This is a genomic window from Rhizobium sp. RHZ02, from assembly GCF_014851575.1.
In the GTDB taxonomy this organism is placed as follows: Bacteria; Pseudomonadota; Alphaproteobacteria; order Rhizobiales; family Rhizobiaceae; genus Rhizobium; species Rhizobium altiplani.
In genome coordinates this window covers 1-55,546 of the sequence record NZ_JACUZX010000026.1, presented here as the reverse complement: position 1 = coordinate 55,546, position 55,546 = coordinate 1, and the positions used below count along the sequence as shown (strand labels likewise).

At 61.1% G+C, this 55,546-nt stretch carries 53 protein-coding genes, 2 tRNA genes and 2 pseudogenes (1 of these 57 cut by a window edge); 35 read left to right on the top strand and 22 right to left on the bottom strand.

Features of this window, described 5'->3' with window-relative positions; all coding sequences use genetic code 11:
• Positions 1–430, bottom strand: the 5' portion of a protein-coding gene (locus IB244_RS25785) for a TerC family protein (RefSeq protein ID WP_062373483.1). Its footprint begins 203 nt before the window's first position; 430 of the gene's 633 nt are visible here — the first part of the coding sequence; it begins with the start codon at positions 428–430; its stop codon lies off the left edge, out of view.
• 280 nt (positions 431–710) lie between these two features.
• On the opposite strand from IB244_RS25785, the gene IB244_RS25780 reads away from it, so the two are divergent.
• Entirely contained in the window at positions 711–2,333 is a 1,623-nt protein-coding gene (locus IB244_RS25780; protein ID WP_169683768.1) for an ABC-F family ATP-binding cassette domain-containing protein, read from the top strand.
• A 300-nt stretch (positions 2,334–2,633) separates the two neighbouring features.
• Here IB244_RS25780 and IB244_RS25775 read toward each other — a convergent pair whose 3' ends face one another.
• A complete protein-coding gene (locus IB244_RS25775; protein ID WP_156828782.1) occupies positions 2,634–2,912 on the bottom strand; it encodes a hypothetical protein in 279 nt (92 codons plus the stop codon).
• Between the two features lie 630 nt (positions 2,913–3,542).
• Between IB244_RS25775 and IB244_RS25770 the strand changes: the two genes are divergently transcribed.
• The 3 genes from IB244_RS25770 (at position 3,543) to IB244_RS25760 (ending at position 6,673) form a co-directional block, all read left to right on the top strand.
• Positions 3,543–4,952, top strand: a complete 1,410-nt coding sequence (locus IB244_RS25770) for a DUF1254 domain-containing protein (RefSeq protein ID WP_192306115.1) — start codon at positions 3,543–3,545, stop codon at positions 4,950–4,952.
• 51 nt (positions 4,953–5,003) lie between these two features.
• A complete protein-coding gene (locus IB244_RS25765; RefSeq protein ID WP_113471927.1) occupies positions 5,004–6,119 on the top strand; it encodes a flavin-containing monooxygenase in 1,116 nt (371 codons plus the stop codon).
• A 125-nt stretch (positions 6,120–6,244) separates the two neighbouring features.
• Entirely contained in the window at positions 6,245–6,673 is a 429-nt protein-coding gene (locus IB244_RS25760) for a plastocyanin/azurin family copper-binding protein (protein ID WP_018858582.1), read from the top strand.
• Between the two features lie 61 nt (positions 6,674–6,734).
• Here IB244_RS25760 and IB244_RS25755 read toward each other — a convergent pair whose 3' ends face one another.
• From IB244_RS25755 to IB244_RS25745, 3 genes are read right to left on the bottom strand one after another with little or no spacing between them, the layout of a single operon-like run.
• Entirely contained in the window at positions 6,735–8,948 is a 2,214-nt protein-coding gene (locus IB244_RS25755) for a 3-hydroxyacyl-CoA dehydrogenase NAD-binding domain-containing protein (RefSeq protein WP_192306113.1), read from the bottom strand.
• A gap of 12 nt (positions 8,949–8,960) precedes the next feature.
• Positions 8,961–10,169: an acetyl-CoA C-acetyltransferase gene (locus IB244_RS25750; RefSeq protein ID WP_192306111.1), complete on the bottom strand. Its 1,209-nt coding sequence runs from the start codon at positions 10,167–10,169 to the stop codon at positions 8,961–8,963.
• 37 nt (positions 10,170–10,206) lie between these two features.
• A complete protein-coding gene (locus IB244_RS25745) occupies positions 10,207–12,003 on the bottom strand; it encodes an acyl-CoA dehydrogenase C-terminal domain-containing protein (RefSeq protein WP_169683771.1) in 1,797 nt (598 codons plus the stop codon).
• A gap of 204 nt (positions 12,004–12,207) precedes the next feature.
• Between IB244_RS25745 and IB244_RS25740 the strand changes: the two genes are divergently transcribed.
• Positions 12,208–12,681: a VOC family protein gene (locus IB244_RS25740; RefSeq protein ID WP_192306109.1), complete on the top strand. Its 474-nt coding sequence runs from the start codon at positions 12,208–12,210 to the stop codon at positions 12,679–12,681.
• 73 nt (positions 12,682–12,754) lie between these two features.
• Here the strand turns inward: IB244_RS25740 and IB244_RS32555 are convergent.
• Positions 12,755–12,889, bottom strand: a pseudogene (locus IB244_RS32555) (diguanylate cyclase domain-containing protein); the annotation flags it as partial.
• A gap of 216 nt (positions 12,890–13,105) precedes the next feature.
• Between IB244_RS32555 and IB244_RS25730 the strand changes: the two are divergent.
• Positions 13,106–13,477, top strand: a complete 372-nt coding sequence (locus IB244_RS25730) for a hypothetical protein (RefSeq protein ID WP_037090126.1) — start codon at positions 13,106–13,108, stop codon at positions 13,475–13,477.
• A gap of 20 nt (positions 13,478–13,497) precedes the next feature.
• Here the strand turns inward: IB244_RS25730 and IB244_RS25725 are convergent, their stop codons facing one another.
• Positions 13,498–14,781 carry a cystathionine gamma-synthase family protein gene (locus IB244_RS25725; protein ID WP_018116986.1) on the bottom strand — a complete coding sequence of 428 codons (1,284 nt, stop codon included), beginning with the start codon at positions 14,779–14,781 and terminating at the stop codon, positions 13,498–13,500.
• A 120-nt stretch (positions 14,782–14,901) separates the two neighbouring features.
• Between IB244_RS25725 and IB244_RS25720 the strand changes: the two genes are divergently transcribed.
• Positions 14,902–15,360: an Lrp/AsnC family transcriptional regulator gene (locus IB244_RS25720; protein WP_018858578.1), complete on the top strand. Its 459-nt coding sequence runs from the start codon at positions 14,902–14,904 to the stop codon at positions 15,358–15,360.
• Positions 15,361–15,465: 105 nt separating this feature from the next.
• Here the strand turns inward: IB244_RS25720 and IB244_RS25715 are convergent, their stop codons facing one another.
• Positions 15,466–18,006: an arylsulfatase gene (locus IB244_RS25715; RefSeq protein WP_192306105.1), complete on the bottom strand. Its 2,541-nt coding sequence runs from the start codon at positions 18,004–18,006 to the stop codon at positions 15,466–15,468.
• A 168-nt stretch (positions 18,007–18,174) separates the two neighbouring features.
• On the opposite strand from IB244_RS25715, the pseudogene IB244_RS33235 reads away from it, so the two are divergent.
• From IB244_RS33235 to IB244_RS25695, 5 genes and pseudogenes are all read left to right on the top strand, one after another.
• Positions 18,175–18,252, top strand: a pseudogene (locus IB244_RS33235) (Lrp/AsnC family transcriptional regulator); the annotation flags it as partial.
• 66 nt (positions 18,253–18,318) lie between these two features.
• Positions 18,319–19,020, top strand: a complete 702-nt coding sequence (locus tag IB244_RS25710) for an SDR family NAD(P)-dependent oxidoreductase (RefSeq protein WP_018858576.1) — start codon at positions 18,319–18,321, stop codon at positions 19,018–19,020.
• Between the two features lie 318 nt (positions 19,021–19,338).
• Complete coding sequence (locus IB244_RS25705) at positions 19,339–23,172, top strand: peptidoglycan-binding protein (protein ID WP_192306103.1); 3,834 nt, start codon at positions 19,339–19,341, stop codon at positions 23,170–23,172.
• A 307-nt stretch (positions 23,173–23,479) separates the two neighbouring features.
• A complete protein-coding gene (locus tag IB244_RS25700) occupies positions 23,480–23,695 on the top strand; it encodes a hypothetical protein (RefSeq protein WP_018116992.1) in 216 nt (71 codons plus the stop codon).
• A gap of 78 nt (positions 23,696–23,773) precedes the next feature.
• Positions 23,774–24,178, top strand: coding sequence for a GFA family protein (locus tag IB244_RS25695; RefSeq protein WP_018116993.1), 405 nt, complete (start codon positions 23,774–23,776; stop codon positions 24,176–24,178).
• 20 nt (positions 24,179–24,198) lie between these two features.
• On the opposite strand, the gene IB244_RS25690 is transcribed toward IB244_RS25695, so the two are convergent.
• Positions 24,199–25,398, bottom strand: coding sequence for an MFS transporter (locus IB244_RS25690; protein ID WP_169683776.1), 1,200 nt, complete (start codon positions 25,396–25,398; stop codon positions 24,199–24,201).
• A 133-nt stretch (positions 25,399–25,531) separates the two neighbouring features.
• Here IB244_RS25690 and IB244_RS25685 point away from each other — a divergent pair, with 133 nt between their 5' ends.
• Positions 25,532–26,131: a TetR/AcrR family transcriptional regulator gene (locus tag IB244_RS25685; protein ID WP_018858573.1), complete on the top strand. Its 600-nt coding sequence runs from the start codon at positions 25,532–25,534 to the stop codon at positions 26,129–26,131.
• On the opposite strand, the gene IB244_RS25680 is transcribed toward IB244_RS25685, so the two are convergent.
• A complete protein-coding gene (locus IB244_RS25680) occupies positions 26,091–29,594 on the bottom strand; it encodes a PAS domain-containing hybrid sensor histidine kinase/response regulator (RefSeq protein ID WP_169683777.1) in 3,504 nt (1,167 codons plus the stop codon). The two genes, IB244_RS25685 and IB244_RS25680, sit on opposite strands and share 41 nt — an antisense overlap.
• 216 nt (positions 29,595–29,810) lie before the next feature.
• On the opposite strand from IB244_RS25680, the gene mscL reads away from it, so the two are divergent.
• Entirely contained in the window at positions 29,811–30,254 is a 444-nt protein-coding gene (gene mscL, locus IB244_RS25675) for a large conductance mechanosensitive channel protein MscL (protein WP_018858571.1), read from the top strand.
• Between the two features lie 124 nt (positions 30,255–30,378).
• Positions 30,379–31,545, top strand: coding sequence for a pyridoxal phosphate-dependent aminotransferase (locus tag IB244_RS25670; RefSeq protein WP_192306098.1), 1,167 nt, complete (start codon positions 30,379–30,381; stop codon positions 31,543–31,545).
• 48 nt (positions 31,546–31,593) lie between these two features.
• Here IB244_RS25670 and IB244_RS25665 read toward each other — a convergent pair whose 3' ends face one another.
• The 3 genes from IB244_RS25665 to IB244_RS25655 all read right to left on the bottom strand — a co-directional run bounded on the left by IB244_RS25665 (position 31,594) and on the right by IB244_RS25655 (position 33,722).
• On the bottom strand, positions 31,594–31,980 hold the full coding sequence (locus tag IB244_RS25665; RefSeq protein ID WP_169683779.1) for a hypothetical protein: 387 nt from the start codon (positions 31,978–31,980) through the stop codon (positions 31,594–31,596).
• A complete protein-coding gene (locus IB244_RS25660; RefSeq protein WP_192306096.1) occupies positions 31,977–32,891 on the bottom strand; it encodes a hypothetical protein in 915 nt (304 codons plus the stop codon). The genes IB244_RS25665 and IB244_RS25660 overlap by 4 nt, the downstream gene beginning before the upstream one ends.
• A gap of 387 nt (positions 32,892–33,278) precedes the next feature.
• The gene (locus IB244_RS25655; RefSeq protein ID WP_169683781.1) at positions 33,279–33,722 is read right to left on the bottom strand and encodes an SRPBCC family protein; all 444 of its coding nucleotides are present in this window, start codon (positions 33,720–33,722) and stop codon (positions 33,279–33,281) included.
• Between the two features lie 623 nt (positions 33,723–34,345).
• On the opposite strand from IB244_RS25655, the gene galE reads away from it, so the two are divergent.
• Positions 34,346–35,380 (top strand): UDP-glucose 4-epimerase GalE, encoded by a 1,035-nt coding sequence (gene galE / locus IB244_RS25650; protein WP_169683782.1) that lies wholly within the window; start codon positions 34,346–34,348, stop codon positions 35,378–35,380.
• 131 nt (positions 35,381–35,511) lie between these two features.
• Positions 35,512–36,576, top strand: coding sequence for an enoyl-CoA hydratase/isomerase family protein (locus tag IB244_RS25645; protein WP_026371968.1), 1,065 nt, complete (start codon positions 35,512–35,514; stop codon positions 36,574–36,576).
• Here the strand turns inward: IB244_RS25645 and IB244_RS25640 are convergent.
• Complete coding sequence (locus tag IB244_RS25640) at positions 36,573–38,633, bottom strand: ATP-dependent helicase (RefSeq protein WP_169683784.1); 2,061 nt, start codon at positions 38,631–38,633, stop codon at positions 36,573–36,575. The genes IB244_RS25645 and IB244_RS25640 overlap by 4 nt on opposite strands.
• Positions 38,634–38,729: 96 nt before the next feature.
• Positions 38,730–38,993, bottom strand: a complete 264-nt coding sequence (locus IB244_RS25635; RefSeq protein WP_018858561.1) for a hypothetical protein — start codon at positions 38,991–38,993, stop codon at positions 38,730–38,732.
• 167 nt (positions 38,994–39,160) lie between these two features.
• On the opposite strand from IB244_RS25635, the gene IB244_RS25630 reads away from it, so the two are divergent.
• From IB244_RS25630 to IB244_RS25620, 3 genes are all read left to right on the top strand, one after another.
• The gene (locus tag IB244_RS25630; RefSeq protein WP_018858560.1) at positions 39,161–39,424 is read left to right on the top strand and encodes a BON domain-containing protein; all 264 of its coding nucleotides are present in this window, start codon (positions 39,161–39,163) and stop codon (positions 39,422–39,424) included.
• 222 nt (positions 39,425–39,646) lie between these two features.
• A complete protein-coding gene (locus IB244_RS25625) occupies positions 39,647–39,904 on the top strand; it encodes a hypothetical protein (RefSeq protein WP_018117007.1) in 258 nt (85 codons plus the stop codon).
• A 154-nt stretch (positions 39,905–40,058) separates the two neighbouring features.
• Positions 40,059–41,207, top strand: coding sequence for an acyltransferase family protein (locus tag IB244_RS25620; RefSeq protein ID WP_169683785.1), 1,149 nt, complete (start codon positions 40,059–40,061; stop codon positions 41,205–41,207).
• A 230-nt stretch (positions 41,208–41,437) separates the two neighbouring features.
• Here the strand turns inward: IB244_RS25620 and IB244_RS25615 are convergent, their stop codons facing one another.
• The gene (locus tag IB244_RS25615; protein WP_018858558.1) at positions 41,438–41,680 is read right to left on the bottom strand and encodes a DUF982 domain-containing protein; all 243 of its coding nucleotides are present in this window, start codon (positions 41,678–41,680) and stop codon (positions 41,438–41,440) included.
• A 305-nt stretch (positions 41,681–41,985) separates the two neighbouring features.
• Between IB244_RS25615 and IB244_RS25610 the strand changes: the two genes are divergently transcribed.
• Positions 41,986–42,234 carry a hypothetical protein gene (locus tag IB244_RS25610; RefSeq protein WP_018858557.1) on the top strand — a complete coding sequence of 83 codons (249 nt, stop codon included), beginning with the start codon at positions 41,986–41,988 and terminating at the stop codon, positions 42,232–42,234.
• A 69-nt stretch (positions 42,235–42,303) separates the two neighbouring features.
• Here the strand turns inward: IB244_RS25610 and IB244_RS32980 are convergent, their stop codons facing one another.
• The 3 genes from IB244_RS32980 to IB244_RS25595 form a co-directional block, all read right to left on the bottom strand.
• Positions 42,304–42,528, bottom strand: a complete 225-nt coding sequence (locus IB244_RS32980; RefSeq protein WP_409564087.1) for a hypothetical protein — start codon at positions 42,526–42,528, stop codon at positions 42,304–42,306.
• Positions 42,529–42,806: 278 nt separating this feature from the next.
• Positions 42,807–43,094, bottom strand: a complete 288-nt coding sequence (locus tag IB244_RS25600) for a hypothetical protein (RefSeq protein ID WP_192306094.1) — start codon at positions 43,092–43,094, stop codon at positions 42,807–42,809.
• Between the two features lie 161 nt (positions 43,095–43,255).
• Positions 43,256–43,330, bottom strand: a tRNA-Thr gene (locus IB244_RS25595).
• 152 nt (positions 43,331–43,482) lie between these two features.
• Here IB244_RS25595 and IB244_RS25590 point away from each other — a divergent pair.
• The 11 genes from IB244_RS25590 to IB244_RS25540 all read left to right on the top strand — a co-directional run bounded on the left by IB244_RS25590 (position 43,483) and on the right by IB244_RS25540 (position 50,864).
• Positions 43,483–43,677 carry a hypothetical protein gene (locus IB244_RS25590; protein WP_018858554.1) on the top strand — a complete coding sequence of 65 codons (195 nt, stop codon included), beginning with the start codon at positions 43,483–43,485 and terminating at the stop codon, positions 43,675–43,677.
• A gap of 103 nt (positions 43,678–43,780) precedes the next feature.
• Positions 43,781–45,073 (top strand): UDP-N-acetylglucosamine 1-carboxyvinyltransferase, encoded by a 1,293-nt coding sequence (murA, locus tag IB244_RS25585; RefSeq protein ID WP_169683786.1) that lies wholly within the window; start codon positions 43,781–43,783, stop codon positions 45,071–45,073.
• Between the two features lie 115 nt (positions 45,074–45,188).
• Positions 45,189–45,626: a DUF2948 family protein gene (locus IB244_RS25580; RefSeq protein WP_018858552.1), complete on the top strand. Its 438-nt coding sequence runs from the start codon at positions 45,189–45,191 to the stop codon at positions 45,624–45,626.
• Between the two features lie 36 nt (positions 45,627–45,662).
• Entirely contained in the window at positions 45,663–46,961 is a 1,299-nt protein-coding gene (gene hisD, locus IB244_RS25575; RefSeq protein WP_018858551.1) for a histidinol dehydrogenase, read from the top strand.
• Between the two features lie 3 nt (positions 46,962–46,964).
• A complete protein-coding gene (locus IB244_RS25570; RefSeq protein ID WP_018858550.1) occupies positions 46,965–47,438 on the top strand; it encodes a UPF0262 family protein in 474 nt (157 codons plus the stop codon).
• A gap of 5 nt (positions 47,439–47,443) precedes the next feature.
• Positions 47,444–47,920: a low molecular weight phosphatase family protein gene (locus IB244_RS25565; RefSeq protein WP_018858549.1), complete on the top strand. Its 477-nt coding sequence runs from the start codon at positions 47,444–47,446 to the stop codon at positions 47,918–47,920.
• A 118-nt stretch (positions 47,921–48,038) separates the two neighbouring features.
• Complete coding sequence (gene infA, locus IB244_RS25560; RefSeq protein ID WP_003545338.1) at positions 48,039–48,257, top strand: translation initiation factor IF-1; 219 nt, start codon at positions 48,039–48,041, stop codon at positions 48,255–48,257.
• 56 nt (positions 48,258–48,313) lie between these two features.
• A complete protein-coding gene (locus tag IB244_RS25555; RefSeq protein ID WP_018858548.1) occupies positions 48,314–48,934 on the top strand; it encodes a Maf-like protein in 621 nt (206 codons plus the stop codon).
• Between the two features lie 18 nt (positions 48,935–48,952).
• Positions 48,953–49,159 carry a DNA gyrase inhibitor YacG gene (yacG, locus tag IB244_RS25550; protein WP_018858547.1) on the top strand — a complete coding sequence of 69 codons (207 nt, stop codon included), beginning with the start codon at positions 48,953–48,955 and terminating at the stop codon, positions 49,157–49,159.
• Between the two features lie 184 nt (positions 49,160–49,343).
• A tRNA-Phe gene (locus IB244_RS25545) sits at positions 49,344–49,419 on the top strand.
• Between the two features lie 320 nt (positions 49,420–49,739).
• Positions 49,740–50,864, top strand: coding sequence for a helix-turn-helix transcriptional regulator (locus IB244_RS25540; RefSeq protein ID WP_169683788.1), 1,125 nt, complete (start codon positions 49,740–49,742; stop codon positions 50,862–50,864).
• Between the two features lie 6 nt (positions 50,865–50,870).
• Here the strand turns inward: IB244_RS25540 and IB244_RS25535 are convergent, their stop codons facing one another.
• Positions 50,871–52,004: a pyridoxal phosphate-dependent aminotransferase gene (locus IB244_RS25535; RefSeq protein ID WP_025660331.1), complete on the bottom strand. Its 1,134-nt coding sequence runs from the start codon at positions 52,002–52,004 to the stop codon at positions 50,871–50,873.
• A gap of 907 nt (positions 52,005–52,911) precedes the next feature.
• On the opposite strand from IB244_RS25535, the gene IB244_RS25530 reads away from it, so the two are divergent.
• Positions 52,912–53,079, top strand: a complete 168-nt coding sequence (locus IB244_RS25530) for a hypothetical protein (RefSeq protein WP_169683789.1) — start codon at positions 52,912–52,914, stop codon at positions 53,077–53,079.
• A gap of 105 nt (positions 53,080–53,184) precedes the next feature.
• Positions 53,185–53,412 carry a hypothetical protein gene (locus IB244_RS25525; protein ID WP_169683790.1) on the top strand — a complete coding sequence of 76 codons (228 nt, stop codon included), beginning with the start codon at positions 53,185–53,187 and terminating at the stop codon, positions 53,410–53,412.
• Between the two features lie 136 nt (positions 53,413–53,548).
• On the opposite strand, the gene IB244_RS25520 is transcribed toward IB244_RS25525, so the two are convergent.
• The gene (locus IB244_RS25520) at positions 53,549–54,199 is read right to left on the bottom strand and encodes a glutathione S-transferase family protein (protein WP_169683791.1); all 651 of its coding nucleotides are present in this window, start codon (positions 54,197–54,199) and stop codon (positions 53,549–53,551) included.
• Positions 54,200–54,403: 204 nt separating this feature from the next.
• The gene (locus tag IB244_RS25515) at positions 54,404–54,637 is read right to left on the bottom strand and encodes a hypothetical protein (RefSeq protein ID WP_025660329.1); all 234 of its coding nucleotides are present in this window, start codon (positions 54,635–54,637) and stop codon (positions 54,404–54,406) included.
• A 242-nt stretch (positions 54,638–54,879) separates the two neighbouring features.
• On the opposite strand from IB244_RS25515, the gene IB244_RS25510 reads away from it, so the two are divergent.
• Complete coding sequence (locus IB244_RS25510) at positions 54,880–55,284, top strand: hypothetical protein (protein ID WP_018117009.1); 405 nt, start codon at positions 54,880–54,882, stop codon at positions 55,282–55,284.
• Positions 55,285–55,546: the final 262 nt, after the last annotated feature.

Below are 55,546 nucleotides of genomic sequence, written 5' to 3'. Positions count from 1 at the left end.
TCGGATGTTCGCGGGCAGCCCCCGCAACGGCGAGCACGTTGTCGAGCGACATCGACACGTCGGCAATGACGATCTGGCTGGCTGCCTGGAAGAAGGTCTTCTTCGGCGCCGCCGCGTCGCCTTCGGCACCCTCCACTTCGCCGCTGCCGTTGCGCAGATCGCGCCACATCTTCCAGCAGACCCAGAGCAGGAGAATACCGCCGGCCAGCAGCAGGCCGATGATCTCGAGAAGCTGGACGGTAACGCTGGCGAGCGCGATACGCAGCACGGTGGCAGCAAGAATACCGACGAGGATCGCCTTCTTGCGTTGGTCGGCCGGCAATCCGGCGGCGGCAAGACCGATGACGACGGCGTTGTCGCCGGCAAGCACGAGGTCGATGAGAATGACCTGCAAGAGCGCCAGCAAGCCGGCCGAGGTGAAAATTTCCATAATCTGATAATCCCTGACATATGCGAAACGCCCGCCGGCGCGCCGATAACGCATAAATGATCGCTGATCGGCTGATCAAGGGGCGAGGACCTATTGTGGAAAAGTTCTGTCGCCCGTTGCAGTTCCGCCCGGTCGACAAACGACCTTCATTTTCCTGACGTAGAGTTCTTTGCATGGCCTGGGATTGGCCATTGCGCCGCGAACGTGCTAGCGAGAGCCGCAAAAAGCCCCGGCCGGCATGATCGAGGGGCGCAGCAACGCTTTCGGACTCCACGCAGACATGATTCGCATCGAGAATATCAGCAAGCAGAACAGCCACCGCATCCTCTTCATCGAAGCCTCCGCAGCCCTCAACCGAGGCGAGAAGATCGGCCTCGTCGGCCCGAATGGCGCCGGCAAGACGACGCTCTTTCGCATGATCACCGGGCAGGAGCAGCCCGATGAAGGCCAGGTCGCGGCCGAAAAGGGCGTGACGATCGGCTATTTCAATCAGGATGTCGGCGAGATGGCCGGCCGTAGCGCCGTGGCCGAGGTCATGGAAGGTGCTGGGCCTGTCAGCGTCGTCGCGGCCGAGTTGCGTGAACTCGAAGTGGAAATGGTCGATCCCGACAAGCTCGACGAAATGGACCGGATCATCGAGCGCTATGGCGAAGTCCAGGCACGGTACGAGGAACTGGACGGCTACGCTCTGGAAGGGCGTGCGCGCGAAGTGCTGGCAGGCCTGAGCTTCACCCAGGAAATGATGGACGGTGATGTCGGCGGACTGTCGGGCGGTTGGAAAATGCGCGTGGCGCTCGCCCGCATTCTTCTGATGCGTCCGGATGTCATGCTGCTCGACGAGCCGAGCAACCACCTGGACCTGGAAAGCCTGATCTGGCTGGAAGAATTCCTGAAGACCTATGACGGGGCGCTTCTGATGACCTCGCACGACCGCGAGTTCATGAACCGCATCGTTGGCAAGATCATCGAGATCGACGCCGGCTCGTTGAACAGCTACTCCGGCGATTACGGGTTCTACGAACAGCAGCGGGCGCAGAACGAGAAACAGCAGCAGGCGCAGTTCGAGCGCCAGCAGGCGATGCTTGCCAAGGAAATCAAGTTCATCGAGCGTTTCAAGGCGCGCGCATCGCACGCCTCGCAGGTGCAGAGCCGCGTCAAGAAGCTGGAGAAGATCGACCGGGTCGAGCCACCGAAGCGCCGCCAGACGGTCGCCTTCGACTTCCTGCCGGCCCCGCGCTCCGGCGAAGACGTGATCAACCTCAAGAACGTCCACAAGAAGTACGGCAGCCGAACCATCTACGAAGGCCTGGACTTCATGGTCCGCCGCAAGGAGCGTTGGTGCATCATGGGCATCAACGGTGCCGGCAAGTCGACCCTGCTGAAGCTGGTTGCTGGTTCCGCCGAGCCGGACCAGGGCAGCGTTGCCCTCGGCGCCAGCGTCAAGATGGGCTATTTCGCCCAGCACGCCATGGATATCCTCGATGGCGAGCGGACAGTGCTGCAATGGCTGGAGGATTCCTTCCCGCAGGCAGGGCAGGCGCCGCTGAGAGCGCTGGCCGGCTGCTTCGGCTTCTCCGGCGACGACGTCGAAAAGAAGTGCCGCGTGCTGTCGGGTGGCGAAAAGGCGCGGCTTGTCATGGCCAAGATGCTCTTCGATCCGCCGAACCTGCTGGTGCTCGATGAGCCGACCAACCACCTGGACCTCGACACCAAGGAAATGCTGATCAAGGCGCTGTCGCAATACGAGGGCACGATGCTGTTTGTCTCGCACGACCGGCATTTCCTCGCGGCGCTTTCCAACCGCGTGCTGGAACTGACGCCTGACGGCATCCACCAATATGGCGGCGGCTACACGGAATACGTCGAGCGCACCGGTTACGAGGCACCTGGCCTGCGGGGCTGAGGGTAGCGGGGCGCCGGTCGACCTGCAGGTTCGATGCGAGCCGCTATCGTGACGGCCACTGCACGGGCCTCGCCGGGGTCCTTCAAAGGTCGCCGTTACGATCGGCAATTTGGCGCTGCCGGGCAGGCCGTAGCGACCGGGGAAGGCGGCGAGCCGCGGCCGGAGTTCCGGTTGCCGCAGCGCCGCCTCAGCCAGGCGACGTTCCAGATCGCGGAACTCCTCCGTGTCGTCAGCAGTCGTCTGTTGCATCGTTCCCATCATTCGAAGGATGGTCTGGCGCCGGTCCTCATTGGCGCGCGTTCAAGGCGGGAAGTAAGGGTGATAGCCGGCATCGTGGTGCATCTGTGCCGCCGTCAGCCTGCCCCTGCAGGCCCGGGCACGACGGCAGGTGGCGATGGAGCAATCTTTCCAGAAGCCGCACTCGCTGGCGGCCAGCCGTGTGATGACGCATCCGCCGGATCGCGCCTTTTCCTCGCCATCGACCAGTCCGCCATCCTCGAAATTCATGGCCTCGACGACGGCGAGCACGTCGACAACGGGCAGGGCGAGAAGTCTTTTCAGGAACAGGCTGCTTCGCATGCGTCTCCTCCACGGCAGCTCCGCCGCCATGTTTTCGACCATCGATCCGGAGAGCCCACGCAAATGCGGAACCTCACTGGTTAGATTTATTGTGGCTCCGCATTTGCGTGGCCTTCGGCGTTCTTCGGGATATCCCTACCCCTTCAGGCGATCGCCTCGTCTCGCTGCGTCCGAGCAGATCGGCCCGAACTTGCATGGCTGAACCAAACCGGATGCTGGAACGTCCGGGGGAGACTTGTGATGGCAGCGGTCTAATGCCGATGCCCGGCTTTCGCCTCCCTGCCTTCGACTACACGTTACAGCCTCCGGCAGGGCGCCGGCTCCCGCCTGCCCGCGAAAGTCTCGCGAAACACCCCGGCGACGGAAGCGGGAGGATTTTAGGCACGGGGCCGGGGAGCGAGGATGAGAGATCGGATAAGTGATTGATATGGCTTAACTCGGCGCTGTTTTGCTCCGCTGAGGCACCATGCACTCGATCGGATATTGCATCAGCATATCCCGATTTCGCATGGTCGGACCCGCCTCTAGTCTGCAGATGGGATACTGGTCACATTTACCGTAACGTACTTCCGTATTGAGCCCCGCAAGCATTCACTCCGGATGACGCATCAAGATCGGAGGAGGCCTGCCATGAGGTCTATCGCGCTACTATGCATGCTGCTGCTCGCCGGTCCGGCACTTTCGGCAGATAGGACCGCACGGCAGGTGTTCGACCAAGAGATCGAGCGGAATGCAGTCCAGGCGGCAGTTTGGGGCATACCCGTCGTCAACTACGATCTGATGCGGCAGGAGATGCTTGAGAAGACGCCCGGCAAGGTCGGACAGGTCATCTATTGGGGTCGCCCGCTGGACTGGATGAACCAGACGCTGACGCCCAATCCGGACGCTCTCTACTTCATGGTTTTCTTCAGCACGAAGGACGGCCCCGTCGTTCTCGATCTGCCGCCGGCGGAGGAAAAGGCCTCCTTCAACGGCAATATCGTCACCGCATGGCAATTGCCGCTCGAGGATGCCGGTCTGCTCGGATACGACAAGGGCAAAGGCGGCAAGTTCGTGGTCCTGCCGCCGGGTTACACGGACAAGCTGCCGGACGGGTTCATTCCGCTGCGGTCCGAGGTCTACGGCGGCTACATGCTGTTTCGTTCGAACCTTGCGAGCCATGGTGATGCCGATGTCCAGGCCTCCATCGACTACGGCAAGAAGCTGAAAATCTATCCGCTGTCGGCCGCCGCCAATCCGCCGGAGACCGTTTTCTCCGACGTGAAGGATGTTCTGTTCGATTCCACGATCAGATGGGACGCGAGCTTCTTCGACAATCTGAACCGTGTCGTACAGGAAGAGCCGTGGATCTCCCGCGACCGCGTGATGATCGACCAGCTGAAATCGATCGGCATAGAGAAAGACAAGCCGTTTGAGCCCGATCGCCACACCAAATCCCTGCTGACCAAGGGCATCAAGGAGGCCGAGACCCTACTGGAGGCGAAATACGATGCCGGTCTGCCGCCCTTATTCAGCGAGAAGAGCCGCTGGACCTTCCCGGCCTATCCCGATCTCATCAAGGCCATGCAATCTGATTTCGCCGAACAGGACGCCTATCCGGTCGATCATCGCGGCGTTGCCTACAGCTATGCCTATATCGGCATCAAGAGGCTCGGGGCCGGTCAGTTCTATGCGATCTCGATCCGCGACAAGGATGGCAATGCCTTCGACGGCGGCAAGACCTATCGTCTCCATGTGCCTGGCAATGTTCCCGTCCAGCAATATTGGTCGGTGACGGCCTATGACCGGCAGACGCACGCGCTGATCAAGAATGTTGCGCGTGCCAGCCGTTCGTCGCAGATTCCGGAACTGGTGAAGAACGGAGACGGATCCGTCGATCTCTATTTCGGTCCCAAGGCCCCCAAGGGCAAGGACACCAATTGGGTGCCGACCGATCCGAAGCGGCAGTTCGAACTGATGTTCCGCGCCTACGGCCCGACGAAGGAGTTTTTTGACAAGAAGTGGGTGTTGTCGGATGTCGTCAGGGTCGCCGCGCCCTAGGTGTCAGCACGAGAGCCCATTTATGACTGGCATCGTGAGCCAAGAGCTCCCATGACGGATACAGAAACGATCATCATCGGTGCGGGACCGGCAGGATTGGCCTGCGCCGTGGCGCTGCAGGCGCGTGGACGCCCGTTTCTGGTGCTTGAGAAAGGCGACACGCTGGCTGCCTCCTGGCATCGCCACTACGACCGCCTTCGGCTGCATACCCACAAGATGCACTCGGCTCTGCCGGGAATGCCAATGCCACGGCGGTTTCCGAAGTATCCCTCGCGGCAGCAGGTGATCGAGTATCTCGAAACCTATAGCTCCTCGAACGACATCGAGGTCAGGTTCGGCGTGCGCGCGACGACGATCCGCAAGGACAAGGCGTGGATTGTCGAGAGCTTCGAGGGGGCATTCGAGGCGAGCAATGTCATCCTCGCGACCGGGCTTTCGAACGCGCCGATAAGGCCGTCCTGGGAGGGGCAGGAGCTGTTTTCGGGCAAGCTTCTGCACTCCTCGGAGTTCCGGAATGCCGCGGAGCTTGCAGCCGAGCGGGTCCTCGTCGTCGGCTTCGGCAACTCCGCCGGCGAGATCGCTCTCGAATGCGCCGAGGCCGGCCTTCATGTCGCCATGTCCGTGCGTGGTCCGGTCAACGTCGTGCCGCTCGAGCTGTTCGGCGTGACGACCGCCAGCATTGCCATCGCCCAGCGGTTCCTTCCCTATCGCCTAGTCGACGCGGTGAACGCGCCGATCCTCAGCCTGCGTTTCGGGGACCTCGGGGCGTTCGGAGTGGAAAGGGCAAAAGGCGGGCCGCTGGCCGGCATTATCGAAAGGGGCCGCACGCCGATGATCAACATCGGCACGATCGAGCGGATCAGGTCGGGGGATATCAAGGTGTTCCCTGCCGTCACGAGTTCCGACGATCGCCAGGTGCAATTCGCGGATGGCCGCTCCGGCATTTTTGACGCGATCGTCCTTGCGACCGGCTATCGGCCGGGGCTCGAGGCGCTGCTGGCCGACTTCAAACAACGATTTGGCGGCGCCGACGGTCCCGCGCGCGGAGATCTCCAGCCGGCGAATGATGGCCTCTACTTTTGCGGCTTCACCGCCGTTCCAACCGGCCTTCTCCGGGAAATCGGACTTGAGGCCGAGAAGATCGCGGCCTCCATCGCCGGCCAATGAAGTGTCGTCCATCGCCCGGGACCGGCTTTGTGTTGCCGAGCCTGCGACGGTTGGACCAGCCGTTCAGGCTGGCGTCAGACGTGCTGCCTACATGAAGCGCGGGCTGCAACGGAAAGGCTGATTTGATGAACAGGTACGCATGGTACGCTCTCGCCGCATCTGCCGCGATCGCAACCGCTTCGCCGTCATGGGCGGCTACGACTGTGAAAGTGACCGAAGGCGGCGAGGGCGGCGGGCCGATGACCCTGACGCTCGACCAGGCCACGATCAAGGCAGGGGAAACGATCTTCGCGGTTCACAACGACGCGATGACCGAGGAGCACGAGATGGTGCTCGTCAAGCTGAAGTCCCCGGACCAGAAGGTTCCGTTGATTGCATCCAGGCATAGGGTCGATGAAAAGCAGCTCAAGAGCATCGGCGAAGTCTCGGACCTAAAGCCGGGAGCGGACGGGCAGTTGAAAACGAAGCTCGCGCCCGGCGCCTACCTGCTTCTGTGCAATATCAAGGGGCATTACGAGGCGGGCATGCAGGCCAGCCTTACCGTGACCAAGTAGCCGCGAGATCGAAAGCCAGCCGAAAGCACCGCTGGCTTTGATGACAGGTGCCAGAGGCGGCTTACGCCGCCTCCTTATCCTTTGCGTAAGGGTCGAAGCGGCCGTAGAAGGTCTCGCCCTTGGCCGCCATGTCCTCAAGCAGCGCCGTCGGCTTGAAGTGTGCACCGTAAGCTACGGTTAACGTTTCACATAGCTCCACGAAGGCCTTCACGCCCATCCCGTCGACGTAGGAGAGCACGCCGCCGGTATAGGGCGCGAAGCCGAAGCCGAGGATGGAGCCGACGTCGGCCTCGCGCGGATCGGTGACGATGCCTTCCTCGATGGTGCGGGCTGCCTCCAGTGCGATGGTGACGAGGAAGCGCTGCTTCAGCACCTCGACATCGACGTCTTCCGCCTTCTTCTGCGGGTAGAAGGTCTTCAGCTCGGGCCAAAGCGACTTCTTGGCCGGTTTCGCCGGATAGTCGTAGAAGCCCTTGCCGTTCTTGCGGCCGCGGCGGTCGAGCTCGTCGACCATCTTGTTGATCAGCGCCATATGTTCAGGATCGACGGCGGCTTCGCCGAGATCGGCGACGGTGGCCTTGAGGATTTTCTGCGACAGATCGATCGCCACCTCGTCGTTCAATGAGAGCGGGCCGACCGGCATGCCGGCCATCTTGGCAGCATTCTCGATCATCGCGGGCGGGACGCCCTCGATCAGCATGTCGTAGGCTTCGTGGATATAGCGGAAGACGCAGCGGTTAACGAAGAAGCCGCGGGTGTCGTTGACGACGATGGGCGTCTTCTTGATTGCGGCGACGTAATCGAGTGCCACCGCCAGCGCCTTGTCGCCGGTCTGCTTGCCAAGAATGACCTCGGTCAGCATCATCTTCTCGACCGGCGAGAAGAAATGCACGCCGATGAAATCGGCAGGGCGCTTGGAGTTCTTGGCAAGGCCTGAAATCGGCAGGGTCGAGGTGTTGGAAGCGAAGATGGCGCCTTCCGGCAGCACGGCTTCAACCGCCTCGATCACGGCCTTCTTGACCTCACGGTCTTCGAACACGGCTTCAATGACGAGATCAGCATCCTTGAGGTCGGCATAGTCCGCGGACGGGACGATGCGCGAAAGCAGCGCCGCACCGTCATCATGCGTAAGGCGTCCCTTACCGATCGAGTCCTTCACCAGGCCTTCACCGACGCCCTTGCCCTTGGCCGCCGCTTCGATGTCGCGGTCGATGAGGGTGACGGGGATGCCGGCGGCGGCGGTTACATAGGCGATCGAGGCTCCCATGAAACCGGCGCCGACGACACCCACTTTCTTCAACTCCGTTTTCGGGATTCCGGCGGGGCGGCGGGCCCCTTTGCCGAGCTCCTGCATGGAGATGAAGAGCGAACGGATCATCGAGAAGGCTTCGCTGGTTTGCAGGATCTCGGTGAAATAGCGCTGTTCGATCTTGAGGCCGGTGTCGAAAGGCACCTGTAGGCCTTCATAGACGCATTTGAGGATTGCGAGTGCTGCCGGGTAGTTGCCCGCCGTTTCGCGGCGCAGGATCGCCGGTGCGGCCGGCCAGAGCTGCGCTGCCGCAGGCGTCCAGATACCGCCGCCGGGCGCCTTGAAACCCTTTTCGTCCCAAGGCGCGACTGGCTTGAGGCCGTCCTTGATCATCTGCTTGGCAGCCGGGATCAGCTGATCCGGCTCGACCACCTGATGCACGAGGTTCATCGCCTTGGCGCGTGCTGCTGTCAGCGACTGGCCTGTCGTCATCATCTGCAGGGCCGACTGGGCGTCCGCCAGGCGCGAGACACGCTGCGTGCCGCCGGCACCGGGGAAGATGCCGACCTTGACCTCGGGCAGCGCGATCTTCACCGACTTGGCATTCGAGGCGACGCGGCCATGGCAGGCGAGCGACAATTCGAAGGCGCCGCCCATGCAGGTGCCGTTGATCGCCGAAACCCAGGGCTTACCGGAGGTTTCGACTTTGCGGAAGAGGCCGGTCATGCGGCCGACGAGATCGAACAGCTTCTGCGCAGCGCCATCGGGATTGGCGGCCTTCTCCTGCTGATAGAGCGAGAACATCGACTTGATCATCGAGAGGTCCGCGCCGCCCGAGAAGCTCGACTTGCCCGAGGTGATAACCGCGCCCTTGACGGCGCTATCGGCAACGACGGCATCAACGATGGCGTTCAACTCGTCCATCACCTCTTCGGTGAAGACGTTCATGGATTTGCCGGGCATGTCCCAGGTGACGAGAGCGATGCCGTCCGCGTCGGTTTCGACGGTGAAGTTCTTGTAGGTCATCGTCTCTCTCCCTTAGACGCGTTCGATGACGGTTGCGGTGCCCATGCCGGCGCCGATGCAGAGCGTGACGAGCGCGGTGTTGAGGTCGCGCCGCTCCAGTTCGTCCAGCACGGTGCCCAGGATCATCGCGCCGGTGGCGCCGAGCGGATGGCCCATGGCGATGGCGCCGCCGTTGACGTTGATCTTGTCGTGCGGGATCTCGAAGGCCTGCATGTAGCGCAGCACGACGGCGGCGAAGGCTTCGTTGAGCTCGAAGAGATCGATGTCGGCGAGCGACATGCCTGATCGTTTCAGAAGCTTTTCGGTGACGTCGACAGGGCCGGTCAGCATCAGCGCCGGGTCGGAGCCGATATTGGCAAAGGCCTTGATGCGGCCGCGGGGCTTGACGCCCATGCCTTCGCCGCCGGCCTTCGAGCCGAGCAGCACGGCGGCCGCGCCATCGACGATGCCGGAGGAATTGCCGGCGTGGTGAACGTAGTTGAGGCGCTCGACCTCCGGATGCGCCTGGATGGCGACGGCTTCGAAGCCGCCCATCTCGCCCGGCATCTGGAAGGAGGGGTTGAGCGCCGCCAGCGCCTGCATGTCGGTGCCTGGGCGCATGTGCTCGTCATGGGCAAGGATAACAAGGCCATTCTGGTCCTTCACAGGAATGACGGAGTTCTTGAAGTAGCCATTCTCCCAGGCATTCGCAGCGCGCTTCTGGCTCTCGACGGCATAGGCATCGACGTCGTCGCGCGAGAAGCCGTATTTGGTGGCAATCAGATCGGCGGAGACGCCCTGCGGCATGAAATAGGCCGGGAAGTTCACCGACGGATCCATGAACCAGGCGCCGCCGGACATGCCGAGGCCGACGCGAGACATGCTTTCGACGCCGCCTGCGATGACGATGTCATCGGCGCCCTGGGCGATCTTCGCCGCGCCGAAATTCACTGCGTCGAGGCCGGAAGCGCAGAAGCGGGAGATCTGCATGCCGGGCGCCTTGGTGGAGTAGCCTGCCTCGAAGGCGGCCCCACGCGGGATGACCGCGCCTGCTTCCATCACTGGATCGACGCAGCCCATGACGATGTCATCGACCGTTGCCGTATCGAGCCCGTTGCGGTCGCGGATCGCCTCCAGCGTCTTGGCGGCAAGCCGCACCGACGGCACCTCGTGCAGCGAGCCATCCTTCTTGCCGCGGCCGCGTGGCGTGCGCACGTGGTCGTAAATGAAAACCTCGGTCATTCCTCTATCTCCCTATCGGCGGCAAGCGCCGTTGAACTCAAAAGGCCTCGGCGGCCAACGTCATCATCGTTTCCGCGCCGGTCTCGATGCGGGCCTTGCGCAGTGCCGTTTCCGGCATGATCCGCTCCATGAAGAAACGGGCTGATATCAGCTTGTTGCGCAGGAATGTTTCGCGTTCGGTTTCTCCAGCGGCAAGGCCATCATTGGCAGCCTTGGCCATCTTTGCCCACATGTAACCGAGCACGACGAGGCCGAAGAGATGCATGTAGTCGGTGGAGCCGGCGCCGGCATTGTCGGGCTTGGCCATGGCGTGCTGCATGAACCACATGGTCGCCGCCTGCACGTCGTTCAACCCCTTCTTCAGGTTCTTGGTGAAGAAGGCCATCTGTTCTTCGTTGCGGTTCTCCTCGCAGAAATCGCCGATTTCCTTGAACAGCGCCATGACGGCGCGGCCGCCGTTCTGGCCGAGCTTGCGGCCGACCAGGTCGAGCGCCTGAATGCCGTTGGCGCCCTCGTAGATCATGGCGATGCGCGCGTCGCGCACATACTGGCTCATGCCGTGCTCTTCGATGTAGCCGTGACCGCCGAAGACCTGCTGTGCCATGACCGCGTGGTCGAAGCCCTTGTCGGTCAGGACGCCCTTCAGGATCGGCGTGACGAGGCCGAGAATGTCGTCGGCGGTCTGGCGCTCCTTCTCGTCCGCCGAACGGTGGGCGATGTCGGATTTCAGGGCCGTCCACAGCAGGAAGGCGCGGCCTGCCTCATTGAAGGCGCGGATCGTCATCAGCGAGCGGCGGATATCCGGATGCACGATGATCGGGTCGGCTTTATTGTCCGGCGCCTTCGGGCCTGACAGTGAACGGCCCTGGATGCGCTCGCGGGCATAGTTGACGGCGTTCTGATAGGCGACTTCGGAGATCGCCAGTCCCTGCAGGCCGACGCTGAGACGCGCCTCGTTCATCATCACGAACATGGCGCTGAGACCCTTGTTCTCGGCACCGATGAGGAAGCCGGTTGCCCCGTCATAATTCATGACGCAGGTGGCGTTGCCGTGAATGCCCATCTTGTGCTCGATCGCACCGCAGGAAACCTGGTTGCGCGCACCGACCGTGCCGTCCGCCTTGACCAGGTACTTCGGCACGATGAACAGCGAAATGCCCTTCGTGCCTTCAGGTGCGCCCTCGATGCGCGCCAACACCAGATGCACGATGTTGTCGGTCATGTCGTGCTCGCCGGCCGAGATGAAGATCTTCTGGCCTGACAGCTTGTAGCTGCCGTCTGCCTGCGGCACCGCCTTGGTGCGCAGCAGGCCGAGATCGGTGCCGCAATGCGGCTCGGTGAGGTTCATGGTGCCGGACCATTCGCCGGAAACCATCTTCGGCAGATAGGTCTGCTTCTGCTCCTCCGAGCCATGCACGAAGATCGCCGCGATCGCGCCCTGGGTGAGCCCCGGGTACATCATCAGCGACATGTTGGCGGAGGAGGTGTATTCGCCGACGGCGGCATGCAGTGCGTAGGGAAGACCCTGGCCGCCGAATTGCTCGGGAACCGCAAGGCCAGTCCAGCCGCCATGGCAATAGGCGTCATAGCCGCCCTTGAAACCATCGGGCACCGAGACCGAGCCGTCTTCATGGCGCACGCAGCCTTGCTGATCGCCGGAATAGTTCAGCGGGAAAAGCACTTCCTCGGCAAGCTTTGCCGATTCTCCGAGAATCGCCTCGATCATGTCAGGCGTCGCGTCGGCAAACCCCGGAAGATTGTTGTAGCGTTCCAGGCCGAGCACGTCGTTCAGCACGAAAAGCGTGTCGTTTACCGGGGCCTTATAGACTGGCATCGTTCGAATTCCTCCAATTCGGCACGCCGGACGAAGCCGGCATTTGAGAGTCTCTTACAAAATATTGACGTTTGCGTAAACGTCAAATTTCGCGCTTGCTCGAATTTGTGATGCGATTGTGTGGTGCGGTGTCGGGAAGGGCCGACCGGGAACGTCCTTGGGGTGTCGAACCTTTCATCAGAGCAACAACGAGGAGGACAATCCATGCTCAAGGTCAGTTCGAATCTCTGGTTTGAGAAGGACGTCCAGCAGGCAGTCGAATTCTATGTGGCAACGATCCCGAATGCGTCCATGGGGCGCACGACCGTGCTTCCGGCCGAGACGCCGAGCGGCCCGCCCGGCAGTGTCATCATCATCGAGTTCAAGCTCGGGCATCAGGATTTCGTGGCCATGCAAGCCGGTCCGCTTGATGCGTTCAACCATGCATTCTCGATCTCGGTACAATGCGAGACGCAGCAGGAGATCGACCGGATCTGGAGCACCTTCCTGGAGAACGGCGGCGTGGAGGAGCAGTGCGGCTGGCTGCGGGACCGATGGGGCCTGTGTTGGCAGATCGTTCCCCGCGTGCTGAGTGAGATGATTGCCGATCCCGACCGGGAGCGCGCCAAGCGTGTCACCGAAGTCCTGCTCGACATGGTGAAGCTCGATATCGCGAAGCTCGAAGCAGCCTACCGGTAGCTCTTGATGGCAGTTTTCGGTCGTGGCGGTGCGGGAACGGCAATCTTGTGGGTCGTGTGCGGGCATTGAAAACGCCTGCAACTCTAGCCGTGCGGATGCGGTTTGCGGCCTCTCGCAGAACCTCATCGCCGGCGTGACGGCCGAGCCTGTCATTGATGCCATTGAAGCCATCCATATCGAGATAGAGCGCCCCAAAGGTCTCGTTCGCCGTCAGCCCGGCTGTTTCTCCGTCATCGATGCGTCGGCACATACAATGATGCGATGGGGCTGAGGGCAAGTGCATAGCGGCGTTCCTAAATGTGGACAACGCCCACACTGCGCGTGAGGCTTTCGTCTAAGCTTTGCCGGAACTGTTTGCTTCCGGGGGAAGACAGGCTAGATTTCACAAGGCAGACTGATGAAAGAGCTTTGGAGGAGCGATTTTATGAGACGGATGTGGCCGGAGGAGTTCAATTCCATTCTCGATGGAGCCGAGGAAGTCACGCTGGAGCTGCCGGCGGTGGAGCACGAAGACGGCTCACGCAGCGAGGCGGTGAGCCGCAAGGCCCTGAAGGTCCGCATGTCCATGGAGGACTACGAGCGCATCTGGCCGCTGGCCGAAATGCGCTACCGTCTCGATGGCAAGATGGCCGGCAAGGCGATCACCTTGATCACCACCAATCCGCACTATCATCGGTGGCACCCCGCCGATGGCGGCAGCGTCGACAATGTTTCCGACAGCGGCCGCCACTACACGACGAAGTACGTCGTCGTGCATTTCCTGCTCGACGATGTGAGGGAAACGGCGGCGGCCTGAGCCGCCGCTAGGCTCCAGGTTCACGCGGCGTCCAATGCCTGTTGCAGGTCGGCGACGAGATCGTCCGGATGCTCGATGCCGATCGACAGGCGGATGGTCGATTCCAGGACGCCGATCCGCTGGCGGACGTCGGCCGGCACACCCGAATGCGTCATCGTTGCCGGATGGCTGGCGAGCGATTCCGTGCCGCCGAGGCTGACCGCGAGCTTGAAGATCTGCAGGGCGTTCAGGAACTTGAACGAGGCCGGCTGGCCGCCAACGATATCGAACGAAAAGGTCGATCCCGCACCGCTGCACTGCGCCGCGAAGGTCCGCCCGACCGGCGAATTGGCGTCGTGATAGGGCAGGTAGTGGATCCCCTCGACCTTTGGATGCTCGCGCAGGAAGTCGGCAACGACGCGGGCGTTGTTGTTGGCCCGCTCCATGCGGATCTGCAGGGTCTCCAGCGAGCGGCCGAGCATCCAGCAGGAGTGCGGGTCAAGCTGCGTGCCGATGGCGCCGCGCAGTGCCTTGACCTGCTTCATGACGGCCTTCGAGCCGAGGGCAGCACCCGCGATCAGGTCCGAGTGGCCGCCGACATACTTGGTCAGCGAGTAGAGCGAGATATCGGCGCCGTGCTCGATCGGCCGCTGGAAGACAGGGCCAAGCAGCGTGTTGTCGCAAGCAATAACAGGCGTGTGTCCCTGTTTCCTGCCGATCGCGTCTGCGACACGGCGGATCATTGCGACGTCGACGAGGCTGTTTGTCGGATTGGCTGGCGTCTCGACAAGGATGACAGACACCCGGCCCTTGGCCATGGCTTGTTCCGCAGCCGCTTGCACCGATGCCTCGCTGACGCCATCGGCAAAGCCCACCGCCGCAACGCCGAGATTGAGGAAGGTCTTGGCCAGCAGGGTTTCCGTTCCACCGTAGAGCGGCTGGGAGTGGAGCACGGCATCGCCGGGACGAACGAAGGCCAAGAGCGTCGTGGCGATCGCCGACATACCTGACGAAAATAGGGCGCAGCTTTCTGTTCGCTCGTAAACGGCAAGCCGGTCCTCGACGATCTCGCTGTTGGGGTGATTGAAGCGCGAATAGACGAGCCCCGCGCCTTTGCCTTCTGGCGGTTCCTTGCGGCCGGAGACGTAGTCGAAGAAATCGCGGCCGTCCTCGGCGGACTTGAAGACGAAGGTCGACGTTAGGAACACCGGTGGCTTTACCGCCCCTTCCGACAATTCCGGATCGTAGCCATAGTTCAGCATCTGCGTTTCGGGATGCAGGGCGTGGTTGCCGATATGAGTCTTGGAAGGATGCGGTGCGGTCATTGTCGTCTCCTCGCGAGATGCCGTGATGCTCGCAAATTATATCAGAACGCGCGGACTGTTCTTGCTATTTGCCGCGCGGCTATGCTCTATAAAGCAACTTATTGCGGAGAATGGCGAATTGTGACGCAGAAAATTGCTGACGATATGGATCGGAAAATCCTCAAGGAGCTGATGAGCGACGCTCGCCTTCCCAACAACGAGCTTGCCGAGCGTGTCGGGCTTTCTGCGTCCGCCTGCCTGCGCCGTCTGCGCCGGCTGGAGGATGCTGACATCATTCAGGGCTACACGACACTCGTCGATCCCACCATTGACGGCTGGACGATGACGGCGCTGGCGTCGGTTCGGCTCAGCCGCCAGCACGAGGACGAAATCCAGATGTTCGAGAGCGCGGTTCGCGGGTGGGACGAGGTACTGGAGTGCCATCTCGTCACCGGATCGCGCGACTACGTGCTGAAGGTTATGAGTTCAGGCCTCGAGGACTACGAACGGTTCATCAAGGGAAAGATCGCCCGGCTGAAATGCGTCGATACGATTGAAACCAGCTTCGTGATGAATACGATCAAGGCGCGGCGGGTGTAGTATCCGCAAGCTTGTCACGATCCGGGCATCTATTTCGTTAGGCGCCGCATGCTGGGGGCGGATGGCTGACATCGGTGCCCGCAGTGCCGGCGTGTTTCAACGCGATCATTGCGGCGCAGGCTGCATGTGGTGGATCGGGCTACCGTCCACAGCCACCGCCTGCGCATCCTCGAGTTTCTTGATGTCGTCCTCGCTCAAGGTCGGGCGATCCACCTTGATCGTCAGCTTGTTGAGCTTGGCAGTCAGCGCGAAGGGCGGCGAGTAGTCGGCATCGTTGACGCCCGTTAGCGTGTCGGAACCGACGTCGAAAGCCTCATCCCACTGCAGGATCATCGGAAGGGTGTGTTCCATCTTCTGGGTATCCACGACCTTGCCGTCCACCTTGAGTGTGCCCGTGCCCGATCGGCCGACGCCGCTCATGTTGTTGAAGGCGAGCGTTCCGATGCCGAGGCCATCATACTGGAAGTCGAATTCGAGCATGTGCTTGCCGGCAGTGAGCGCATCCGGCCCTTGCCATTTCACCCGCTTCAGATCGACCAGGTTCCAGAGGAACACCGGCTTGCCCTTGAGAAGATAGAAGCCGTAACCGGCGAAGCGGCCTCCCGAAGTCAGGATCATGCCTTCAGCGTCCCCCTGTGGCACGTCGATGTCGGCGGTGATCGTGTAGGAGCTGTTGAGCAGGGACGGCGAGTCGCCCTGCGGCAGGCCCGTCATCGGATGCGTGTAGGTGAACTCGGTGCGGCCGGCCGTGATGTTCGGGCGCGGGGCGACGATGCGTGCGGCGACCGAGGCGTCCATCGGGAAGACCTGGTATTTCTTCGCCTCGGCGAGGAAGAGATCCTTCATCGCCTTGACCTTGTCGGGATTCTCAGCGGCGACGTCCTGCGACTGGCTGAAATCCTTGCTCAGATCATAGAGCTGAAGGACCTGGTTGTTTAGCGGGTCCGGGTTGGCGGTGCCGAAGGCTTCCCAGGGCGCACGGTTTACCTTGGTGCTGAGCAGCCAGCCGTCATTGTAAAGGGCCCATTGGCCGAACATCTCGAAATACTGCGTCTTGTGGCGAGTCGGCGCCTTGGCATTCACCTTGTCGAAAGTATAGGCGAAACTCGTTCCCTCGATCGGCGCCTGCTTGATGCCGTCCACCATGTCCGGCGCCGGAATGCCTGTTACCTCAAGCAGCGTCGGGACGACATCGATCACGTGCATGAATTGCTCGCGCAAGCCACCCTTGTCGGTAATCCGTGCCGGCCAGGAGACTGCCATGTTCTGCCCGACGCCGCCGAGCCGCGAGGCGTTCTGCTTGAACCAGGAGAAGGGCGTATCGAAGGCCCAGGACCAGCCCGCCGACATGTGGTTGTAGGTCTGTTCGGTACCCCAGACGTCATACCATTTCATCTGTACATCGGTCGGCATTTCATTGATGCCGTTGAAGAACGCCACCTCATTGGGTGTGCCGAGAGGGCCGCCTTCCGCGCTCGTACCGTTGTCGCCGTTGATGTAGATGACGAGCGTGTTGTCGAGCTTGCCCATGTCCTCGATCGCCTGGACGACGCGCCCGATCTCGTGGTCGCTGTAGGCGGCGTAGGCGGCATAGATTTCCGCCTGCCTGATGAAGAGTTTCTGGTCCTCTGGTTTCAGATCGTCCCAGTTCTTGAGGATACTGGAGGGCCAGGGCTCCAGCTGCGTGTCCTGCGGGATCACGCCCAGCTTCTTCTGGTTCTCGAAGATCTGCTCGCGCAGCTTGTTCCAGCCTTGGTCGAAGAGATGCATGGCGCTGATCTTCTCTACCCACTCCTTCGTCGGGTGATGAGGCGCGTGTGTTGCGCCGGGCGCGTATTTCATGAAGAAAGGCTTGTCAGGCGCCGTCTGGTTGAGGCGAGTGAGATAATCAATGGCGTCATCGGCCATGCCGGTCACGAGGTTCCAGCCTGGCTTGCCCTCGAAGGGATAGATCTGGGTGGTGTTGCGGAACAGGTTCGGCTGCCACTGGTTCGCGTCGCCGCCGACGAAACCGTAGAAATATTCGAATCCCATGCCAGTCGGCCATTTGTCGAACGGCCCGATCGAGCTGGCGGCGAAGGCCGGGGTGTTATGGTCCTTGCCGAACCAGGAGGTGGCGTAACCATTGTCGCGCAGGATCCGGCCGATGGTGGCCTTGTCCTCGGGGATGATACTATTATAGCCGGGGAAACCCGTCGACTGCTCGGAGATCACGCCGAACCCGACCGAATGATGGTTCCGTCCGGTGATGAGAGCCGCGCGGGTCGGCGAGCACAAGGCAGTCGAGTGGACATTGTTGTACCGAAGGCCATTGGCGGCGACGCGATCCATGGTTGGTGTCGGAATAACGCCGCCGAACGTGCTCGGCACACCGAAGCCTGCGTCATCCGTGATGACCAGCAGGATGTTCGGCGCTCCTTTCGGCGGCACGATACGGGGCGCCCACCAGGGTTTCGAACTGAGAGCATCGTTGGTGATGGTACCGCCGAAACTCGGGTCCGGCGCCGGCAGCTGCCTGCCATCGATGGTTGTCGTAGCACCCGGCGCACCCAGTGTTCCGGTGACTTGTTGTGCATATGCCGCTCCTGTAGCAAGAGCCAATGTTGCTACGGCGGAAGCCAGTGACATCAGTCTCGTCAGTTTCATGACGGTTCCCTCCAACTAGCCCAAAATCGAACTCCCTTTCATTCCAAGCGGTTCGTTTACTTCTGGTAGAAGATATCACGAGAGCGAGGCCAAAACCATGCGCGTGGGGCATTAGCACAATGGTGGAGTGGTCTAGGCCGGCCTCGAGGAGCGGCGGTTTATCATGGAAAGATCGCCCGCCTGAAATGCGTCGATACGATCGAGACCAGCTTTGAGATGAATACCATCCAGGCGCGGTGGGTGTAGTATCCGCAGGCAAGCTTGATGCTCACCTGCGCCGCAGGTTTCGTCGACAACGACCGGAGGACAGCTATGACCGAGTTTCCTTACAGTTCCGCTCTCATCGTCGGTGCAGGCCCGGGCCTCAGCGCGTCGCTTGCGCGTCAACTGACCGGGCGCGGCGTCAGGGTCGCGCTGGCGGCGCGCAACACCGACAAGCTGAGCAAACTCGCTGGCGAAACCGGCGCGCTGATGTTTGCGGCGGATGCCGCCCAGCCGGCGTCCGTCGCCGCCCTTTTCGACGAGGTCGCGGCGGAAATCGGGGATCCGGAGGTTGTAGTCTATAACGCCAGCGGGCGCCTGCGCGGACCGTTGACCGAACTCGATCCGGCAGCGGTCGAACAGGCAATTGCGGTCAGCGCCTATGGCGGCTTTCTCGTTTGCCAGCAGGCTGCAAGGCGCATGATCCCCCAAGGGCGCGGAGCGATCCTGTTTACCGGGGCGACGGCGAGCGTGAAGGGATATGCCCAGTCGGCCGCGTTTGCCATGGGCAAGTTCGCCCTTCGCGGCCTTGCCCAGAGCGCTGCCCGTGAATTGGGGCCGAAGGGAATTCACGTCGCCCATTTCATCATCGATGGCGGAATCCGATCGGAGGTGCGCCGGGAAGACCCGGCCAAGCCGGATGCGACGCTCGACCCGGATGCCATCGCGCAGACCTACATCGATGTCTTACTGCAGCACCGAAGCGCCTGGTCACAGGAAATCGAGGTTCGGCCATGGACGGAATCGTTCTGATCTCCGTCTTGAGCCTTTCAGGGGACTGGCCGATTTCAGCACGCAAAGTGCTGAAAATCCTGAAAAGTTAAAAAAATCTCACGTCGGTTAACGGGTTATTTACCACGTTTCGTGAAAGGTGCTGTTTGAGCATTGGCGACTTGCATTCCTTTTTTCAGTCTCGCGTTTCATGGGAATGCCGCTACGCCGTACAGGTTGAGGAAAGTCTAATTGATTATCCCTTCATGAACGGTGCTCACGCCCGCATTCCGATGCGGCGGTGACGGAAGCCAATGATCGGCCCTGACGAGGGTTCGGACAGATGAAGCGAGCAAGAAGATGAACGGATCGCGATCAAATTCCCCACGGCATTCCGACAGGGCTTCGCTCGATGCGCTGAACCGCACCATCGAAGGCCTGGAGGCGAGGATCGAGGGTCTGATGGGTGCGGGTGCTCGCGACCAGCGCCAACGCGCTCCGGCGCCGGAGCGCGACGTCTACTCTGATCCTTACGCCGCCCGCGCACCCCATGCCGCCGAGGCGCGGCCGGATCCTTTCGCAGAAATTCGCCAGCGCCAGCGCATCCTGGAAGCAAGCCGGGAACGTCCTGCTGCGCGCGAACCCGCCGCCTACACGCGCGAGCAGCCAGCTCCGTCGCGTGCGCCGCTCCCTGTTGCCGAACGCGCGCCGCGTCCCGCCGCTCCGCAACCGGCCTCGGCACAGCCGGCCTATCGTCCGGCGGAAGACACGATGACCGAGATCGCGCAAGCGCTCGTCAATCTTCGCCAGGACCTGAAGCGTGACATCTCCGATGGCGTGACGCGCGAAATGAACGCATTGCGAGAAGAGATCCGCAGCATCAAGGTCGGCGCGGAAGACAACCGGTTCGCCGATGACATCCGTGCCGATATGACCCGCCTCGCAAGCAGCATCGATCAGCTTGCCAGCCGCTCCAGCGCGCCTGAGGCGCAAGGGCTGCGTGGCGAGTTCGAAGAGCTCCGCTCGTTGATGGACGGGCTCGCCCGCGAGGATTCCATTCGCCACATGGAGACCCGCTGGGACGGCGTCGAGAACCAGCTGCATGCGCTCGACACCGCCGGCCTGCAGGAGGAGCTTGTGGCGCTTGCCTACCGGCTCGACGATATCAAGCGCCATATCGGCGGCATGGGGGAAAGCCCGGCCGTTCGCGCGCTGGAGGACAAGCTTATTTCCATCGCCACGGCGATGGAGCAGTTCGGCAGCATGATCCAGCCGCACGATCGGGCGATGGCCGAGCAGTTTGCGGCAATGGATAGCCGTCTCGACGAAATCAGCCGTGCTATCGCGGCAACCGGCCGCGCTGCCGCCAGCGGCGATCCGGCCATGATGCATCGTCTCGAAGGCCGCCTGAACGCCCTGGGCGAGCAGATCGATCTAATGGGTCATAGCGTCGCGAGCCGCGCGGCCCCGACCGATGCCCTGGCGGATCGGTTGGAAACCCTGACGTTGCGCGTCGAGGAACTCGCCAACGCCGAGGCGACCTCGCGCCTCGACGAGCGCCTGGAGCATCTGTCCTACCTGCTCGAGCGGAGCCACAAGGCTGCGCCACAGCCGGAACTGACCGGCGCACTCGCAGATATCTCGCGCAAGATCGACGCACTCGAAGTCGGCTCGGTCAACGATGCGCTTGCGCAGCGCCTCGACTATCTCGCGCGCCGCATCGACGAGATGGACTTCCAGCCGCTTCAGCCCGTCGTTGCTTCCGTGGACGACAGTGCTATCAGGCGCATCGAAGGGCGGCTCGGCGATATCGTCGCACGCCTGGAGGAAAGCACCGCGGCACCGGCGGCTGATACGCATGCGCTACGCAACCTCGAGGACCAGATCGCAAACCTTTCGGCGCTTATGAGCGAGCCGCGGCCGGCTGCCGAACTGCCGGCGGAATTCGACCGCCGCATGGGCGCGATCGAAGACTACATGGCGACCAGCGACGAATACATCATCGAGGCTGCCCGCCAGGCGGCGGAAGCGGTGGTCGAAGCCTATGCAAGAAACGGTGCCCTGCAAGGTGGCGCGCCGGCTGCGGCTGATATGTCGGCGCTCCATGCGCTTGCCGAAGACTTGCGTCAGCTCGAAGACCTGAGCCGCAGCAGCGAAGAGCGCACGCACAAGACCTTCCAGGCCCTGCACGAAACGCTGGTCCAGATCGCCGAGCGACTGGACACCATGGAAGACCGCGCGGTCGCAAGGCCGGCAGCGAGAATGCCGGCGGCCGATGTCGATTTTGCCGTCGATACTTTTACGATGATGCAGGCCGGCGCCGAGGAAGCACAGAAGCCGGTGGTTTTCGGAACCCGCGCCTCGGCAAGCAGTCAGCCCGAGGTCGCCGACGAAGCGCCCGCCCTACCGGTCATGGCGACGACCGACACCAGTGTGGTCGCGATCGAAGCGGCAATGAAGCCCGTATCATCCGCAGCTCCCTCCAAGGGTAGCCTGCTTGCTGGCCTCGGCAAGCGCCTGCTGCCCGGCAAGAAGGCCAAGGCTGAGGCCGCCACCGCTGAACGCACGCTCATCGACCCGGTTCCTTCCATCGATCCGGTCGATGTGATGCCGCCGGAAGCTGCCAATGAGCCACTGGAGCCCGGCTCCGGCGCGCCTGACGTCAAGAAGATCCTCGAGCGCGTGCGCGCCAGCCAGAACGCCGCCCGCGTGAATGCGAAGCCGGCAACGGAAAACGAGCGCGCGGACTACATCGCCGCAGCCCGCCGCGCCGCGCAGGCTGCTGCGATGGAGACAGAGCCGAGCGCCAAGCCACAGCCAGCCAAGGCCGACAGGAAGGCAAAGGACAAGGATGCGGTGAAGGGGAGCACCTTCTCGCGCTTCCGCCGTCCGATCCTGCTGGCCGTCGGTGCCGTATTGCTGGCCATCATGGCGTTCCCGCTTGCCCGCACGCTGACGACCGGCCAGTCGGCGCCGTCCGCCGAAGTGGCGGTGCTGACCGATTCATCCAGCAATGCCCTGCCGGTGGACAGCGAGACGGCGCCCGACCAGGCCGTGGTAGCCGCTCCGGAGGTTCCGGCCACTGAAGCCCCGGCCGTGGACGCACTGGCCGCGCCGCTTGCGAGCAGCGATACGGCACCGGCGCCGGCAGCACCCGACCATCTGACGGCCGCCGCACCGCTGACCGGCGACGCGGTTGCCCCGCTCGCGCCCTCCGGCGCTCCCAAGGACGCCTCCGGTTTCGTTGCCAAGGAAACGACGCCGGCTGCTGCCGGCATGGCGACGACGCCTGCCGCTCCGGTGGCGGAAACAGCCGGCATTGCCATTCCCGACACGGTACAGCCGAAGTCGCTCGCGGATGCCGCCAGGAGCGGCGATCCGCTGGCGCTGTTTGAAATCGGCGCCCGCTACAGCGAGGGCCGGGCCGGCGTCGCCGCCGATCCGAAGGAAGCGATAAGCTGGTATCAGCTCGCCGCCGACAAGGGCTTCGGCCCGGCGGAGTATCGCCTCGGAAACATCTACGAGAAGGGCACAGGCGTCGACCGCGACATCGCCAAGGCGAAGCAGTATTACGAGCAGGCGGCAAACCGCGGCAACGCCAGCGCGATGCACAATCTCGCCGTGCTCTATGCCTCCGGCGCGCTCGGCCAGCAGGATTACAAGGCAGCCGCGGACTGGTTCGTCAAGGCAGCTGACCTCGGCATCACCGACAGCCAGTTCAACCTGGCGATCCTCTGTGCCCGCGGCAATGGGATCACGCAGGATCTGACCGAGTCCTACAAGTGGTTTGCGATTGCCGCCAAGGGCGGTGACAAGGACGCGGCACAGAAGCGCGAGGAAGTTGCGAAAGCCATGAAGCCGGACCAGCTTGAGAAGGCGCGTGCCAAGGTTGACCAGTGGAAGGCCGTGCCGCTCGACAGCAAGGCGAATGGCGTGGACCTTCCCGACGAGTGGGTCGGCAATGCCACCAAGACCTCGACCGTCGATATGAAGAAGGCGATCCGCAACATCCAGGCGATCCTCAACAACAACGGCTTCGACGCTGGCCAGCCGGACGGCGAGATGGGCGCGAAGACGGTTGCGGCGATCAAGAACTTCCAGAAATCGATCGGCCAGGAGCCGAGCGGGAAGATCAACGACGATACGGTGAAGGCCCTGCTGGCGCGCAACAAGGGTCCTGCCACCAAGGTCTGACCAAACGTTCGCCCGATCTCCCAGGCCGCGCATGAGAGATCGGCACGTATGCGCGCTTGGCGTGCAGGTCCGTGCAAGCTTCGCGGAATACCTATGAGCACAGGCCTTGATGCAGTTGATCGACCCGCGAATGGCACGATTGTATTTTATCGTGGCTCAGGCGGAGTAATTTCGCATTCGACGTGTATTTCTTTGGCAAATGCTATTTGCAAAATATTGCAACTATGATTCTTCTTGCTGCGTAAGTGCTCTGCGTATCGTGATTCGTGAATATCTTTGATGCTGAATGACTTGGCGGAGATTCCGAATGATAGGTCTGGATATTGAGAGTTGGGCGCTGACGCGAGCTCATCATATTGTCCTGAACGAGGGATTGAATCTTGCGAAGGCGGCGCAAGATCTGGATCGCAAGCGGTCGCGTACGCTGGTATACGAGCTTCAGAAAGTTATCGCCGCCGCCATTCTTGAAGCGCATGCAGCCTCGATCAATTCCAATAGACTGCAGGCGGGGCAGGAAGCCTGATTTTGTCTTGCCTGGACGCGGTGGCCATCGACTGAACTCGGCGACTCCGGCCGTTGCAAAGGGCGGAGGAGGAACCCCATGAAGAGAACCTACACGGGCAGCTGCCATTGCGGCAAAATCCGCTATGAGGTCGATGCCGATCTCCAGGCCGGCACCGGTCGCTGCAATTGCTCGGTCTGCGGCAAGCGGCGCTATTGGGGCGCGATCGTCAAGCCTGAGGATTTCCGCCTGCTGTGCGAGGAGACAGCGGCGGGCGACTACCAGTTCGCATCGATGAGCGGCCATCACCGCTTCTGCCGGATCTGCGGCCTGCATGCCTACGGGCATGGCCATATTCCCGAGATCGGCGGCGACTACGTTTCGATCAATATCGCCTGCCTCGACGACATAACGCCGGAGGAGCTCGCCGCGCTGCCCATCCGCTACATGGATGGGCGCCACGACAACTGGTGGAATGAGCCGGCGGTGACGAGTTACCTCTAGGCCCTTTCAGGGTTCTAGTCTCAGGCAGGCAGCCTGGCAGCCCTGCTGCGCTCGGCGCGCAGGCCGAGAAGCCCGGCGCCGGTTACCAGAATGATCGCCGTTGCGTAGAGATCGGTGGTCAGCTGGTAGCCGAGAGACTTGGCGAGGAAGCCGGCGAGAATGGCCGGAAGGCTAAACGCCAGATAGCTCTGGATATAGAAGGCCGACAACAGGCCGGCGCGCTCGTCGGCCTTGGCGAGCGGCATGATCGTGCCGATCGACCCGAGGAAGTTTGTGCCGAATCCGGCGCCGGTAAAGAAGGTGCCGACGAGCAGCAGCGGCACGTTGCCGAAGTGGACGCCGGCGACAACAGTCAGAATTCCAAGCGTGGTCGCCGCCGTGCCGAAGCCGAGATTGGCCGCGCCGGACTTGGCGCGCCTGAGATAGACCACAACCGCCCCCGACACCATCAGCGCCGTCACGATCAACCCGCCCGTGAGCGGCGCCCGGCTGCCCGTCGTGCTGGCGACCAATGACGGAACCAGCGAGAGGTAGAAGCCGCCAAGCGTCCAATTGGCGATGTTGATCGGCGTCACCAAGGCGAGCGGCCGTTTGACCTGCGGCGGAATCGAAATTGTCGGCTTCAACGAATTCCAGAAACCCGGCCGACGGCCGCCAGTCTCCCGGGTCGCCCAGATGGCGCCGGCTTGCCCGGCGAAAGCCGCGAGCAGGATGGCATAGACGAGGTGGAGCGGGAAGGGACCATACTGGATCAGGGCGCTCGTGCCGACTGCACCGACCGCCATGCCTGACAGCGGTGCGATGGAGTTGACGATCTGGCCCTTCGCCCGGTCGACGTCGACCAATGCTGCCCCAATCGAGGCGCCGGCAATTCCGGTTGCCAGGCCTTGCACGATCCGCGCCGCGATCAGCCAGTCTGGGCCGCTTGCCACGACGAACAACGCCATGGCGACGATCTCCAACATCAGGGCGGTGAAGATCACCGGCTTGCGGCCGAGGTGGTCGGAGATCGAGCCCGCTATCAGCAGTGCAGTCAGGAGCGCGAAGGCATAAACCGCGAAGATCACGGTGATCAGCACCGGCGAGACCGCAAAGCTTTCCTGATAGATTCGATAGAGTGGCGTCGGCGCTGCGGAAGCGCCGAAGAAGGTTGCCAGCGTAATTGCATGGAAGGGGATCGGATTACGGGAGGTCGGTGTGGATTTGGCGGCGCCGAACATATATAAGCCTCTTAAAGCTAATTTGTTGCGTTAGCCATGTAGGTCGACCTGCCACTAAAAGCAAATAATTTGCGTTAACAGCTCGATCAAAGATGTTGAACCATGCGCCGGCGCAGGAAACAGGACGTTAGAAATGGCAGCAAAAGAAAATCCCCGGCCGGGCGGCCGCAGCGCCAGGGTGCAGGCTTCAGTGCATCAGGCAGTCCGCGAACTGCTGGCCGACATGGACCGGGCAGACGTGACAATCCCGCTGATTGCAACAAAGGCCGGCGTTACCCCGTCGACCATCTACCGTCGCTGGGGCGACCTGCAGGAATTGCTGGCCGACGTCGCCGTCGAGCGCCTGCGCCCGGACATGCAGCCGATCGACACCGGCAGCGGCCGAAGCGATCTTGAAGCCTGGGCGGAACAGTATGCCGAGGAGATGTCCTCCGGCGTTGGGCGCGAGATTATCCGCGACGTGCTGGCCGCGCAGGACAATGCCAATGCCGCCAAGTGCTGCGCCTTCACCCGCGAGCAGGTGGAGCTGCTGAGCGATCGGGCGCTCGCGCGCGGCGAGAGCTTTCCGCTGGTCGATAGCGTGATGGATCAGGTCGTTGCGCCGATCATCTACCGCATACTTTTCGGCGACGAGCCAACCGCCGAGCGTGTGCGCGGCCTCGTGTCCGGCGTGATGGCGAAGGATGCGGCGGTCACTCCGCCGCCGCCCGCTTCTGAGCGGAAATCTGCGTAATGTAGGCCCTCAACGCTGCCGGGCGCACCGGTTTGTGTTGGAGCCCAATGCCGTGCCGCTCGACTTCGGCGCGGACCTCCGGCGTGCGGTCGGCCGTGACGATCAGCGCCGGAATGAACGCCATGAAACGCTCCCTGAGCGTCAGGATGGCGGAAACGCCGGTGCCGTCGCCGAGGTGATAGTCCGCGATCACGAGATCCGGCGGCGGCTGGCGTGTATCGAGCGCGCCGACATCGGCCAGCGAACCCAGGCATCGCACCTCGCAGCCCCAGCCGCTGATCAGCAGCTGCATGCCTTCCAGAATATGCGGCTCGTTGTCGACGCAGAGGACCTTCAATCCCTGCAGGCTCTGCGCCGAATGCTCCACCGGCTGGGCTGCGCCCAAGCGCTCGAGTAGTCGCGACGCGTCGCGCGGCATGACGATGCGGAAATCCGTGCCCTTGCCGTGTGTCGAGTGGAGTTCCACCGGGTGATTGAGGACACGCGCGATGCGATCGACGATCGAGAGGCCGAGGCCCAGTCCGGAAGCCGTCCTGGCGCCTTCGTCGAGACGGGCGAATTCCTTGAAGACCGTCCGGAACTTCGAAGGCGGAATGCCGATCCCGGAATCCATCACCTGGATGACGACCTGATGTCCGCGCCGACGCGCACCAACCAGCACCTTTCCGTCGATCGTGTATTTGATCGCGTTGGAAACAAGATTCTGCACGAGGCGGCGAAGCAGGTTGGGATCGGAGCGGACCCGAAGCGAGGTTGGCATCACCACCAGCTTCAGGTTTTTCTCACGGGCGATCGGCTCGAAGTCCGTTTGGATCCGCTCCAGCAGGTCGGAAAGTGGCACGGAGGCGAGGCGCGGCCGCATCGCCCCGGTGTCCAGCCGCGAAATATCGAGAACCGCGCCAAGGATGGTTTCGACCGATTCCAGCGCGGAATCGATGTTGCGAACGATCGCACTGCTTTCGGACTTTCCCATGCGCTCGACAAGCGCCGAGGAATAGAGCCGGGCCGCATTGAGCGGCTGCAGGATGTCGTGCCCGGCAGCGGCGAAGAAGCGTGTCTTTCCTAGATTGGCTTCGTCGGCGGCGGCTCTCGCTTCGCCGAGTTCGCGATTGACACGGGTCAGTTCCGCCGTCCGCTCGGCAACGCGCTGTTCCAGCGTTTCGTTCGCCTGCTTGAGCGCTCGGTCGGCGGCGACGCGTTGGGTGATGTCGGTAAAGGTTGCGACGATGCCCTTGTCCGGCATCGCGTTGGAGCGCACTTCGATGATGCGTTCGCCGCCGCCGAGCACCAGCGCGAAGGGTTTGTCCAGCGTCAGGAAGTGCCGGACGGTCTGGTTGACGTCGCCGGCTGGCACATCGCCGCGCTGGCTGAGGATCGCCACGATGTCGGCGAGCGGGAAGCCCACCTGTCCGGTATTCTCCGGAAGGTCCAGCAACTGCCGGAAACGGCGGTTCCAGATCGTCAGGTTGTTCGAGCTGTCGAAGACAGCGATGCCCTGGTCCATCTGAGACAGCGCCGTCTGCAGCATGTCCTGGTTATATTGCAGGGCCTCGCTCGCCTGGTCGAGCAGCCAGGCGGTGTCGGCCGAGGCGTCCTCCACTTTCTGAAGGATCAGCGACAGCACAAGTCGAGCGGAGGAAGAGCCGATGGCGCTGCCGAGTAGCTGTTCCGCAAAATGAATGAGCGCCATGTCGGCTGGTTGGTCGTCCTCCAGCTTGCGGCCCGAATTCTGCTGGTAGGTCTGGAACGAACGCTCCATGCGCTCCTCGCCGAGATAACGCGAGACCGTCGCCTTGAGATCGGCGATACTGATGCGGGTCTTCCAGCCGCGCGTGGCAAACTGCGAGCGGGACTGCCGCTTGACGAAGATGCCGGCCTGGATGCGTTCGAGCGGCCGCGCATTGCGGGTAACCGATCCGACGACGAAGAAGGCGGTGTTGACGAGCAGGCTCATGACCGTGGCATTGACCAGCGGATCGGCATCGGGTGCCGAAAAGATCGTCGTGCCGGGAAAGATGAAACCGAGGACTGCGCTTGCGACACCCGAATAGTCCGGTCCGCCAAGCGAAGGCAGGAACAGCAGGTAGACCCAGATCACGAAGCCCGACGTCAGCCCAAGAATGGCACCGCGCGCATTGGCTCGCCGCCAGACAAGGCCACCGAACAAGGAAGGGGCCATCTGCGCAATCGCGGCGAAGGAGAGGAGGCCGATCGAGGCCAGCCCCGTCGTGCTGTCGGTTGAACGATAATAGGCGTAGCCGAGCAGCAGTACGGCGAAGATCGCGCTGCGCCTTATGTTGAGCAGCGTCTTGGCGAAATCGCTGCGCTGACCCGAGCAGTCGACGAGCTTCCGGTGCAGGAAGATCGGCATGATGATGTCGTTCGACACCATGATCGACAGCGCCACCGAAGCGACGATCACCATGGCGGTGGCGGCGGAAAAGCCGCCGATGAAGGTAATCAGCGAGACAAAGGGCATCTGCCCGGTAAGCGGTAGCGAAAGCACGTAGAGATCGGCATTGCCGCTGCCGCCAAACGTCAGCAGGCCACCGATCGCCACCGGCAGCACGAAGAGATTGATGGCAACGAGATAGAGAGGGAAGAGGAAGCCGGCCAGCCGAAGCTCCCGGGCGGTCCTGTTCTCGACAACGGTGACGTGGAATTGTCGCGGCAGCATGATGATCGCAAACGCGGACAACAGCGTCAGCGTGATCCAGCGGCTGATCGGTGTCTGGTAGTTCAGGGCCGAGAGCACGAGCTGGTTTTCGCTGGCCTTCTGCCAGAGATCGGATGGACCGTCGAAAAGGAACCAGACCACGCAGACGCCGGCGGTGAGGAAGGCAAACAGCTTGACCACCGACTCCATGGCGACGGCAAGGATCAACCCGTCCTGGTGCTCGGTCGCATCCGTGTGGCGCGTGCCGAACATGATCGCGAAGCAGGCGAGCACTAGCGTTACGAGCAGTGGCAGGTCGAGAAAATAGAGGTTGCCGCTGCCGATGCCGTAATCCGACGGGTTGAGCATAGCCGTCACGGTGCTCGACACCGATTTGAGCTGCAGGGCGATATAGGGGATAGCGCCGACGAGGGAGATCAATGCCACGATTGTCGCGACCGCCGGATTCTTGCCGTAGCGCGCGGAGATGAAATCGGCGACGGATGTCAGCTTCTCGGCCTTCGCGAGCTCGATGATCCGCCGCAGCACCGGCATCCCGAGCGTGAAGACGAGGATTGGGCCGATATAGATGCCGAGGAATTCCAGCCCGCGTTGCGATGCCAGTCCGACACCACCGAAATACGTCCAGGAGGTGCAGTAGATCGCGAGGCTGAGCGCATAGACCGCCGGGCGGCCGCCCACGGGCGTTCCGAACATCCGACGCCTGCGGTCGCCATGGCTCGCGACCGCAAAGAGCAGCAGCAGATAGCCGAAAGCAGATGCAAGTATGACCCAGCCTGGCAGCATTGAACCTCCACCGATGCACCATGCACCGGTTCTCCCGGACTATTGGAGATTACGGGAATTTGGCGTCCTTGAACATCAGGGGGTGTATAGGTCTTAAGTCAAAGACCGCACGCCGGCCCAATAATTTGTAATTGGCAATTGAATAATTGCATTGAACATGTAGCTAATAAAAACAATGACCTGTCAGTGCGACTGCATCAGAGGGAGACGGATCGGATGCTCAATGAGTTCAAAGCATTTATCGCCCGCGGCAATGTCATGGACCTTGCTGTCGGTGTTATCATCGGCGGCGCTTTCGGGGGGATCGTCAGGTCGCTGGTGGACGATATCATCATGCCGATCGTCGGTGCCATTTTCGGCGGCTTCGACTTTTCGAACTATTTCATCGGCCTGTCGTCCAACGTGAACGCGCCGACACTGACTGCTGCCCGCCAGCAGGGCGCGGTCCTGGCCTATGGCAGCTTCATCACGGTTTTGATCAACTTCATGATTCTCGCATGGATTATCTTCCTGATGGTCAAGGGCGTGAATACGCTCCAGAAGCAGGTGGACAAGCAGATGAAGATCAAGGAGGCCAAGGACGAGGCCGCCGCGCCGCCGGCCGATGTGGCGCTGCTGACGGAAATTCGCGACCTGCTGGCCAAGCGTCCGGCCGTCTGATGAGATTATGAGCCTTCGCCGACGGGCGCGGGGCTCATCCATCACGAAAATCGATATCGCATCACCGAATGTCATGGGATTTGCCGCCTTATTTGCTTTATATGGGCGCAAACCGGAGTGATGCATGTCGATAGTCAGCAGTCTTAGCCCGCGCGCCCTCCTGGCGCCAGAAAGCGGGATCGTCGAAGTCGTCAACTATGCCCGTGGCCGTGACGGCCTCCTGCCGCTTTGGGTCGGCGAGGGAGATCTGTCGACGCCGGATTTCATCAACAAGGCGGCGATCGAAGCGCTGTCGAGCGGCGAGACCTTCTATACCTATCAGCGCGGCATCCCGGAACTGCGTCAGGCGCTTTCCGACTACTATGCCAGACATTTCGACCTCTCTCTGCCGGTCGAGCATTTCTATGTCACTGGTTCCGGCATGCAGGCGATCCAGATCGCCGTGCAGGCGCTGACCTCGCCGGGCGACGAGCTTGTCTACCTGACGCCTGCCTGGCCGAACATCGCCGCCGCCCTGGAAATTGCCGGCGCCCGATCGGTCGGCGTGCAGCTGACCTTCGAGGGCGGCAAGTGGGCGGTCGATCTCGACCGCATCGCGGCGGCCATCACCCCGAAGACCAGGGGGCTGTTCATCAACACGCCGTCCAATCCGACCGGCTGGACCGCAACCAAGCATGATCTCGCAGCCATCCTGGCGCTCGCGCGCAAGCACGATCTCTGGATCATGGCCGACGAGATCTACGCGCGCTATTACTTTGCCGGCGGTCGCGCGCCGTCCTTCCTCGATGTGATGGAGCCCGACGACAAGGTGATGTTCGTCAACTCCTTCTCCAAGAACTGGTCGATGACCGGCTGGCGTGTCGGCTGGATCGTTGCCCCGCCGCAAACCGGCCAGGTGATCGAGAACCTCATCCAGTATTCGACCTCGGGCGTGGCGCAGTTCATGCAGCGTGGTGCGGTCGCGGCCCTGAATGAGGGCGACAGCCTCGTGCAGTCGAACATCGACAAGGCCAGACGCTCCCGCGACATCCTGTGCGACGCGCTGATTGCAACGAACCGCGTCGAGACGCTGAAGCCGGACGGCGCCCTCTATGCATTCCTGAAGATCGACGGCGTGACCGACAGCCGCAAGGCAGCGATCGACATCGTCGACAAGACGGGTGTCGGGCTGGCACCCGGCGCGGCGTTCGGCGCTGGCGGCGAGCTCTTTCTGCGCGCCTGCTTCCTGCGCGACCCGGCCCAGATCCAGATGGCGGCCGACAGGCTGTGCGACTACATCCTCAAGCTCTAGGAGTGTGGAGCCGGCTCGACCCGGGCGATTATCCTTCCCAGACCATAGCTAGATTGCTCCGAGCGTCTCGTCGAGCCAGTTGAACACGCGCAGGTCCCTCAGCCCATATGCCGCCGGCTCGCAGTGCAGGTCCGCGCCGTCGGATGCCGAGAAGGGGATCAGCGTCTTGGGACAGCTCAAGAGGTCGTATAGCTGGCGCGACTGCCCTGGCCAGAATGCTTCGTTGGCCGGCTCGGTAATCAGCATCGGGCACTCGATCTTCCCGGCAACGTCCATGAGGTTGTACGCCATCGTCGCTTTGAAGGCGTCGAAATACGACGTCACGCCATAAGGTCTCATCCGGAAGGCCACGGATTTCTTGGTGGCCGGGTCCAGCATCTTGTTCAGATTGCCGTCGAACTCATCCTTGCGGCCTGCCTTCAGGAGTTCGATCATCGGAGGCGGCAGCGTGGCCGTCCATGATTTGGAAACATCGCAGACACCGGGATCAACGATGGCGGCGGCGATCCGCTTCTCAAACGCAACCGCGCGCGGAACCCAGTATCCGGCCTGGCTGATGCCCTGGATCGCGATCCTCTTCGGATCGACACCGGGACGGCCCAGGGCAAAGTCGACCACCGGCGTGACAACATGCTCCCAATCCGGCCTGAAGGTGAGTTGCTGCTTCCACAGGGCGTAACCTTGTCCGGCCCGTCGAACGTCAGGCAGTCGTAACCTCGCGCCGTTGCTCCGGCTGCGCCAAGCATCCACATGTCGAGCGCTGAGCCGTCGCTGCCGTTGACGAGGATCAGCAGGGGGCGCTTTTCCCGGGCGCTCTTGCCCCGGAAATAGAAGCCACGCAGGCCTACGCCCTCATAAGGAATGCTGATCTGTTCAACTGGGGGATCGCATAGATCGATCGACTTCAGCCAGCAATCGTCCATCATCTGCCAGGCTGCCGCAACCCGCATTGGATCACCGGTGCCGTCCGCGAAGTAGATGGCGCTGTCATAGAAACTCTGCGTCCAGAGATAGGCCTGCCGCGCGCTTTCCGTGTGACCGCCATCTGCCGAGTTTTCGGCCAGGAGGCGGGCTTCATCGCCAGCGGCGATCATCGCCCGGTACGCGCTGTCGAAGTTGCCGTCTTCGATCTGCCGGATGGTGAACAGGACCTTGCCGATGTTTGCGCCCTGGTAGTAGGCGCGACCGAGGCTCGCCAGGAGGACGAATTCGAAGGCGGAGTTCTTGAAGAAATAGGTTGTCTGATGGGCGGCCAACGGCGTTGTCGGCAGATTGGTCGTTTGGTGCGCAAGGTCTTGCGCCTCTCCGGCGGAGGGTTCGGTCGTTACTCCCGCGCCCGTCCCCACTCCTCAGCGCTCTTTTTAAGGCCGGACTGCTTCCTCGTCATCCTCATGGATCCCCCTCCGGATGCCTGCCCACGGATGCTAAAGCGTGGGGACTATAACATCTTCGCGGCCCGATGGTTAGAGGCATTGCAACCGCAGGGGTTAGACTGGCGCTCTGGCGCTCGAAGGAAACTATTTATCGTTGTCACTAGTCGATTGGCGCTTCGTGCGCGACCCGGCGCAGATCGAGTTCGCTGCCCAACGGTGCTGCGACGACATCCTCAAGCTTTAATGGGATCAAAAGCTGACAGACGAAGGTGCGCCTGCGGCTCCCTCACGGCAATAGCCTGGAGGAGCGAGGCGGCTTCAACCGCCAAGCTCCACTTTCGCTTAGGATTGCCTAGCTCCTCAATCGTTGATTTCGGGCTCGACGAGCTTTGCCAGATTGCGCAGCGATTCCTGCCAACCGAGATAGCATGCCTCCGGGGGAATAAGGTCCGGTACGCCCGCCTGGACAACATTCAGTTCGGTGCCGACAGAGACCTTCTTCAAGGTTACCGTGACCTCCATTTCACCGGGAAGGTTCGGGTCGTCGAACTTGTCCGTGTAACGGAGCTTCTCGTTCGGAACCAATTCCAGATAGCTGCCTCCAAAGGAGTGGCTATTTCCAGTCGTAAAGTTCCGGAAGGACATCCTGTGTGTTCCGCCGACCGCTGGCTCCAGATGATGCACCGTGCAGGTAAACCCATTTGGCGGAAGCCATTTGGCTAGCGCATCCGCCTCCAGGAATGCGCGATAGACTTTCTCAGGGCTGGCAGCCAGGATGCGGTGAAGACGTATCGTGTTGGGCATGATGATCCTCCTTTGAATGCAGCATGGGAATGCCCGAGGACGAACCTATCTTTGTCACTCCGACAATGGATTGAAAATATTCGCTCTCAGCCTATGTCGGTTCCGTGTCCAGTAGGGCTGGCATTGTTGCTCCTGCCAGTCCAGTTGTCTTTACGACTGGCATGCCAGCTATACAGCTTGGGCATGTTTGGTGTAGCAATTCCCTTAGAGGTTTAGCGGGGAGAGTGGGACCGTGGTGAGGAAGATAATTTCTCTCTTATTGGGAACGGTGCTCGTCATCTCCGGAATCTATGGCGTCCTGTACCTGCTGTATTTCACCGTTTATCCCGTCAGGACCCTGTATTATCTGGTGCCCGGCGGGCTGTTCGTCATTGGGATAGTGATCCTGTGGGAAGATCTTACCAAATTCCTTCGGCGGCATTGAAAGTCAGGACCTGTGAGCTGCCGCAGAAAAGAGCCCTCGAAATAGTACATCGATAAAATTGTAGCGGAGCCCGAAATCGGCCTCTAACCACGCCATCAAACTTACCCGCGAGGAAGCCCCGCAGCGCGCTTTCGATAGGAAATTCTGAAAGGAAAGCAGCGTCAGATGCCCCCGCGTGAATGAAGCGGGGATGCGGGATATGGCAATTTTGGTCACGGGTGGCGCGGGCTACATCGGCAGCCACATGGTCTGGACATTGCTGGATGCGGGCGAAGACGTCGTTGTCCTGGACAATCTTTCGACCGGCTTTCGCTGGGCGGTCTCTCCGCGTGCGCGCTTCTATCTCGGCGATGTCGCCGATGCCCAGCTTCTGAAGACGATCTTCATCGAGAACGACGTCGACGCCATTATCCATTTTGCCGGCTCCGCGATCGTGCCTGCATCCGTCGCCGATCCGCTTGCCTATTACGACAACAATTCCGGCAAGACGCGGGCGCTGTTGAGCGCTGCGATCAATGCCAACATCCGCCATTTCGTCTTTTCCTCCACCGCCGCCGTCTACGGGCCGCAGAAGACGTCCGAGCCGGTCAGGGAGACCGCGCCGCTCAATCCCGAGAATCCTTACGGCCAGTCCAAGCTGATGACGGAATTCATGCTGCGGGACGCGGCGGCAGCCTACGACTTCAACTATGTCGCGCTGCGCTACTTCAACGTCGCCGGCGCCGACCCGTTGGGGCGCAGCGGTCAATCGACATCAGGCGCCACCCACCTGATCAAGGTCGCCTGCGAGGCGGCACTCGGCAAACGCACCGGCGTTCATGTCTACGGCATCGATTACCCGACTCATGACGGTACCGGCGTGCGCGATTACATCCATGTCAGCGATCTCGCCGCGGTTCACCTGAAGGCGCTGCAGCATCTGCGTCGTGGGAGCGGCTCGCTGGTTGCCAATTGCGGCTACGGCGCCGGCTATTCGGTGCTCGACGTGCTCAACATGGTCACGCGCCTGCACGGACACTCCTTCAAGATCCACATGGCGCCGAGGCGTCCGGGCGATGCCGCAAGTGTTGTTGCGGACTCAAGCCTTGCCCAACGCGTTCTGGATTGGAAGCCGACACACGATTCATTGGAGACAATCGTCCAAAGCGCGCTCGACTGGGAACAGTTCCTGATGGATCGCAACGTCGACGATCTTCAGAGCCTCCATCGAGCGCTCGCCGCCGCCTCGTTCTGAGAAACGAAATCAATCCCAGCCCGGCCATCGACTATGCCGTCGAGTGCGCTAAGGTGGCATGACGGTTGATGGCACCGGTTCGCTTGACGCCGGATTGCGACGCGAAGGATGCAACGAGCGAGGAGGTCAGCATGCGAGACGAGGTTCACCAGAGTGAGGTGATTGTCGAACGGCGCGGCTCGGCCGGCATCATCCGCCTCAATCGACCGCGTGCGCTGAACAGCCTGACACTCGATATGGTCCGCGCCTTTGCCGCCGCAATGGGCGACTTCGCGGCAGACGCCAGCATCGCCATGGTGATCGTTTCGGGCGAGGGGGAGCGCGGCTTCTGCGCCGGCGGCGACATTCGCGCGCTGCACGAGAGCGGCCGCGCCGGCACCGACCTAGCCACGACCTTCTGGCGCGAAGAATTCCGCCTGAATCACCGGATCGCGACCTACCCAAAGCCCTATGTGGCGCTGATGGACGGCATCACCATGGGCGGCGGCGTAGGCCTGTCATCGCACGGCCGCCACCGCGTCGTAACGGAGCGAACCAAGCTTGCCATGCCGGAAACGGGGATCGGCTATTTTCCGGATGTCGGGGCGACCTGGCTGCTGCCGCGCGCGCCCGGCGAGGCCGGCACCTGGATGGGGCTGACGGGACTGACCGTCGACGCGGCCGACATCGTCTATGCCGGACTGGCCGATCACCACATCGCTTCCTTCCGGCTGCCTGACATCGTCGATACGCTGGCGGAACTGCCGCGAAACGCGACGCCCCGTGACGTCGAGGTGGTGTTGAAGAATCTCTCCAGCGATCCGGGGACGAGCGCCGTCAAAAGCAACCGCGACCTGATCGAACGTTGCTTTCATTTCGGCACCGTCGAGGAAGTCATCGATGCGCTTGGGAAGGAGCCCGGCGATTTTGCCGCCGAAACGCTGCGGATCATCCGGACCCGCTCCCCGACCAGCCTGAAACTTGCGCTTCGTCTGCTGCGCCAGGGCCGGCAAAGCAGGAACCTTGCCGAATGCCTGAACCGCGAACTCGGCGCCTGCCAGCAGATATTGAAAAGCCCGGATTTCTACGAGGGCATCCGCGCCGCCATTATCGACAAGGATCGCAATCCGCAGTGGATGCCGGCGACACCAGAGGCGGTCGACCAGGCGGCCATCGACGCCTTCTTCAAGCCCGCGGAGCCGCCGCTGGCGCTCTAGCGCCACATCCCGCGCATGCGTGCTCCGACATCGACGCGCACCTGTCGCGCCTGATGCGACGCGCCGCCATCGGCTCTGGATTGCGGCCAGCCGACCACCTCGAAGAACTGCAGCAAGGTTGCCGGAATGAAGCGCGTGCGCGACGCATAGACGTGCCGGTCGCCCTGCGCGTTCTGGCCGTGCGTGAAGAAGCGTTGCGGCACGACGAGGTCGAGATTGTCCTTGGCGCGGGTCATCGCGACGTAGAGCAGTCGCCGTTCCTCCTCGATCTCGGCGCTGGTGCCGACGGCGAGGTCGGACGGGATGCAGCCGTCGACGACGTTCAGCATGAACACCCGCGTCCATTCCTGCCCCTTGGCGGAATGGATCGTGGAGAGGATCAGATAATCCTCGTCGAGCAGCGGCACACCGGCCTGGTCGCTGGTCGCATCCGGCGGGTCGAGCGTCAACTCCGTCAGGAAACGCTCACGGGAAGGATAGCCGCTGGCGATCTGCTCGAGTTGCAGAAGGTCGGCTTGGCGCGTCGATGCATCCTCGTGCAGGCGCTCGAGATGCGGCGAATACCATTCGCGGACGAGGCCGATTTCTGCCGGCCAGCCGGCCTTGCCGGTCTTCACCTCCTGCAGCATCGCAACGAAGGCCGTCCAATCCTCGCCCGAGCGGGGAGGGGCCGGCAGGTCGGAAAGGGCCTGCATCGGGCTGGCATCCGCGGCCATCTGGTCGATGACGCGCTGCGCCGTCGACGGCCCGACACCCGGGAGCAGCTGCATCAACCGGAAGCCGGCGACGCGGTCGCGCGGGTTCTGAGCAAAGCGGAGAGCCGCGAGCATGTCCTTCACGTGCGCGCTGTCGAGGAACTTCAGCCCGCCGAACTTCACGAACGGAATGTTGCGCCGGGTCAGCTCGACCTCCAGCGCTCCGCTATGATGCGAGGCGCGGAAAAGCACCGACTGCTGCTTGAGCTTCACGCCTTCTTCGCGGTTCTCCAGCACCTTGTCCGCCACGTATCGCGCCTGGTAGGCTTCGTCGCGCACGGTGACGAGCCTTGGACGTTGGGCCGATTGGCGCTCGGTCCAGAGGTTCTTGGTGAAGCGCTCCGAGGCGAGGTCGATGACGGCGTTCGCCGCCGCGAGGATCGTCTGCGTCGAACGGTAGTTGCGATCGAGCGTGATGATGTTTGCCGAGGGGCTGAACGCGGCGGGAAAGTCGAGAATGTTGCGCACGGTGGCCGCGCGAAACGAATAGATCGACTGCGCATCGTCGCCGACGACGGTCAAGCCTTGTCCGCCAGGCTTCAAAGCGAGCAGGATCGAGGCCTGCAGCCGGTTCGTATCCTGGTATTCGTCGACAAGCACGTGGTCGAAGCGGCTGCCGATATCGTCGGCGATGATCGGTTCGCTGACCATCTGCGCCCAGTAGAGGAGCAGATCGTCATAATCGAGAATGTTCTGGCTCTGCTTGGCCTCGACATAGGCGCCGAAGAGGTCTCGCAACTGGTTTTCCCAGGCCGAGCACCAGGGGAACGCGTCGCGCAGAACGAGGCCGAGTTCGCTTTCCGAATTGACCACGCGCGAATAGATCGCAAGGCAGGTGCCCTTTGTCGGAAATCGGCTCTCCATTTTCGAGAAGCCGAGCTCGTGCCGGATGAGATTCATCAGATCGGCGCTGTCTTCCCGGTCATGGATCGTAAAGGCGGGGTCGATGCCGATCTGTTCCGCGTAATCGCGCAACAGCCGTGCCCCGATGCCGTGAAAGGTTCCGCTCCAGGCAAGCGCGTCCGCCATGATGCCGGATTTGCCGCCGAGCACCTGGACACAGATACGCTCGACACGACGCGCCATCTCGGCGGCCGCGCGGCGGGAAAATGTCATCAGCAGGATCCGGCGAGGATCGGCGCCCTTGACGATCAGGTGCGCAACGCGATGCGCGAGCGTGTTCGTCTTGCCCGAGCCGGCACCGGCGATGACGAGCAAGGGACCGGCAACGTGGGTGCCGTCAGTGAGCGTGCCGTATTCGACGGCCGCGCGCTGCTGGGGATTGAGCTTTTCAAGATACATTCAGCCGTCCGGTTGCTTCGGCGGAGAATCGCACCGCGGAAATATTCGACGTTCCTTGAATGTTCTCGAACGCTGCGGCTGTCAAGCGTGAGAGCATCAGGGGAAATCGGGCACGATGACGCGCCTCGTCAGTTTCAGCGTGCGATCCGGCTGGAGGATATAGGTTTCCTTAACCCTCTGGCCGCGGGAGTCGTAGAAGGAATTGTAGATGACACTGCCGGGCGGCGATTTGGTCAGTTTCGTGCGCGGTTGCCCGCCATAGGTGATGCTCCCCGGAATGGGCTGAACCTCGGTGGAGCTGTCCGTCGTGCAGCCCGATAGTATGACGAGCGATAGAAACGTCGGAAGCAGAACCTTCATCGCGGTAACCCTTAACTAAACCTATGGTATATATGGCGCCTCAGATCAGGGCGCCAAGTAGCGTGGGCTGGGCTCCGCGAGATTCTTTCGAGTATAGATTGGTGCGGCGCAACTAAAACTCCCCTCCGGCGTTACCCTGTAACAGACTTTGCCATTTGGAGGCGATGATGGTGCTTCGATTTCAGACGACGGAAGGTCACGGTGGTGCTTGCGGGCAGGGCCACAGCCTCGCGTCAACACGCGCCTCGGTCGAAAGCGCTCTCAGTGCCGCCTATGACGTCGATAGTAGCGAAATCGTCGTCTCGATCCTGGGGCTCTATGTCGTCCTGGAAGGATTCGTCCGGCAGAAAGGCCATGTCGAGCGGGCGGTCGAGATTGCCGAAGACGTGGTCGGGAAGGGTTATGTCCGCAGCCGGATGCTGCGGCGTTAGCCAGCCTACTCACATGTAATACTGTAAGTTCATCAGTTTTGACGCACGCATACGGCATGTTGCTGCGCACCCGGAAATATCCGCCTATCTTCATATAAAATAATACAATTTAGCTCGACCGAAAATACGAAGAATTAACTGTGCGAAAGTAGTAGCGGCGACACTGGAACTAAAAGCGTGTTTCATTAGTTAATGCTTGTAATCAAAACACGGGAGAAGGGCATGCGAAGACTTCTTCGACTGGGAGCGCCGGCTTTTGCGCTGGCATTAGGGACTTTCATCACGCCAGCTTCGGCTTCACTCGAGATTACGAGCGACTATTCCGCCCTGCCGCAGGACGAGATGGCGATGAACGAATATACCGGTTCGGTGTCCTGCACCGCGCCGACGACGCATTATGTGCCATCCTTCATCCGGTCTTTTGACGGCACCATTATCGGCGTCGGTTACCTCGAGGTGCAGAGCGACGGTCGCTGCTGATCGTTTGCTCGTCCGTCTCGGAATCCGATGAAATAGGGTAGGAAGATCGCGCTCCCCAAGCCGGAGACCGATCAACTTTTCTGGTTGTGAGTTGTGCGTTGCAGCACATTGCGTTAGCTTCCGCGAAGCTGAGCCTCAACCAGAAGGATACCCTATGATCATTGAGAGCAAGCGGATCGGATGCCTCGACGGGCTGCGCGGACTGGCCGCACTCTGGGTCCTCCTAGGTCACAGCCTGCAACTGACGGGTTGGCACCTTCCGATCCTGTCGTCGCCGGATTTGGGCGTCGACCTCTTCATTATGCTGTCCGGCTTTCTGATGGTCTTTCACTATCGGTTACGCGAGAGCGCCAACCCCTGGGAGAAGCCATCCACCTGGTTCGGCTTCTGGCTGAAGCGCTTTTTCCGAATCGCGCCACTCTACTACGTGATGCTGTGCATCGCCCTGTTGCTGGGGCCGCAGCTCTATGCGAGCCGCATGGTCATTGACACCTTCCTATCCCACGGTCCGCAATTGCCGGAGCGCTATCTGGACGGTAGCCTGCGCAACCTTCTCATCCACGCGAGCTTCCTCTTCGGACTGCATCCGGCCTATGCGTTCCGCACACCACTGCCCGATTGGAGTCTTGGTTTGGAGATGCAGTTCTATGCGGTCTTTCCGCTGGCGATGCTGCTCTTGAGGAAAGCCAGATGGCTGCCCGGCGCCGCCCTGATTGCGCTTGGCGGTTTCGTAGTCGCCAAGGCCGTGCAGGCCGCCCACATCGATTTTCCGATGCCGTCTTTCCTGCCGCTGAAGATGCATGTCTTCCTGTGCGGCATGCTGATCGCCAACGGATTGTTCGTGACGCCGCGGCAAACCGTCATGAATGGCCTGCTTGCCGTCATGCTGGTCATGATTCCGATCGGCGGCGACATGACCTCGACGAAGGTCGCCGTCCGCCTGCTTCTGGTCGTCGGCTTCTTCGTGCTGGTGCATTATCATTTGTTGCCAGGTCTGGTCGGAAAGCTCGGCGATCGCGTCTCATCGCTGATGGGAAATCACTTCTGCCATTGGCTCGGCGAGCTCTCGTTCGGCGTCTATCTGATTCACCTGCTTTTGCTCCAGCCGCTCGCAGCATTCGTCATAACGCATTTCGGGGCTGGGATTTCCGCGCCGGCGCGCTTTGCGATCGTGGTCGCCGCCCTGCTGCCATTGGCCTATGCGCTGGCATATCTCGGCTTCACCCGCATCGAGGGGCCGGGCCAGACGCTTGGGCGCAAGGTGCTGGAAATAATGCGGAGACGGCGCCTGAAACCGGCCTGACGCATCGGCTTATCGCAATCGAGGCTCGTCTGCTTTCGCTGAGGGTGACGAGCCTCTGACCATCATCATGATGGCTGCACACTTTCTATTGAGGGACGTGCCTTGATGGCAATGAGGTTAATCGCGCTCCCAACAGCAAGCGCTGCCGAGGGTTAAACAAAAATAAACCATTGCCCTGTTCCGGGACAGGTTGTCGACGATCTGCCGGCGATTGGCGGATCAAGGCCCGGTCAGTTGACCTTCAGCTTGGCTTCTTCCGCGGCCGCTACGAATTCCGCGCGTGCCTCCTCGATCGTCTTTCGACCATCAAGGGCGGCTCTGCAAGTGCTTCTTGCCTTCAGATAATGCAACCCGCGACTGCTCGGCCACAGGTCTGCCAGGCATTTCAGCGCGTCCATAGGGCCGACGATCGTTCGTGCGCCCGTATTTTCAAACCCCACATGAATAGGATTATTCCACTTCTCGCTGGCCATAGGCGCATTCTCCGTTGCTTACGCCAAAATGTGCAAGTCAGCCTTCGCGTTCCCCCAGAAGGCCCGTACTGAGTGTATATTAGCGATATTTTCGGAGCCCGCAAACAGGAAAACCGGGTGCTGGTTGATCTCGGTATCCACCGGCACCGTCCCCCAGACCGCAGATCTTTTGAGTGCCGTGGGAGGTTGTCTCTTTTTTAGCCGGCAGATCGGCTAAGCGCACTTTTAACTGGCTGAAAACAACGCTTTGTGCAACCATGGAAAGCTCAACGTCAGTCGCCCTCTGTTAGCGTTGGAGATCGGTGATGCAGGACCTCAAGAACGTTCTGAATGCTGAATGCCAGAAGTATGTTTCTATGGTCATATCCATGCGGCGCGGCAACCAGCGATGGCTCGAACGGGATGCTGCCACGGGCTCGAACGTAGACGTGACCGATGCAAAGCTAGCGGCCTTTGAGGAAACCGTCCGGACGCTGAGGCAGATGATCCAGGACCTCGATGAGTCCGACTATACGCTGTGCCGTCCGACGAAGGATTGGCACTTCGACGCCTGAGGCCGGACCAGGGCATTCTCTTCGAGCCGATGACTCGGCAGTGCTTTCCCGCGAGTCCTATCGGAAATTCTAAAGCGATTGCGGATCATAGACGCAGGCATAGTCGAGAACGCACTGTTTTCCGGTGGCATCTGGCAGGTTGGTTGTGTCCCGTTGGTCGCCGGGGCCACATTTGGCCGGCGGATAACGGAAGCTCCGGCCTCCGATGCCGACGCGCACGAAAAGCTTTTTCTCCTGGCGAATGATTTGCGTGATCTCAGAGCAGGTATGCTCACGGGCATTGATCTGCGTCACCGCGCCGGCAAAGGAGACAGCAAAAGCGCAGCCCCTAGAACCACATTTTTCATGAACGCCTCCTGGTTGCTGACAGTTAAACAGCGCACGCAGAGCGATTCAATTGAAATCTCAGGGCATTGCGTAGCTCCGCTGACGGGAGAGGCGTTCTTTCGCAGCCGAGAGTCACAGGTTGCCGAGGCGCGGCAATAATGAGTGTCCAGTCACACGCTACCGTCTTGTTTTTGTTGAGTTTCCGTGTGCCGGCTCTGGACGCCACCGTTAAGATGCACTTAAGCCTACTTGTTCTTCAGTAGCCATACCTTCCCGGCCATTGTTATCCCGTAGACGTCTTTCGAAGCGTTATCGTCGAGATGCCGCCGCTCCAGAAAGCCAGGCGCCTTTAGCTCATCCAGAACTTTGGCTGTTACGGACTTCACTTTCAGAGGCCGTTCCTTCCAGCGGTCCGACTTTGCGTAGGTTACCGTCGCATTCTGGTGCGTCCATTTGTTCGATGGCTGAAGATACAGGTCCCCGTCCCGAGCGAGTTTCAGTGCGGCAATCTGCGATGGCGTAAGCTCGATCATGTTAGGAAACCTATTTGTCTTCTGTCTCGTGAGAACGTGACGGGAACATGCCGCACGGATTTTCTGTGCAATTCGTGGTCTGTTCCACACTTTCACGTCGTTTCGCGCGCCTCTCGGTCGCTGACGTCCACGCTCTTCTATCTGATTTTCCTAGAGAAAACTGGTGCTGCCGAGTGGGATTGAACCACCGACCTCACCCTTACCAAGGGTGTGCTCTACCACTGAGCTACGGCAGCAAGGACCAGACGCGCAACCGAACCGGCTGCATTGCGTGAACGGGGGGCCTATTGCCACAGCTTCATGATAAGCGCAAGCCGCAATTTCCATCTTTGTAGAGATTGAGGCCGGCCCACTTTTGGATTGGCGCGAATTCGGCTAAGTCTGGGCGATGACCGAAAACACCAAAAAAGGCCAGAAGAGCCGCAAGACCGAGATCGAACGCCAGGCAAAACTGCGTCGCGAGCGGGCCGCCGAAAAGCTCCGAGAAAATTTGTCCCGCCGCAAACAGCAGACCCGTGCGCGTCGATCGGGGCAGGCGGATGAGACGGATGGCCTGCCTGCCGCAAAAATGGACGAATCATAATGTTCGGTTCACGGCGAATTGAAGCCCCCGCTAATTTCGTCTAAACACCCGCATCTTTTTACAGACAGCCTTTCAGAAAGGCGGGCATCGCCCGTAAGCGCACATGGATCGTATTAGAATTGTCGGCGGTAATGAGCTTAACGGCATCATTCCGATTTCCGGCGCCAAGAATGCCGCCCTGCCGCTGATGATCGCCTCGCTGCTTACCAGCGATACACTGACGCTTGAGAACGTGCCGCATCTGGCCGATGTCGAGCTGCTGATGCGCATCCTCGGCAATCACGGCGTCGATGTTGCCGTCAACGGCCGCCGCGAGCGTCAGGAAGACGCGTACTCGCGCACCATCCACTTCACCTGCCGCACCATTGTCGATACCACCGCTCCCTATGAGCTGGTGTCCAAGATGCGCGCCTCCTTCTGGGTCATCGGCCCGCTGCTGGCGCGCGAAGGCCAGTGCCGCGTCTCGCTGCCGGGCGGCTGCGCCATCGGCACGCGTCCGGTCGACCTGTTCCTCGACGGCCTGACCGCGCTCGGCGCGAACCTCGAGATCGACGGCGGCTATATCAATGCGACGGCGCCGAAGGGCGGTCTGATCGGCGCCCGCTACACCTTCCCGAAGGTATCCGTCGGTGCGACTCACGTCATGATGATGGCCGCAACGCTTGCCCGCGGCACGACCGTCATTGGCAACGCCGCCCGCGAACCGGAGGTCGTCGACCTCGCCAACTGCCTCATTGCCATGGGCGCCAAGATCTCCGGCGCCGGCACCAGCACGATTACGATCGAGGGCGTCTCGTCGCTTTCCGGCGCGCGCCATCGCGTCCTGCCCGATCGCATCGAGACCGGCACTTATGCCATGGCCGTCGCCATGGCCGGCGGCGATGTCACTCTTGAGCACACGGATATCGCGCTTCTCGACACGGCCCTTGAAACGCTCCGCCGCGCCGGTGCCGAAATCTCGCCGACCAGCAACGGAATGCGCATCCGCCGCAATGGCGTCGGCATCAAGCCGGTGGATATCGTCACCGATCCCTTCCCGGGCTTCCCCACCGACCTGCAGGCGCAATTCATGGCGCTAATGACGCGTTCGACCGGCATCTCGCATGTCACCGAGACGATTTTCGAAAACCGCTTCATGCATGTGCAGGAACTAGCGCGCCTGGGCGCGAAGATCTCGCTGTCTGGCCAGACGGCGAAGATCGAAGGCGTTCCGCGGCTGAAGGGTGCGCCCGTCATGGCGACCGACCTGCGCGCCTCCGTCTCGCTCGTCATCGCCGGCCTTGCCGCCGAAGGCGAGACGATGGTGTCCCGTGTCTATCACCTCGATCGCGGCTTTGAGCGCCTGGAAGAAAAGCTCACCCGCTGCGGCGCCATCGTCGAGCGTGTGAGCGAATAACGAAAGGGCGCTTCTTAGCCCTTCGATATGGTTGCGCATTGTCCTGTCGCGCCTTATGTCCGTTGTCTGACGCATCGCCATTCCGGCGATGTATTGGCGATGGGGTATTGCCTGAATGACCGACCTGAAGCTGGTAGCGCTCGATAGCGAAGATCTTGCCGTCGTCTCCGCGCATTTGCAGGATAGCGTCTTCAAGGTCGCCGATCTGGCCTGGTCGCCGCGCGAAGGTCAGTTCTCGGTCGCCGTCAACCGCTTCGTGTGGGAAGAAGCCGGCAAGAAGCGCAGGGGGTTCGAACGCCGCCGCGCAGCTGTCGTCTTCAAGCGTGTACTTGCGGTTCGCTCCACCGGCATCGATCGCGAGAACCGCGACGCGGTGCTGTCGCTGCTTGCTATCCGCTTCGAGCAGAAGGGCGAGGGGCCGGAGGGAACGGTCGAGCTGGCGCTGTCAGGCACGGCAAGTGTTGCGCTCGATGTCGAATGCATCGAGGTTCAGCTTGCGGATATCGGCGGAGCGTGGGAAACCGCATCCAAGCCGCGCCATCCCGGCGCCTGAGAACTGGTTGTTCTGTAATCAAAGAGGAATATCGCATTGGCAATCTGGCTGGATCAGGCATCGGAAGGCTTCGAGCAACGGTTTGCCGCCTTCCTGACGACCAAGCGCGAAGTCTCCGAGGATGTGAATACGGCAGTCCGCGCCATCATCGATGACGTCAGGGCGCGCGGCGACGCGGCGCTTGCCGAATATTCGAAGAAGTTCGACGGGATCGATTTTGCCGTAACGCCCATGCGTGTGACGGAAGCCGAGATCGATGCAGCGGTCGAAGCTGTGCCGGCCGAAGTGCTTGGCGCGCTGAAGGTCGCGGCCGTGCGGATCGAATCGCATCATCGCCGCCAGTTGCCGAAGGACGATATCTATGAGGACGACATGGGCGTCGGCCTCGGGTCTCGCTGGACGGCGATCGAGGCGGTCGGCCTTTATGTGCCTGGCGGCACGGCTAGCTATCCGAGTTCGGTGCTGATGAATGCCGTGCCGGCCAAAGTTGCCGGCGTCGACCGCATCGTCATTGTCGTTCCCGCAACCGGCGGCGTGGTCAATCCGGCCGTGCTTGCAGCCGCCAAACTCGCGGGCGTCACCGAGATCTACCGGCTCGGCGGTGCGCAGGCCGTCGCTGCCCTTGCCTACGGCACCGAAACCATTGCGCCGGTCGCCAAGATCACCGGCCCGGGCAACGCCTATGTGGCAGCCGCCAAGCGCCAGGTTTTCGGCACCGTCGGCATCGACATGATCGCCGGTCCCTCGGAAGTGCTTGTCATCGCCGACAAGGATAACAATCCGGACTGGGTGGCGGCCGATCTTCTGGCGCAAGCCGAGCACGATGCGAGCGCGCAGGCGATCCTCGCGACTGAGGATGCCGAGTTCGCACGGTCCGTGGAAGCAGCGGTCGAGCGGCAGTTGAAACTGCTCAATCGGGCCGAAACCGCTGCCGCAAGCTGGCGCGACTTTGGAGCGATCATTCTCGTGAAGTCGCTCAAGGACGCGATTCCGCTGTCAAACCGGATCGCGCCCGAACACCTGGAGCTCGCCGTTGCCGATCCGGACGCGCTGCTGCCTCGCATCCGCAATGCCGGCGCGATCTTCATGGGCGCCCATACGCCTGAAGTGATCGGTGACTATGTCGGCGGCTCGAACCACGTTCTGCCGACGGCCCGCTCGGCCCGGTTCTCCTCCGGTCTCTCAGTGCTCGATTTCGTCAAGCGCACCTCGATCCTGCGCCTCGGTCCCGAGCAACTTCGCACGCTCGGTCCCGCCGCCATCGCACTGGCCGTTTCCGAAGGACTGGACGCACACGCACGGTCGGTAGCGATCCGCCTGAACCTGGAAGGGTGACAGATGGCAACGGGCGACTTTCGGCTTTGCGACGTCGTCCTTGACGACAGCATCGGCAGAGCGACGCCCGACGTCGAACACGAGCGCGCGGTCGCCATCTTCGATCTTGTCGAGGAAAACAGCTTTACGCCCGTGGGGCATTCCGGTGGGCCGTACCGGCTGAATATCTCGCTGGTCGACTCCAAGCTGGTTTTCGCGATCACGACGGAGGACGGAGGCGCCGTCGCCACCCACATCCTGTCCTTGACCCCGTTTCGCCGCATCGTGAAGGATTATTTCCTGATCTGTGAAAGCTACTACGAGGCAATCCGCTCAGCCTCGCCGAGCCGCATCGAGGCGATCGACATGGGGCGGCGCGGCATTCACAATGAGGGCTCGCAGACGCTGAGGGACCGCCTGAACGGCAAGATCGAGATCGATTTCGATACCGCACGCCGGCTGTTCACGCTGGTTTGCGTGCTCTACTGGCGCGGTTGAGGCCGATGGAAGCGCCAGTCGACGCAGGCGAAGGAAAAAGGCCGGGCGCCATCCTGTTCATGTGCGGCATGAACTGCATTCGCTCCCCCATGGCCGAGGTGATCGCCCGCAGCATGCTGCCTGCGAACGTCTATATCAGATCCGCCGGCGTCCGTTCGGGGGAGCGGGACCCCTTCGTCGATGTTGCGCTTGAGGAGATCGGCCTTTCTCTTGGTCGGCATCATCCGCATACGCTGGAAGAACTGGAAGATGATTACTTCGACCTGATCATCTCGCTCTCGCCGCAAGCGCACCATGCAGCGCTAGAACTGACCCGGTCGAAAGCCATCGAAGTCGTCTATTGGCCGACCATCGATCCGACCGTTGTTCAGGGCACGCGAGAGCAGATTCTGAACAGCTACCGGCAAGTCCGCGATCATCTGACCGAACTGATCGAGAGCCGGCTGGTTAGAAGAAACATCATTGCCGCGCACTCGGCGTGAAACAAATGACGGAAACGCGATCAATTAGGTTCACAAACCCTCGTTGATTGTGTAGTTTCCGCCCAAAATTTTGGGCGGCCGCCGCCGTCATCTCAACCCACAGGAAGAAAACCTCTATATGCCTAAAGAAGAAGTCCTCGAATTTCCGGGTATTGTGACCGAGCTTCTGCCGAACGCAACGTTCCGCGTAAAGCTCGAAAACGAACACGAGATCATCGCTCACACTGCTGGCCGCATGCGCAAGAACCGCATCCGCGTTCTGGCCGGCGACAAGGTTCTCGTTGAAATGACGCCCTACGACCTGACCAAGGGCCGCATCACCTACCGCTTCAAGTAGGCCTGCATACAAGGCTTGAAAGGCCGCTTTCTCCGTGTTCCGGTGGTCGAGGTTCCATGGCGCTGAAATACAAGCTCATTCTGGCTTCCGGCTCGCCCCGCCGCGTTGATCTGCTCAATCAGGCAGGGATCGAGCCTTCGCGTCTCATGCCGATGGATATCGACGAGACGCCGAAAAAGTCTGAGCACCCGCGCTCACTCGCCCGGCGCCTGTCGACGGAAAAGGCCGAGGCAGCACTTGCCGCCATCAAGGGCGACATGACGTGGAAGGGCAGTTACATCCTGTCGGCCGATACCGTCGTCGCTGTCGGACGCCGCATTCTTGGCAAGGCCGAGTTCGCGGATGAGGCGTCAGCCTCGTTGTATCTCTTGTCCGGGCGCAGCCACTGGGTCTATACCGGCGTCTGCCTGGTGACGCCCGACCGCAAGATCCGCCAGAAGATTGTCGAGACGAAGGTTCGCTTCAAGCGCCTTTCCGGTTTCGAGATCGAGAACTACCTTGCATCGGGGCAGTGGCGCGGCAAGGCTGGCGCCTACGGTATCCAGGGCCTGGCCGGAACATTTGTGCAGAAGATGGTCGGCTCCTACACCAACGTTGTTGGGTTGCCGCTTTATGAAACCATCCTTTTGCTGACCGGCGAAGGCTTTGACGTGCATAGCCGGTGGGCCGAGGGCTGATCCTCGAAGGAACCGCCGATGTCTGACGAAAACAAGACCGCCAAGGTCGAACCGCTGCGCAAGACGCGGCCCTGCCCGGAATGCGGCAAGCCGTCCAACCGCGAACACTACCCGTTTTGCTCGAACCGCTGCCGCGACCTCGATCTTTCGCGCTGGCTCTCCGGCTCATACGCCATCCCCGTTGCCGACGACGAGGCGAAGGCGGATTACAATGATGAGGAATAGGTCCGTTTTTCCACGGGCGAAGCCATTAAATTCGTTGATGAATTTGGAAAATTCCAAGGCTTCTCAAAAAACTGTCATTTGGCGCTTGCCATGTCCGGACAAGATGCTATAACCCCGCTCGCTTCCGGGGCGAACCAAGGCCCCTCGGTTCTTTCCCAGGAAAGAATGTCTGCGAAGCGGGTTAGCCCAGATAGCTCAGTTGGTAGAGCAGCGGATTGAAAATCCGCGTGTCGCTGGTTCGATTCCGGCTCTGGGCACCATTTCACCACCCATTTAGTCGTGTTTATCTAGCCAAGTTTCCAGAAGCCTGGCTTGGCTGGATGCCACTATCTCTTAATGACCGCTTTCGGCCCCAAGCGGACTATCCGTTCAATTTGCATTGCTGGCAGGTTTGCGCGATTCCGGGAGCCGCTCCACTGACAACGCACCCCTGGTCAATCCCAACCGCTTGAGGCTGCATCGTGTAGTTGCAACACGGACGGAGGTAAATTAGTATCCTCTGACATTGAGGCGAGGGGTGAAGCCGGCCATTCGCTGGTGCCAGGTTATCTCAGGGCGATTTCGGTTGGGGGACCGAGCCATGGGGATGGAATTCGACGTTGCTAGCATAGAACGCGCGTTCGTCGAGGCGGCACTCGATCCAACGAAATGGAACGAGGCGATGAACGCCGCCACGATCGCCACTGGATGCACCGGTGCGGTTCTTTTTGATACCGGCAATCATCTGCCAGGACTGCCACACAGCGAAAGCATGGTTCGGTCGCTCGAGGCCTATGTCGAGGGTGGCTGGATTGATCGCGACGTCCGCTACGGGGTGCTTTCGACGCTGGTGCAGAGGGGTGTTGCGACGGATTTCGACATATTCACCCCCGATAGCATCTCGAGGCATCCCTACTACCAGGAATTCCTCGCACCGAACGGGCTGCAATGGTTCGCTGGGGTCAAGGTCGCGTCGAGCGACAGCCTCTGGTGTCTGGCCCTGCAACGCTCCCCAAGTCTCGGTCCGTTTACTCCGGCACAGCTGCACTCCCTGGTGAGCCTCTCAGGGCGTCTCGGCACGGCCTGCGCCATAACAAGGACGCTCGGCCTCGGGCGCATCGATGCTGCACTCGAGGCCTTCGACATGAGCATGACGGCGGCGATCATCTTTGATGGATGCGGCAATGTTCTAAGGTTGAATGCGGCAGCCGAGCGCATTGTCAACGAGCCTGCCAGGGATGAAACCTGTCCTACAATCACCGTGCGGGCAAAGCGCTTATACTCATACGACACCTCGGCTTCGAGGTTGTTCGAGATGGCCCTCGCACAGGTGATACTCCGAAAGGACACGACGTTCGCCGATCCGATCCGGTTGCCGCGACAGGATCGCGTTCCGATCCTCGCCTATGTGACTTCCCTAGCTTCGATCGCATTCAACCCGCTGGCTCCCGGGCAGGCCGTCGCAATCCTGATCGATCCGGATGAGCGGCGCTCGCCCACGCAAGCGTGCCTTCAGAAATGCTTCTCATTGACCCCAAGCGAATCCAAGCTGGCGCAGAAGCTGGCGATGGGACTTTCCCTCGACGACGTTTCCAGGGAATGTTGCATCTCCCACGAGACGGCCAGAAACCATCTCAAGGCCATCTTCGGCAAGACGAACACGCATAGGCAGTCGGAACTTGTCGCCGTCCTTTCGCAGTTCGGCCAGACGCGACCCGCGAATTGACGCGCGCTAGATTTTTGCGTGGCCGGAAACCCAATATTCTTTCCTCAAGGTCTCCGAAAATATCGAAAGAGCTACGTCAAAACCTTTAGCACGGGCGGCAAATCCGACGCGAAAGTGGTCCGGGCATCTAAAGCAGTCGCCTGGCACGACCAGGACGCCGGCATCGGCGAGCGCCATGCAGATCGGGCGGGCGTTTCTGCCGTCCATAACCCAGGGGAACGCGATTGTCCCGGCTTGAGGCTTAACCCACGACAGGATGCCTGGCTGGCTCTCCATGAAGCTCGCAAGCTTCGTAAAATTTGCGGACGCCACTGAGCGCAACCGCGCAAGAATAGCGTTGCGATTGGCAAGGGCGTGGGTTCCGATCCTCTCCAGGAGCGGCGCGCTGCCCATCGTGAAGTAGCTTCGTGCTTCGACGATGCGCTTCCGTCTCCGCCCATCGGGGTCGACAATCCATCCCAAACGCAGTCCAGGAAGGCTAAATGTCTTCGACATGTCACCGATGACAATCACATTTTCGATGCCTGTTGCCGACCGTTCGGCCGTCCCGAAATAGACAGGGTGATAGGCCTCATCCACAACCAGCGGAATCCCGCGGTCCCGGAGGCCGGCTGCGAGTTCGGAAATCTTGCCGCGTGACAGGATCGTTCCCGCCAGATTGTGTGGCGTATTGACCAACGTCAAAACGGTCTTGTGGTCCGAAGCCGCAAGGATTTGATCGGCGTCCTGCCGATAGCCGTTGTCCCGCGACAACTCGTATCGACGGGTTTGCAAACCCCATGCCTGCGCCATAACTTCGAAGGGAGTAAATGCGGGGTTCGGAATAAGGACATTGTGATCCGGCTGGGCCGATATACAAAGCAGGATCGCGATTGCCTCCGATGCACCGGACGTCACAACGACCCATTCCGGATCGACGTCGTAAAGCGCAGCGATCACCCCTCGGAGATCAGGGTCGCCGTCGGGAGGCGCGTCGCCCAGAACGACTTCCGAGACATTCACCGCCTCGTTTCCCAAAGCTAGCAGTTCCCTCAATGTCCAGGTCGGTCCCGCGCTCGAAGCCAGGTCGTAGAGTATAGGGGATCGCGAGGATCCGTATTTCGCCAACCATTGATCAAGCAGGTACGGTGCAAGCTGCATTTGCGACACGTCCTTCTGGTTCGAAATGACCCATCGTTGATAGGTTGAACCGTCATGGCATGAATGCCGGAAGTTGGGTGACGCCAAGCAGTATGCATCCGCGACTTCCGGGAATTTCCTGATTTTCCATATCAGTTGGGAAGGGTCTGCCCATGGCGGCATGCGTCAGGAATGATGGTCGTTGTTCTGTCAGTCGTTGCGATGGCGACCCACTTCCTCCCACCGACAGACGACAAAACGCCTCACCATTCGTCCACCGGCTGCGGCAGACCCCGTCCCCCCTCTAACGGACCGGATTTTAGTGTTGAGACAATACAACCGCATGACCCGTTTGGGTCATGCGGTTAAGGAAAATCGCGGTGTGGATGCGGTACCTCCGGCTGCCACGAAGATCATTGGCTTCTCCACAGCCGTGACGCACCAGTCGTAAGGCCACCCGCAGGGAAACCTCTTTGGCACAGCGTGCAGCTAGGCTGGCCCACGAAGGCGAACGCAGGACGCTTGAGCGCCTCGTTCGCCCTCAATTGGCCCAGCCCCGGTCAGTAACCGCACGACAACGCGTTTGTCGGTCTGAAGCCATGTGCACAGGCGGGATTCACGGAATACCGCGGTTGATACTGAAAATCTCCGCGATTTGAACTTTGCGGAGTTGTTGTGCAGGCCGAAGCAAACGCGGCGAACCCTATCAGTATAAGCATCCGAAGTCTGCGCATCGGTTTCTCCCTGCAGCGGTTGAACTCGTGTAGAGAAACAATCTACCACCCCATCTGGCGCATGCGAACGAACACTTGACGGCGAAATTGGCTTTGTGTGGCGCCAGTGGAGCGGTACCTTGCACGGCGTGAATACGCCCCTTGACGCTGTCGCAAAATGAGAACAAAATAGGAACATTCCTATGGAGGTTCTCATGACCCATACTGAACAGGTTATCGCGAATGCCCTTGCTGCCGTCGCCGCAAGCCGGGCGGAGCGGGAGCGCGATGCCGAGCGCCGCAAACGCGTTTTCGGCCATATCGATATCGGCCGCCCTCTGCCTGTAATCAAAGGCCAGCAACTCAGCCTTGACCTTCACTGATGACGACGTGATTGAGACGATCGCCACCGTGCTGAAGGACGTCCGGTGCCAATCGGTATCTTGCGATGGCATTGCGTGGCCGGAACTCGTTTGCCGCCGGCCCAAATGAGTTGGTCCGCACCGGCTCCTGCCGCGAAATTCGACGACAGGGGTGCCTCCCGTGACTGCGGCCCAGTCGTCACCGTCGCCCATATTGACGGGACACGTGATCTGCCCGCCCTCTATGTAGAACGTGTCCCAGCCCGGACCCATGTCGATATTGCCGTTGACCGCTCCTGGATCGCTGAAACCGCGATTGACATGTCAGTCGTCGCCCAGGCCCGTCGTCGCTGACCCAGCCTGATAGCGAACGCTCACCGCCGATGGCTTGCTGGCCGCCAACTGAGGCAGGTCATCAACCTTCGCCGTTACCGTCGCCCGGCTCACGTGCTGAGGCGTGGTGGCAGGCACGGCCCAAAGCAGATCATTCTCAGTCAGCCGATGTGGCGGTGAAGACAGCCAACTGGGCATCGAAGGCACGCTTGAAGGCCGGCCGCGCTTTGCCGCGGGCGACATAGGCGAAAAGGTTCGGGTATTCGTCCAGCATGCCCAATCCTTCCAATCTGCGCAGTACCGTCACCATGAGGATGTCGGCGGCACTGAAGTTCCCGTCGAGCCAGTCGGCATCGCCAAGCCGATCGGAAAGTTCGCTCAGTCGCTTGCGAATGCGTTTGTCAATCATAGGCAGGCGCTGCTCGTACCAGGGCTGGTCGCCCTCCAGGAACCTGGCAACTTCTCTATCGACGATCGGCGGCTCTATTGTGTTCAGTGCGGCAAACATCCATGCGATCGCGCGTGCCCGGGCATTTGTATCCTCAGGCAGCAGGCCCGCATGGCGCTCCGCGATATGCAGCACGATCGCCCCCGACTCAAACAGGGCGAGATCGCCCTCCTCATAGGTCGGAATCTGCCCGAAAGGTTGGACCGCGAGATGCGCGGGTTCCCTCATCGCTTTGAACGAAAGAAGACGAACGTCGTAAGGCTGGTTCACTTCTTCGAGCGCCCAGCGAACGCGCATGTCGCGCGCCAAACCCCTGCCACGATCGGGCGACCGTTCAAAGGCGGTAATGGTGATGGCCATTGTTGTTCTCCATAGCGTGTCTGTCTTGAAGACGACCGGCTAAACGAGATTCCGACACCCAATGTTCAAGATAGTCCTCGCGGTTGGTTCAAATAGGGGAAGGATTCTTGCTGGCGCGAGGGGGCAGCTTTCGACTTATGCTAGCCGTTTCTTCCGCACAGGCCGCAAACGCCCACATCGCGAAGGGCGCCTTGCCTGCTTCGACTAAGCCATCCTTCGCAGCACATCGAGCAGCGTCTGGGCGTCATCATTGGCGCCGATCCGCCGGAGGCCGTCGTCCGCAAGCGTAGCGATCGCCTCGAGCGCTTCGTGCTCGCTCCAGCCCGCATCGACCGATGCCGCGACGAGATCGCGGAAGGCGAACTGCAGCGCGTCCTGGCAGCGGATGTCCCGGTCGGGGTCATCAGTGGCGACGAAGGGTTTGTAAATGTCTCTCATCTCGCTCTCCACGAATGTGCCGACGAGGCAGAATAGTCGAAATGTGTTTAAGGAAATGCTTAAGAATTTGCCAATCTACAGGGATGAAATGCCGATGCGATGGGCGGGGAGTGTTGCGGCGCGTAGCGGTCTCCCGCAACGGTAACAAAATGGTCCTCAGAAGGTTAAATCTCGGACGGCCGCCGTTCTCAATTCTATTGCGGAATGATAATACTGTCAGCGCAAACGGAGGGGGATACTCTATGCCACGCATATCGCAGCTATACTTCAGGACGGCAGTCATATTTCTGATTATCGGCATCCTCATGGGGCTGAACATGGCGATCTCGCAGGATCACAGCGTGATCGGCGCCCATGCGCACTGTAATCTCTTGGGTTGGGTGACGATGGCGATCTTTGGCGGCTACCACGCCCTCAATCCTCAGAAGGCCGAGAAGCGTCTCGCGATGATCCAGTATTACGTCTACACGGCAGGCATCGCGCTCATGGTGCCGGCGCTCTATCTCATGCTTCAGGGCAATACGGCCATGGAGCCGATCGTCGCTCTCGCGTCGGTCATCACCTTCGTCGGCGTGTTGCTGTTCGCTTTCATCATCTTCTCCAGCGAAAAGGTGGTACTCACACCGCCGGCGCCGTCATATCGCTGATCTGTCCAATGCAGCGTCTGGCAGGGTAGCCGCCCTGCCTGGCACTCCGCCCAGCGCATCTCGTCGCCGGACATCGATGTCGCTTTAATTGCGAGCCCGTTGCCCAAAGCTTGTCGCGTCTAAATCGCCTCATAGCCTGCGGCCCTGAAGTAGTTTCGACATTCTTCGACGGGGAACAGTGCACAGATGTCGCTCAGGGCATTTGATATTGCGTCGAAACTCCTTGCGGCTTTCTTTCGTAGGAGCGTCTTGAGTTTCGAGA

Excerpts from the sequence above, each read along its gene's own strand:
- IB244_RS25630 (WP_018858560.1), top strand. The coding sequence starts at position 39,161 with ATGGTGCTTCGATTTCAGACGACGGAAGGTCACGGTGGTGCTTGCGGG.
- IB244_RS25515 (WP_025660329.1), bottom strand. The coding sequence starts at position 54,637 with ATGAGAGACATTTACAAACCCTTCGTCGCCACTGATGACCCCGACCGG.
- IB244_RS25715 (WP_192306105.1), bottom strand. The coding sequence starts at position 18,006 with ATGAAACTGACGAGACTGATGTCACTGGCTTCCGCCGTAGCAACATTG.
- murA (WP_169683786.1), top strand. The coding sequence starts at position 43,781 with ATGGATCGTATTAGAATTGTCGGCGGTAATGAGCTTAACGGCATCATT.
- IB244_RS25760 (WP_018858582.1), top strand. The coding sequence starts at position 6,245 with ATGAACAGGTACGCATGGTACGCTCTCGCCGCATCTGCCGCGATCGCA.
- IB244_RS25620 (WP_169683785.1), top strand. The coding sequence starts at position 40,059 with ATGATCATTGAGAGCAAGCGGATCGGATGCCTCGACGGGCTGCGCGGA.
- IB244_RS25565 (WP_018858549.1), top strand. The coding sequence starts at position 47,444 with ATGGAAGCGCCAGTCGACGCAGGCGAAGGAAAAAGGCCGGGCGCCATC.
- IB244_RS25740 (WP_192306109.1), top strand. The coding sequence starts at position 12,208 with ATGCTCAAGGTCAGTTCGAATCTCTGGTTTGAGAAGGACGTCCAGCAG.
- IB244_RS25680 (WP_169683777.1), bottom strand. The coding sequence starts at position 29,594 with ATGCTGCCAGGCTGGGTCATACTTGCATCTGCTTTCGGCTATCTGCTG.
- IB244_RS25750 (WP_192306111.1), bottom strand. The coding sequence starts at position 10,169 with ATGACCGAGGTTTTCATTTACGACCACGTGCGCACGCCACGCGGCCGC.
- IB244_RS25725 (WP_018116986.1), bottom strand. The coding sequence starts at position 14,781 with ATGACCGCACCGCATCCTTCCAAGACTCATATCGGCAACCACGCCCTG.
- galE (WP_169683782.1), top strand. The coding sequence starts at position 34,346 with ATGGCAATTTTGGTCACGGGTGGCGCGGGCTACATCGGCAGCCACATG.
- IB244_RS25555 (WP_018858548.1), top strand. The coding sequence starts at position 48,314 with ATGGCGCTGAAATACAAGCTCATTCTGGCTTCCGGCTCGCCCCGCCGC.
- IB244_RS25665 (WP_169683779.1), bottom strand. The coding sequence starts at position 31,980 with ATGATCGAACTCCTGAAGGCAGGCCGCAAGGATGAGTTCGACGGCAAT.
- IB244_RS25695 (WP_018116993.1), top strand. The coding sequence starts at position 23,774 with ATGAAGAGAACCTACACGGGCAGCTGCCATTGCGGCAAAATCCGCTAT.
- IB244_RS25710 (WP_018858576.1), top strand. The coding sequence starts at position 18,319 with ATGACCGAGTTTCCTTACAGTTCCGCTCTCATCGTCGGTGCAGGCCCG.
- IB244_RS25775 (WP_156828782.1), bottom strand. The coding sequence starts at position 2,912 with ATGCGAAGCAGCCTGTTCCTGAAAAGACTTCTCGCCCTGCCCGTTGTC.
- IB244_RS25700 (WP_018116992.1), top strand. The coding sequence starts at position 23,480 with ATGATAGGTCTGGATATTGAGAGTTGGGCGCTGACGCGAGCTCATCAT.
- IB244_RS25610 (WP_018858557.1), top strand. The coding sequence starts at position 41,986 with ATGCAGGACCTCAAGAACGTTCTGAATGCTGAATGCCAGAAGTATGTT.
- IB244_RS25690 (WP_169683776.1), bottom strand. The coding sequence starts at position 25,398 with ATGTTCGGCGCCGCCAAATCCACACCGACCTCCCGTAATCCGATCCCC.
- IB244_RS25770 (WP_192306115.1), top strand. The coding sequence starts at position 3,543 with ATGAGGTCTATCGCGCTACTATGCATGCTGCTGCTCGCCGGTCCGGCA.
- yacG (WP_018858547.1), top strand. The coding sequence starts at position 48,953 with ATGTCTGACGAAAACAAGACCGCCAAGGTCGAACCGCTGCGCAAGACG.
- IB244_RS25655 (WP_169683781.1), bottom strand. The coding sequence starts at position 33,722 with ATGCCCAACACGATACGTCTTCACCGCATCCTGGCTGCCAGCCCTGAG.
- IB244_RS25765 (WP_113471927.1), top strand. The coding sequence starts at position 5,004 with ATGACGGATACAGAAACGATCATCATCGGTGCGGGACCGGCAGGATTG.
- IB244_RS25780 (WP_169683768.1), top strand. The coding sequence starts at position 711 with ATGATTCGCATCGAGAATATCAGCAAGCAGAACAGCCACCGCATCCTC.
- IB244_RS25580 (WP_018858552.1), top strand. The coding sequence starts at position 45,189 with ATGACCGACCTGAAGCTGGTAGCGCTCGATAGCGAAGATCTTGCCGTC.
- IB244_RS25745 (WP_169683771.1), bottom strand. The coding sequence starts at position 12,003 with ATGCCAGTCTATAAGGCCCCGGTAAACGACACGCTTTTCGTGCTGAAC.
- IB244_RS25600 (WP_192306094.1), bottom strand. The coding sequence starts at position 43,094 with ATGATCGAGCTTACGCCATCGCAGATTGCCGCACTGAAACTCGCTCGG.
- mscL (WP_018858571.1), top strand. The coding sequence starts at position 29,811 with ATGCTCAATGAGTTCAAAGCATTTATCGCCCGCGGCAATGTCATGGAC.
- IB244_RS25535 (WP_025660331.1), bottom strand. The coding sequence starts at position 52,004 with ATGCAGCTTGCACCGTACCTGCTTGATCAATGGTTGGCGAAATACGGA.
- IB244_RS25635 (WP_018858561.1), bottom strand. The coding sequence starts at position 38,993 with ATGAAGGTTCTGCTTCCGACGTTTCTATCGCTCGTCATACTATCGGGC.
- infA (WP_003545338.1), top strand. The coding sequence starts at position 48,039 with ATGCCTAAAGAAGAAGTCCTCGAATTTCCGGGTATTGTGACCGAGCTT.
- IB244_RS25510 (WP_018117009.1), top strand. The coding sequence starts at position 54,880 with ATGCCACGCATATCGCAGCTATACTTCAGGACGGCAGTCATATTTCTG.
- IB244_RS25525 (WP_169683790.1), top strand. The coding sequence starts at position 53,185 with ATGAGTTGGTCCGCACCGGCTCCTGCCGCGAAATTCGACGACAGGGGT.
- IB244_RS25670 (WP_192306098.1), top strand. The coding sequence starts at position 30,379 with ATGTCGATAGTCAGCAGTCTTAGCCCGCGCGCCCTCCTGGCGCCAGAA.
- IB244_RS25625 (WP_018117007.1), top strand. The coding sequence starts at position 39,647 with ATGCGAAGACTTCTTCGACTGGGAGCGCCGGCTTTTGCGCTGGCATTA.
- IB244_RS25640 (WP_169683784.1), bottom strand. The coding sequence starts at position 38,633 with ATGTATCTTGAAAAGCTCAATCCCCAGCAGCGCGCGGCCGTCGAATAC.
- IB244_RS25685 (WP_018858573.1), top strand. The coding sequence starts at position 25,532 with ATGGCAGCAAAAGAAAATCCCCGGCCGGGCGGCCGCAGCGCCAGGGTG.
- IB244_RS25530 (WP_169683789.1), top strand. The coding sequence starts at position 52,912 with ATGACCCATACTGAACAGGTTATCGCGAATGCCCTTGCTGCCGTCGCC.
- IB244_RS25570 (WP_018858550.1), top strand. The coding sequence starts at position 46,965 with ATGGCAACGGGCGACTTTCGGCTTTGCGACGTCGTCCTTGACGACAGC.
- IB244_RS25755 (WP_192306113.1), bottom strand. The coding sequence starts at position 8,948 with ATGACCTACAAGAACTTCACCGTCGAAACCGACGCGGACGGCATCGCT.
- IB244_RS25520 (WP_169683791.1), bottom strand. The coding sequence starts at position 54,199 with ATGGCCATCACCATTACCGCCTTTGAACGGTCGCCCGATCGTGGCAGG.
- IB244_RS25615 (WP_018858558.1), bottom strand. The coding sequence starts at position 41,680 with ATGGCCAGCGAGAAGTGGAATAATCCTATTCATGTGGGGTTTGAAAAT.
- IB244_RS25540 (WP_169683788.1), top strand. The coding sequence starts at position 49,740 with ATGGGGATGGAATTCGACGTTGCTAGCATAGAACGCGCGTTCGTCGAG.
- IB244_RS25645 (WP_026371968.1), top strand. The coding sequence starts at position 35,512 with ATGCGAGACGAGGTTCACCAGAGTGAGGTGATTGTCGAACGGCGCGGC.
- IB244_RS25590 (WP_018858554.1), top strand. The coding sequence starts at position 43,483 with ATGACCGAAAACACCAAAAAAGGCCAGAAGAGCCGCAAGACCGAGATC.
- IB244_RS25705 (WP_192306103.1), top strand. The coding sequence starts at position 19,339 with ATGAACGGATCGCGATCAAATTCCCCACGGCATTCCGACAGGGCTTCG.
- IB244_RS25730 (WP_037090126.1), top strand. The coding sequence starts at position 13,106 with ATGAGACGGATGTGGCCGGAGGAGTTCAATTCCATTCTCGATGGAGCC.